49 protein-coding genes, 1 tRNA gene and 3 rRNA genes (2 of these 53 running past the window's edge) are annotated in these 57671 nt (G+C 72.0%); 11 read left to right on the top strand and 42 right to left on the bottom strand.

The genetic code is table 11. From position 1 onward, the window contains the following. The 3 genes in view from BLT67_RS12345 to BLT67_RS12335 are tightly spaced (at most 56 nt apart) and all read right to left on the bottom strand, a layout consistent with a single transcriptional unit that may run on beyond the window. On the bottom strand, positions 1-170 hold the 5' end (the start) of the coding sequence (locus tag BLT67_RS12345; RefSeq protein ID WP_092667286.1) for an isocitrate lyase/PEP mutase family protein. The gene continues 646 nt to the left of window position 1, outside the view; only the first 170 of its 816 coding nucleotides appear in the window; its start codon is at positions 168-170; its stop codon lies off the left edge, out of view. 56 nt (positions 171-226) lie between these two features. Further along, on the bottom strand, positions 227-898 hold the full coding sequence (locus BLT67_RS12340) for a methionine ABC transporter permease (protein ID WP_231945498.1): 672 nt from the start codon (positions 896-898) through the stop codon (positions 227-229). Next, a complete protein-coding gene (locus BLT67_RS12335; protein ID WP_172802025.1) occupies positions 895-1650 on the bottom strand; it encodes a methionine ABC transporter ATP-binding protein in 756 nt (251 codons plus the stop codon). The genes BLT67_RS12340 and BLT67_RS12335 overlap by 4 nt, the downstream gene beginning before the upstream one ends. Positions 1651-1774: 124 nt before the next feature. Here BLT67_RS12335 and BLT67_RS12330 point away from each other — a divergent pair, with 124 nt between their 5' ends. Continuing rightward, the gene (locus tag BLT67_RS12330; RefSeq protein ID WP_092667285.1) at positions 1775-2593 is read left to right on the top strand and encodes a MetQ/NlpA family ABC transporter substrate-binding protein; all 819 of its coding nucleotides are present in this window, start codon (positions 1775-1777) and stop codon (positions 2591-2593) included. Here BLT67_RS12330 and BLT67_RS12325 read toward each other — a convergent pair. From BLT67_RS12325 to BLT67_RS12300, 6 genes are all read right to left on the bottom strand, one after another. Next, positions 2590-3171 carry a TOPRIM nucleotidyl transferase/hydrolase domain-containing protein gene (locus BLT67_RS12325; RefSeq protein WP_092667284.1) on the bottom strand — a complete coding sequence of 194 codons (582 nt, stop codon included), beginning with the start codon at positions 3169-3171 and terminating at the stop codon, positions 2590-2592. The two genes, BLT67_RS12330 and BLT67_RS12325, sit on opposite strands and share 4 nt — an antisense overlap. A gap of 98 nt (positions 3172-3269) precedes the next feature. Beyond that, positions 3270-3346 (bottom strand) — tRNA-Pro (locus BLT67_RS12320). A gap of 342 nt (positions 3347-3688) precedes the next feature. Further along, entirely contained in the window at positions 3689-5170 is a 1482-nt protein-coding gene (locus BLT67_RS12315; RefSeq protein WP_197674421.1) for a S10 family peptidase, read from the bottom strand. Positions 5171-5206: 36 nt separating this feature from the next. Next, complete coding sequence (locus BLT67_RS12310; protein ID WP_092667669.1) at positions 5207-6403, bottom strand: acetyl-CoA C-acetyltransferase; 1197 nt, start codon at positions 6401-6403, stop codon at positions 5207-5209. Then, positions 6396-7664: an amidohydrolase family protein gene (locus tag BLT67_RS12305; RefSeq protein WP_092667282.1), complete on the bottom strand. Its 1269-nt coding sequence runs from the start codon at positions 7662-7664 to the stop codon at positions 6396-6398. Before BLT67_RS12305 ends, BLT67_RS12310 begins: the two co-directional genes overlap by 8 nt. After that, a complete protein-coding gene (locus BLT67_RS12300; RefSeq protein ID WP_092667281.1) occupies positions 7657-8148 on the bottom strand; it encodes an FBP domain-containing protein in 492 nt (163 codons plus the stop codon). The genes BLT67_RS12305 and BLT67_RS12300 overlap by 8 nt, the downstream gene beginning before the upstream one ends. Positions 8149-8321: 173 nt before the next feature. On the opposite strand from BLT67_RS12300, the gene dctP reads away from it, so the two are divergent. From dctP to BLT67_RS12275, 5 genes are read left to right on the top strand one after another with little or no spacing between them, the layout of a single operon-like run. Continuing rightward, positions 8322-9896 carry a TRAP transporter substrate-binding protein DctP gene (gene dctP, locus BLT67_RS12295; RefSeq protein ID WP_157674350.1) on the top strand — a complete coding sequence of 525 codons (1575 nt, stop codon included), beginning with the start codon at positions 8322-8324 and terminating at the stop codon, positions 9894-9896. 53 nt (positions 9897-9949) lie between these two features. After that, positions 9950-11422 (top strand): TRAP transporter substrate-binding protein, encoded by a 1473-nt coding sequence (locus tag BLT67_RS12290; protein WP_172802024.1) that lies wholly within the window; start codon positions 9950-9952, stop codon positions 11420-11422. Further along, complete coding sequence (locus BLT67_RS12285; RefSeq protein WP_092667278.1) at positions 11404-12726, top strand: sensor histidine kinase; 1323 nt, start codon at positions 11404-11406, stop codon at positions 12724-12726. The genes BLT67_RS12290 and BLT67_RS12285 overlap by 19 nt, the downstream gene beginning before the upstream one ends. Beyond that, positions 12723-14459 carry a sensor histidine kinase gene (locus BLT67_RS12280; RefSeq protein ID WP_092667277.1) on the top strand — a complete coding sequence of 579 codons (1737 nt, stop codon included), beginning with the start codon at positions 12723-12725 and terminating at the stop codon, positions 14457-14459. Before BLT67_RS12285 ends, BLT67_RS12280 begins: the two co-directional genes overlap by 4 nt. After that, positions 14450-15109, top strand: a complete 660-nt coding sequence (locus BLT67_RS12275) for a response regulator transcription factor (RefSeq protein ID WP_092667276.1) — start codon at positions 14450-14452, stop codon at positions 15107-15109. The genes BLT67_RS12280 and BLT67_RS12275 overlap by 10 nt, the downstream gene beginning before the upstream one ends. A 57-nt stretch (positions 15110-15166) precedes the next feature. Here BLT67_RS12275 and BLT67_RS12270 read toward each other — a convergent pair whose 3' ends face one another. After that, positions 15167-16609 (bottom strand): glyceraldehyde-3-phosphate dehydrogenase, encoded by a 1443-nt coding sequence (locus BLT67_RS12270; protein WP_092667275.1) that lies wholly within the window; start codon positions 16607-16609, stop codon positions 15167-15169. Positions 16610-16716: 107 nt separating this feature from the next. Further along, positions 16717-17514, bottom strand: coding sequence for a siderophore-interacting protein (locus BLT67_RS12265; protein ID WP_092667274.1), 798 nt, complete (start codon positions 17512-17514; stop codon positions 16717-16719). Between the two features lie 99 nt (positions 17515-17613). Between BLT67_RS12265 and BLT67_RS12260 the strand changes: the two genes are divergently transcribed. From BLT67_RS12260 to pdxY, 4 genes are read left to right on the top strand one after another with little or no spacing between them, the layout of a single operon-like run. After that, a complete protein-coding gene (locus tag BLT67_RS12260) occupies positions 17614-18876 on the top strand; it encodes an MFS transporter (protein WP_092667273.1) in 1263 nt (420 codons plus the stop codon). Then, positions 18873-19166: an ATP-dependent Clp protease adaptor ClpS gene (locus tag BLT67_RS12255; protein ID WP_092667272.1), complete on the top strand. Its 294-nt coding sequence runs from the start codon at positions 18873-18875 to the stop codon at positions 19164-19166. The genes BLT67_RS12260 and BLT67_RS12255 overlap by 4 nt, the downstream gene beginning before the upstream one ends. Next, the gene (locus BLT67_RS12250; RefSeq protein ID WP_092667271.1) at positions 19163-19681 is read left to right on the top strand and encodes a DUF2017 family protein; all 519 of its coding nucleotides are present in this window, start codon (positions 19163-19165) and stop codon (positions 19679-19681) included. The genes BLT67_RS12255 and BLT67_RS12250 overlap by 4 nt, the downstream gene beginning before the upstream one ends. A 25-nt stretch (positions 19682-19706) precedes the next feature. Beyond that, a complete protein-coding gene (gene pdxY / locus BLT67_RS12245) occupies positions 19707-20573 on the top strand; it encodes a pyridoxal kinase PdxY (protein WP_092667270.1) in 867 nt (288 codons plus the stop codon). Positions 20574-21416: 843 nt separating this feature from the next. Here the strand turns inward: pdxY and der are convergent. The 16 genes from der to BLT67_RS12175 form a co-directional block, all read right to left on the bottom strand. Beyond that, positions 21417-22946 (bottom strand): ribosome biogenesis GTPase Der, encoded by a 1530-nt coding sequence (gene der / locus BLT67_RS12240; RefSeq protein WP_092667269.1) that lies wholly within the window; start codon positions 22944-22946, stop codon positions 21417-21419. Next, complete coding sequence (cmk, locus tag BLT67_RS12235; RefSeq protein WP_092667268.1) at positions 22939-23640, bottom strand: (d)CMP kinase; 702 nt, start codon at positions 23638-23640, stop codon at positions 22939-22941. The genes der and cmk overlap by 8 nt, the downstream gene beginning before the upstream one ends. After that, positions 23637-24716, bottom strand: a complete 1080-nt coding sequence (locus tag BLT67_RS12230; RefSeq protein WP_231945497.1) for a prephenate dehydrogenase — start codon at positions 24714-24716, stop codon at positions 23637-23639. The genes cmk and BLT67_RS12230 overlap by 4 nt, the downstream gene beginning before the upstream one ends. An 11-nt stretch (positions 24717-24727) precedes the next feature. Continuing rightward, positions 24728-25489, bottom strand: a complete 762-nt coding sequence (locus BLT67_RS12225; RefSeq protein WP_231945496.1) for a pseudouridine synthase — start codon at positions 25487-25489, stop codon at positions 24728-24730. Then, positions 25486-26181 carry an SMC-Scp complex subunit ScpB gene (gene scpB / locus BLT67_RS13770; RefSeq protein ID WP_172802023.1) on the bottom strand — a complete coding sequence of 232 codons (696 nt, stop codon included), beginning with the start codon at positions 26179-26181 and terminating at the stop codon, positions 25486-25488. Before scpB ends, BLT67_RS12225 begins: the two co-directional genes overlap by 4 nt. Next, positions 26168-27064, bottom strand: a complete 897-nt coding sequence (locus tag BLT67_RS12220; protein WP_092667266.1) for a segregation and condensation protein A — start codon at positions 27062-27064, stop codon at positions 26168-26170. Before BLT67_RS12220 ends, scpB begins: the two co-directional genes overlap by 14 nt. 8 nt (positions 27065-27072) lie before the next feature. Beyond that, entirely contained in the window at positions 27073-27921 is an 849-nt protein-coding gene (locus BLT67_RS12215) for a ParA family protein (RefSeq protein WP_092667667.1), read from the bottom strand. 608 nt (positions 27922-28529) lie between these two features. Beyond that, on the bottom strand, positions 28530-29552 hold the full coding sequence (locus BLT67_RS12210) for a RelA/SpoT domain-containing protein (protein WP_092667265.1): 1023 nt from the start codon (positions 29550-29552) through the stop codon (positions 28530-28532). 55 nt (positions 29553-29607) lie between these two features. Next, entirely contained in the window at positions 29608-30570 is a 963-nt protein-coding gene (locus BLT67_RS12205) for a site-specific tyrosine recombinase XerD (protein ID WP_092667264.1), read from the bottom strand. Further along, positions 30567-31181: an NUDIX domain-containing protein gene (locus tag BLT67_RS12200; protein ID WP_092667263.1), complete on the bottom strand. Its 615-nt coding sequence runs from the start codon at positions 31179-31181 to the stop codon at positions 30567-30569. The genes BLT67_RS12205 and BLT67_RS12200 overlap by 4 nt, the downstream gene beginning before the upstream one ends. Continuing rightward, positions 31178-32866, bottom strand: coding sequence for a CTP synthase (locus tag BLT67_RS12195; RefSeq protein WP_092667666.1), 1689 nt, complete (start codon positions 32864-32866; stop codon positions 31178-31180). Before BLT67_RS12195 ends, BLT67_RS12200 begins: the two co-directional genes overlap by 4 nt. A gap of 71 nt (positions 32867-32937) precedes the next feature. After that, positions 32938-34644 carry a DNA repair protein RecN gene (gene recN, locus BLT67_RS12190; RefSeq protein ID WP_092667262.1) on the bottom strand — a complete coding sequence of 569 codons (1707 nt, stop codon included), beginning with the start codon at positions 34642-34644 and terminating at the stop codon, positions 32938-32940. Further along, positions 34641-35543: an NAD kinase gene (locus BLT67_RS12185; RefSeq protein ID WP_231945495.1), complete on the bottom strand. Its 903-nt coding sequence runs from the start codon at positions 35541-35543 to the stop codon at positions 34641-34643. The genes recN and BLT67_RS12185 overlap by 4 nt, the downstream gene beginning before the upstream one ends. Beyond that, positions 35540-36328 (bottom strand): TlyA family RNA methyltransferase, encoded by a 789-nt coding sequence (locus BLT67_RS12180; RefSeq protein WP_092667260.1) that lies wholly within the window; start codon positions 36326-36328, stop codon positions 35540-35542. The genes BLT67_RS12185 and BLT67_RS12180 overlap by 4 nt, the downstream gene beginning before the upstream one ends. Next, positions 36321-36464, bottom strand: a complete 144-nt coding sequence (locus BLT67_RS13475) for a hypothetical protein (protein WP_157674349.1) — start codon at positions 36462-36464, stop codon at positions 36321-36323. The genes BLT67_RS12180 and BLT67_RS13475 overlap by 8 nt, the downstream gene beginning before the upstream one ends. After that, a complete protein-coding gene (locus tag BLT67_RS12175) occupies positions 36461-37456 on the bottom strand; it encodes an NAD-dependent epimerase/dehydratase family protein (protein WP_231945494.1) in 996 nt (331 codons plus the stop codon). The genes BLT67_RS13475 and BLT67_RS12175 overlap by 4 nt, the downstream gene beginning before the upstream one ends. Before the next feature lie 72 nt (positions 37457-37528). On the opposite strand from BLT67_RS12175, the gene BLT67_RS12170 reads away from it, so the two are divergent. Beyond that, entirely contained in the window at positions 37529-38236 is a 708-nt protein-coding gene (locus BLT67_RS12170; protein WP_092667259.1) for a phosphotransferase, read from the top strand. Positions 38237-38267: 31 nt separating this feature from the next. Here the strand turns inward: BLT67_RS12170 and BLT67_RS12165 are convergent, their stop codons facing one another. The 15 genes from BLT67_RS12165 to pheS form a co-directional block, all read right to left on the bottom strand. After that, positions 38268-39290, bottom strand: a complete 1023-nt coding sequence (locus BLT67_RS12165) for an HAD-IIA family hydrolase (protein ID WP_092667258.1) — start codon at positions 39288-39290, stop codon at positions 38268-38270. Next, on the bottom strand, positions 39290-40435 hold the full coding sequence (locus BLT67_RS12160) for a tetratricopeptide repeat protein (RefSeq protein WP_197674420.1): 1146 nt from the start codon (positions 40433-40435) through the stop codon (positions 39290-39292). The genes BLT67_RS12165 and BLT67_RS12160 overlap by 1 nt, the downstream gene beginning before the upstream one ends. After that, positions 40351-41154, bottom strand: a complete 804-nt coding sequence (locus tag BLT67_RS12155; RefSeq protein WP_092667257.1) for a hypothetical protein — start codon at positions 41152-41154, stop codon at positions 40351-40353. Before BLT67_RS12155 ends, BLT67_RS12160 begins: the two co-directional genes overlap by 85 nt. A gap of 108 nt (positions 41155-41262) precedes the next feature. After that, positions 41263-41379 (bottom strand): 5S ribosomal RNA (rrf, locus tag BLT67_RS12150). Positions 41380-41488: 109 nt separating this feature from the next. Next, a 23S ribosomal RNA gene (locus BLT67_RS12145) occupies positions 41489-44600 on the bottom strand. A 399-nt stretch (positions 44601-44999) separates the two neighbouring features. Beyond that, positions 45000-46522: ribosomal RNA gene (locus tag BLT67_RS12140) — 16S ribosomal RNA — on the bottom strand. Together the 16S, 23S and 5S rRNA genes form the textbook arrangement of a ribosomal RNA operon. A 760-nt stretch (positions 46523-47282) precedes the next feature. Further along, positions 47283-48578 carry a tyrosine--tRNA ligase gene (tyrS, locus tag BLT67_RS12135; protein WP_092667256.1) on the bottom strand — a complete coding sequence of 432 codons (1296 nt, stop codon included), beginning with the start codon at positions 48576-48578 and terminating at the stop codon, positions 47283-47285. 10 nt (positions 48579-48588) lie between these two features. After that, positions 48589-50037 carry an argininosuccinate lyase gene (gene argH, locus BLT67_RS12130; protein WP_092667255.1) on the bottom strand — a complete coding sequence of 483 codons (1449 nt, stop codon included), beginning with the start codon at positions 50035-50037 and terminating at the stop codon, positions 48589-48591. Then, positions 50034-50963 (bottom strand): ornithine carbamoyltransferase, encoded by a 930-nt coding sequence (gene argF / locus BLT67_RS12125; protein ID WP_092667254.1) that lies wholly within the window; start codon positions 50961-50963, stop codon positions 50034-50036. The genes argH and argF overlap by 4 nt, the downstream gene beginning before the upstream one ends. Further along, positions 50960-51898, bottom strand: a complete 939-nt coding sequence (gene argB / locus BLT67_RS12120) for an acetylglutamate kinase (protein WP_092667253.1) — start codon at positions 51896-51898, stop codon at positions 50960-50962. Before argB ends, argF begins: the two co-directional genes overlap by 4 nt. Further along, positions 51888-53075 (bottom strand): bifunctional glutamate N-acetyltransferase/amino-acid acetyltransferase ArgJ, encoded by a 1188-nt coding sequence (gene argJ / locus BLT67_RS12115; RefSeq protein WP_092667252.1) that lies wholly within the window; start codon positions 53073-53075, stop codon positions 51888-51890. The genes argB and argJ overlap by 11 nt, the downstream gene beginning before the upstream one ends. Further along, complete coding sequence (argC, locus tag BLT67_RS12110) at positions 53072-54118, bottom strand: N-acetyl-gamma-glutamyl-phosphate reductase (RefSeq protein ID WP_092667251.1); 1047 nt, start codon at positions 54116-54118, stop codon at positions 53072-53074. Before argC ends, argJ begins: the two co-directional genes overlap by 4 nt. Before the next feature lie 25 nt (positions 54119-54143). Further along, on the bottom strand, positions 54144-54824 hold the full coding sequence (locus tag BLT67_RS12105; protein ID WP_092667250.1) for an SIMPL domain-containing protein: 681 nt from the start codon (positions 54822-54824) through the stop codon (positions 54144-54146). Between the two features lie 42 nt (positions 54825-54866). Then, positions 54867-57350: a phenylalanine--tRNA ligase subunit beta gene (pheT, locus tag BLT67_RS12100; protein ID WP_092667249.1), complete on the bottom strand. Its 2484-nt coding sequence runs from the start codon at positions 57348-57350 to the stop codon at positions 54867-54869. Further along, positions 57351-57671, bottom strand: partial view of a phenylalanine--tRNA ligase subunit alpha gene (gene pheS / locus BLT67_RS12095; RefSeq protein WP_092667248.1) — the end only. It continues 726 nt past the right edge of the window; only the last 321 of its 1047 coding nucleotides appear in the window; the start codon falls outside the window, past its right edge; its stop codon occupies positions 57351-57353.

Below are 57671 nucleotides of genomic sequence, written 5' to 3'. Positions count from 1 at the left end.
TCGGCGCGGCCGAGGCTCCACGCGGCGCCCGCGCTCGTGGTCGCGAGCGCCGGGAACCCCATGCGTTCCAGGGTGACGGCGCTGCCGGCGTCCCACGGGTTGGGCATCACGAAGGTGTCCTGCTCGTGCAGGCGGTGGAAGGCCTCGGTCGCCGCGCGGACGGTCGCCATGCCCGCACGCTACGACGCGCAGGCGCCGGCCACAACCTCCGGCCGGGGCGCGCAGGCTACCGCTTGTCGAGCAGCGCCGACGCCTTCTCGCCGACCGCCTGCAGCAGCAGAACGAGCACGATGACGACGGCGACGGTCGTGTACATGAGCGGCCAGTCGTACTCCTGGTAGCCGTAGCGGAGCGCGAAGTCGCCGAGTCCGCCGCCGCCGACGATGCCGAGCACCGTCGAGTACGAGATGAGGCTGATGGCGGCGGACGTCAGCGCGTAGACCAGGCCGGACCGGCCCTCGACGAGCAGGAAGTGCCACACCGTCTGCAGCGCATCCGCCCCCATCGACCGCGCGGCGGCGAGCACGCCGGAGGGGATCTCGAGCAGGATCTGCTCGACGAGCCGCGCGTAGATCGCGACCGCGACGAAGCACAGCGGGAACGTGGCCGCTCCGGTGCCGAAGGTCGTGCCGTAGAGCAGGCGGGTGAGCGGGATGAGGACGACGACGAGCAGCAGGAACGGGAACGAGCGCACCACGGTGACGTAGGCGTTCGCGACGAGCCAGATGCCGCGGCGCTCCTTGGGTCCACCTGGGCGCGTGAGGAAGATGGCCACCCCGAGCGGCAGCCCGACGAGCACAGCCGCCGCGAGCGAGAAGCCGAGCATGAACGCCGTCTCGACGAGCGCGACGACGATCTGGTCGCCGTTCTCGGCGAGCGAGTCGAGCACCTCGTTCACGCGCCGAGCACCCGCCGCACGTGATCGGCGTAGCTGCCGCCGCGATCGCGGGCCGCCCCGCGGGCCACCGGCAGCACGTCGCGCAGCGCGCCGCGCTCGAGCACGGCGACGCGGTCGGCGATCGCGGCGACCGACTCGAGCTCGTGCGTGACGAGCACGACCGTCGTGCCGAAGTCGGCGCGCGCCTGGGCGAGCAGCGCGAGCACGTCGTCGGTGGCTCGCGTGTCGAGCGAGCTCGTGGGCTCATCGGCGAGCACCATTCCCGGGCGCGTCACCAGCGCACGGGCGATCGCGACGCGCTGCCGCTGCCCGCCCGAGAGCTGTGCCGGGTAGTGCCGCGCGCGATCGGCGAGGCCGACGTAGTCGAGCAGCTCGGCCACGCGCGCGGGGTCGGCGCGCCGCTCGAGCACGAGCGGCAGCGCGACGTTCTGCTGCACGGTGCGGTTGCCGAGCAGGTTGAAGCCCTGGAAGACCATGCCGATGCGGCGGCGCAGGGCGCGGATGCGCGGCCCGCGCAGGCGCGCGGGCTCGGCGCCGAGGATGGTGACGCGGCCGCTCGTGGGGTGCTCGGTCGCATCGAGGAGCCGCAGCAGCGTCGACTTGCCGGCGCCGGACTCCCCCACGACGCCGAGGATCTCGCCGCTGCGGATGCCGAGGCTGACGTCGTCGAGCGCGGCGACGTCGCCGTAGCGCACGCTGACGCGCTCGAGCGTCGCGACGTGCTCGGGCGCCTCGGCGGCTTCGTGCGGCACGGCAGTTCCCCCATGTCTGATCCCGGTTCGTCGACCACCCTATAGTTGAACGCAGTCCAGCAAATCGCCCTATGGTGCCGTCCGTGCGCATCCGGGGTGTCCTCGACCAGGAAGCAGCCAGCCCATGACCCGCACTCGCTTCGCCGCGCTCGCCGGCATCACCCTCGCATCCGCCCTGGGCCTCGTCGGCTGCAGCGCCGGCGCGCCGGCCGCGGGTCCCGGCACGGCGGACGAGCCGGTGGTGCTCGAGGTGGCCGCGGTGCAGCCGCCGATGACGGATGTCGTGCTCGCGGCGGCCGACGCGATCGAGGACGGCTATGAGATCGAGCTGGTCGAGATCGCCGACTACATCACCACGAACGTGACCCTGCAGAGCGGCGACATCGACGCGAGCTTCTCGCAGCACGAGCCCTTCATGCAGGAGTTCAACGCCGGCAACGACGGCTCCCTGACGGCGGTGCAGACGGTCTACAACTTCACCATCGCCTTCTACTCGAGCTCGATCGACGACATCGCAGACCTCCCCGAGGGCGCCACCATCGCCGTGCCGAACGACCGCTCCAACCTCGGCCGAGCGCTCAAGATGCTCGACGAGGCGGGCATCGTGACGCTCGACCCGTCGGTCGATCCGTACGAGGCGACGGTCGCCGACATCACCGAGAACCCGAAGGGCGTCGAGTTCCTCGAGGTGCCGATCCCGTCGCTCAACACGGCCTACGAGGAGGCGGATCTCGTCTTCCAGTGGCCGTCGCACATCGCCGCGCTCGGCCTCACCCCGCAGGACGACGGCCTCATCACCGAGCTCGACGACCGCTTCGCGCTGCAGGTGGTCGTGCGCGAGGACGCCGATCCGGCCGCCGTCGAGGCGCTGCGGGCTGCGTTCACGAGCGACCAGGTGCGCGAGGTCATCGAGGCGAACGAGACGATCGAGGTCGCCTTCTAGCCGTCGCCGCCCGCCGCGGGCGCCGCGAGGTGCGCGAGCAGCGCGCGGAGCGGCGGAGGCTCGGCGCCGGACGCCAGCGCCGCGACGAGCAGCGGCGCGTAGCGCGCCTTGCGGCCGGAGCGCACGCCGAGGAAGCGGTGCAGCACGCGCTCGCGCGGCCAGTCGCGCTGCACCGGCATCTGCGCGAGGCGCCGCAGCGAGGGGAGCTCCCCCGCCGCCTCGACGACGGCCTCGACGGCGTCGGCGCGGAGCGCGCGGATGAGCTCGTCCTCGAGGTCGCGGTCGCAGCGGAAGAATCCGAGCTGGGCGAGCGGCTCCGTGCGCGCCGCGGCGATGCCCGCCTGGGCGAGCCCGATGCGCAGCTTGTGCTCCTCGGGCGCGTCGTAGAGTCCGGCGAGCGGCAGCGCGAGGCCTTGCGGACCGTATCGGCGGGCGAAGGAGCGGGTGTTCGTGATGCCGTGCATCGCGACGACCTCGATGCGCTCGGCCAGCAGGTCGCGGTGCTGGCGGTGTGCGACGGCAAGGACGGCGAGCCGGTCGCTCTCCCCCTCGACGAGGACGACGGCTCGTGCGCTCACGAGCCAAGTCGGCTCCCTCGGCGGTGATGTGTCAACCCCGGACGGCACCAGCGCCCGAGACGACGAAGAGGCCCCTCCCGAAGGAGGGGCCTCGCTCGTGGTCGGGCTGACAGGATTTGAACCTGCGACCCCTTGACCCCCAGTCAAGTGCGCTACCAAGCTGCGCCACAGCCCGTCGATCTCGCGATCGAGGTGCCCGAAGGCAACCAAGACAGGCTACCGCATCGGCGGGCGGTCTCGTGACGCCAGCGGATGTCCGCGTGTGGGCGTGGCGGGGCGGAACATCCGTCTCGAGGTGCGCTGAGGCGGACTTCTGCCGGGGTCTCGTGACGCGTGCGCCTTCGGCGCGCGCTCCTCGACCGACGAACTGTTCGGGCGCGCCTTCGGCGCGCGCTCCTCGACCGACGAACTGTTCGGGCGCGCCTTCGGCGCGCGCTCCTCGACCGACGCGGGGCAGGCGTGCGCGTTCGGCGCGCGCTCCTCGACCGACGAACTGTTCGCGTGCGCCTCCGGCGGCTCAGCCCGCCCGCCCGCTGCGGCGGCGCACGAAGTCGGCGAGGTCGGCCGACTGCGCGATGCGCGAGGGCCCATGCACGTACATCATGTGGCCGGCCTCGTAGTAGCGGTGCTCGAGGTTGTCGCGCAGCTCCTCGGGGATCTGCAGGTGCGCGACGGAGTCCTCCGCGGCCGAGAACGGCGTCGCACCGTCGAACCAGCCGTAGGCGAAGTGCACCGCGAGGTGGGGGTTCTGCCGCATGGCGCGCGAGAGGCGGTCGATCACGTAGACCGGCGCGTTCTCGAACTCCTTGTAGCTCCAGTGCTCGATGACGTCCTTGCCGAAGACGTGGAACGGCCCCGTGTCGCGCACCTCGAGGTCGTGGTGCAGGTAGTGCTGGTACGCGGCGGCGTAGGGCCCGAGGATCGCGTCCATCGAGGGATCGGCGTCCATGTGCTCGGCGATGCCGCTCGCGGCGGGCCCGGTGAAGCGCGAGTCGAGGCGACCGACGGTGCGGCCCTGCTCGCGCAGCAGCTCGCCGAAGTAGCGCCAGTGCTCGATGCGCAGGTCGGCGCGGTCGACGTAGTCCTCGCTCAAGCCGGTGAGGCGCGCGACCGCAGCCACCGCATCCGCCCGCTCGTCCTCCGTCAGGCGGGCGCCGCGGCCGAGCACGTAGGGGTAGTCGCGGGCCGCGTAGGCGCGCGCCTCGTCGACGACCTGCTCGAGCGAGCGCCCCTCGTGGAAGCCGTGCCGCCATGCGGTCGCCGCGTAGAACGGCAGGTACATCGCGTGGGCGCGGTCGCCGCCGCGCTCGAAGTTGGCGGTCGAGAAGTCGAGCACGCTCGAGATGAGCAGGAGGCCGTTGAGGTACATGCCGAGCTCCTCCTGCAGCAGCTGGGCGAGGCCCGCGGCGCGCGTGGTGCCGTACGACTCCCCCGCGAGGAACTTCGGGCTCAGCCAGCGCCCCTCGGCGCTCACCCACTGGCGGATGATCTCGGCCACCGACTCGATGTCGGCGGTGAAGCCGTGGAAGTCCTTGGGCTTCTGCCCCTCGACCGCGCGCGAGCGCCCCGTCGAGACCGGATCGATGAACACGAGGTCGCTCACCGCGAGCAGCGACTCGGGGTTGTCGGCGATGCCGTAGGGCGGCGGGAGCAGCTCGCCGGCGTCGCCCATCAGCACCCGCTTGGGGCCGAGCACGCCCATGTGCAGCCAGACGCTCGCCGAGCCCGGGCCGCCGTTGAACGCGAAGGTCACCGGGCGCGTCGTCGGGTCGGCGCCGTCGAGCGTGTACGAGGTGATCGCGACCTGCGCGCGCGGCTTCCGGCCCTGGAAGACGTCGTCCTCGACGTGCTCGCGCCACAGCACGACGCGGCCTGCGCGAGCCGTGTACGCGAGCTCGCCCTCCGGCGTCGTCAGCGTGTGGCGGGTGGTGACGAGCTCGTCGGTCACGACCGGGTCGGGCTGCTTGGCGGATTCGGGCTGCTTGGCGTCGTCGCTCACCCGCACGACCCTACCGAGCGGTCCGCCCGCTGCGGCTCAGACCCGCTCGATCACCATCGCCGACGCCATGCCGCCGCCGACGCAGAGCGTGACGAGCGCGCGGCGCTGGTCGCGGCGCTCGAGCTCGTCGAGCGCGGTGCCGAGCAGCATCGCGCCGGTCGCGCCGAGCGGGTGGCCGAGCGCGATCGCGCCGCCCGAGACGTTGGTCCGCTCAGGGTCGGCGCCGGTCTCGCGCAGCCAGTGCAGGACGACGGATGCGAAGGCCTCGTTGACCTCGAAGAGGTCGATGTCGTCGAGGGCGAGCCCGGCTCGCTCGAGCACGCGCTCGGTCGCCGCGACAGGGCCGGTGAGCATAAGCGTCGGATCGGAGCCGACCGCAGTCGCCGCGACGATGCGGGCGCGCGGCGCCAGACCGAGCGCGTCGGCCGTCGCGCCGCTGCCGACCACGACGACGCCCGCGCCGTCGACGATGCCCGACGAGTTGCCGGCGGTGTGCACGTGCTCGAGCTGCCGGATCTCGGGGTGCTCGCGCCGCACGACCGCGTCGAAGCCGCTCGCGCCGAAGACCTCGAAGGCGGGCGCGAGGCCCGCGAGCGCCTCCATCGTGGTGCCGGGCCGCAGGTGCTCGTCGCGGTCCAGCAGCGGCACGCCGTCCGGCGTCGCGACGGGCACGATCGAGCGCGCGAAGCGCCCCTCCTCCCACGCCTGCGCGGCCCGCTGCTGCGAGCGCAGCGCGTAGGCGTCGACCTCCTCGCGGGAGATGCCGTCCTTCGAGGCGATCGCGTCGGCGCTCACGCCCTGCGGGATGAGGCTCCAGGGCTTGAGGATCGTGGCATCGGTCGCGTACGGACCGCCGTCGGCGCCGAGCGGCACGCGCGACATCGACTCGACGCCGCCCGCGACGATGAGGTCGTCGAAGCCGGCGGCGACCCGGCCCGCTGCCGCGGTGACGGCCTCGAGCCCGGATGCGCAGTACCGGTTGACCTGCATGCCGGGGACCGTGTCGGGCAAGCCTGCCGCGTGGACGGCCGCGCGTGCGAGCACGCCGCCCTGCTCGCCGACCGCCGAGACGGTGCCGAGCACGACGTCGTCGATGCGGTCGGGCGCGACGCCGCGGCCCTCGAGCGCGGCGAGCAGCCCGCCGGCGAGCTGCACGGGATGCACCTCGGCGAGCGCGCCGCGGCGGCGGCCGCGGGGCGTCCGCAGGGCGTCGAGGATGAAGGCGTCAGCCATGGGGACCTCCGGGGTTCCGGTCGTGCTCGTCGTCGGGGCGCGCGTCGCGCTCCTGGTGCTCGTCGCGATCGTGGCGCGCGTCGCGCTCGTCGTGCAGCAGCCGCCCGCCGCCCACGACCGCGAGCCGCGCGGGCGCCCGCACGAGCGCATCCATCGCGTGCTCGGCGTCGAGCAGCATCACGTCGGCGCGGGCGCCGGGCACGAGGTCGTGCACCTCGCGGCCGACGAAGGCCGCGGCGTCCCTGGTCGCGAGCTCGACGACGCGCCGCAGATCGTCGTCGCGCACGATCGAGGACGCCCGGGCGAACTGGCGGGCGATCGCGAGCGTGTCGCCGTCGCCGTACGGGCTCCACAGGTCGCGGATGCCATCGGTGCCGAAGGCGACGCCGACCCCGGCCGCGTCGAGCTCGGCCATCGGCAGCTGCGGCAGGCGCAGCGGCGCGACGGTCGTGAACGTGATCCCGAGCGCGCCGCACGCCTGCAGCAGGTCACGTCGGCGCGGCTCGGGCAGCTGCGCGACGGCGAAGCCGTGGGCGATGTTCACGCAGCCCGCGAGCCCCAGCCGGTCGGTGCGCTCGATGATCAGCTCGAGCTGGAACGCCCCGAGCTCGGCGGCGTCGTGGAGGTGGATGTCGAGGCCGACGCCGTGGCGCTCCGCGAGCGCGAAGATCGCGTCGAGCTGGCCGACGGGATCCCGATCGATGGAGGCAGGATCGAGGCCGCCGATGTGCTCGACGCCCGCGGCCGCAGCCGCGTCGAGCAGGTCGAGCACGCCCGGCCGGCGCAGCACGCCGTCCTGCGGGAAGGCCACGATCGTCGCCTCGATCGCGCCGTCGTAGGCGTCGACGGCCTCGCGCACGGCGTCGATGCCGCGCAGGCCGATGCCGAGGTCGACGTCGACGTGGGTGCGGATGGCGGTCGTGCCGTGCCGCACGTGGGCGTCGAGCACGGCGGCCGTGCGCTCGACGCTCGGGATGCCGAGCGCGTCGCGGTGGGCCCGCTCGTGGCGGATGCGGCCGTCCGTGCCGCCCTCGCCCCCGTACGGCTGCCACGGCAGCCCCATCCACGACTTGTCGACGTGGGCGTGGGCGTTGACGACGGTCGGGAGCGCGAGCAGGCCGCGCCCGTCGAGCATCCCCGCACGCATCCGGCCCGGATCGTGCGGCACGACGGAGGCGATGCGGTCGCCGTCGAACTCGAGGTCGACCGCGACGCCGCCCCACGGCCGCACGCGGCTGATGCCGACGAGGCGATCAGGCATCGCGGATGGCGCGCTCGACGCGCGCGGTGAAGCGGGTGACGCGGCCGAGCAGCGCCTCCGACCTCGACGCGAGGCGGTCGGCGGTCAGCAGGTGCGGCGGACCGGTGCGGATGATGTGCGAGCAGTCGAGCGCGTCGCAGATGTAGGTGCCGATCGTGCTGCCCGTGTCGCCCTCGAGACCGGCGAGGCGGGCGCTGAACATGCGCACCTGCGTCGCGGGCTGCGTCGAGTGGCACAGCGCGCACATCGCCGCGATGCCCGGGCGCAGCCCGCCCGGCGCCGCCCGCACGACGAGGCCGACGAGCTCGTCGCCGCGCCAGTGCACGACGTACCCGAGCCGGGGGGAACGCGGATCGCGCCACCCGAGGTACTCGCGCTCGTCCCAGATCATCTCGTGCAGGCCCGGCAGCGGCAGCTGCTCGAGCTCCTGCCTGGTCGCGTTGACGAAGCAGCGCCGCAGCTCGGTCTCGGTCACCTCGCGCATGGCCTCGACGGTATCGGATGCTCCTGCGAGCGCGGAGGTCCGTCGTCCCCGACGACCGCCGTGCCGGAGGCGGTGCGACGTGCCGGATGCGGTGCGCCGGGCCGGGCCCGGCCGCGCGCGATGCCGTGCCAGCACGGATGCCCGGCCACCGCATCCGCTCCTACCGTCCTGCCATGCACACGAACCAGCCGGCGCGCATCGGCGCCATCCTGACCGCCCTGCTGCTCACGACCGGATGCGCCGCATCCGGCTCCGCGCCGGGCGCCGTCCCTTCCCCCTCCGCCGCCCCGCCGGCCGACCCCTCGCCCGTGGCGCTGCGCCTAGGCTTCGTCGCGGGCCTCGCCGACGCCGAGGTCGAGGCGCTGCAGGACGCCCTCCCCGCCGCCACCGATGGCCGCGTCACCATCGACGTCGCGTCGGAGTTCGACTCGCAGGCGCTCGGCGTCGAGCAGCGCATCGTGCGCGGCGTCGCCGACGGCGCGATCGACCTCGGGCTCGTCGGGGCCCGTGCCTTCCGCGAGCTCGGGGTGCGCGACTTCGACGCGCTCATCGCACCGATGGTGCTCGACTCGGTGGAGGCGCAGCGCGCCGTGCTCGCGAGCGACCTGCCCGACGCGATGCTCGCCGGCGTCGAACCGCTCGGCGTCGAGGGGCTGGCGGTGCTCGCCGGGCCCATCCGTCGCCCGATCGCCGACGCGCCGCTGCACACGCTCGCCGACTTCGACGGCATCTCGTTCTACAGCTGGCACGGCGACATCAACGCGATGTCCATCGAGGCACTCGGAGCCGTCAACGTCGACGCGTCGCCGAGCGAGCGGAACGCCCGCATCGCCGACGGCAGCATCCGCGCCTACGAGAACTCGCTCGCCTTCCTCGCGCGCAACGCAGACTGGCGGGCTCGCACCATGACGGTCGATCTGGGGCTCTGGCCCTCGACCGCGGTGCTCATCGCCGACGGCGACGCCCTCGAGGCGCTCGGCGAGGACCGCGAGGCCGTGCTGCGCGCGATCGCGGCTGTCGCCGACGACGCCCTCGACCGGGCCGACGACGAGCAGGCGCTCGCCGCCGAGGCGTGCAGCGCCGGCGCGAGCCTCGCGCTCGCGGGCGACGACGCGGTGCGCGAGATCGAGCGCGCCTTCGAACCGGTGCTCGGCGCGCTGCGGGCGGATGCGGTGGTCGCCGACCACCTCGACGCGATCGCGACGCTCACCGACGGCATCGAGGCCGCCCGGATCGACATCGCGACGTGCGAGGACGCCGCCGCGCCCGCCACCCCCGATCCGGCGTCGAGCCCAGAGCCCGGCGCGGGCCCGGGATCGGCGGGTCCCGACGCCGCCGCTGCGGGTCTCGACGGCACGTACGCCGTCGAGTGGGAGGTCGCCGACCTCGCCGCCGCGCTCGGCGGGGACGACAACCCGGAGTCCGCCGAGGTCGCGCGGGGGAACGCCGGCGAGCTGCGCCTCACGCTCGACCGCGGCCGCTACGACCTCCTGCACGTGCCCTCGGGCGACTCGTGCCCCGGCACGTACGCGATCGACGGAGACCGGCTCGTGATGACCGCCACCTCCCGTCCGAGCGAGTGGCACTGCGGCGCCGGCCTCGGCGAGGTGGCGGTCGACGCGGCTTGGGCGGTCGAGGGCGATCGGCTCACGCTCACCGACTGGCGCGTACCGCAGCCCTTCTCGATGCTCGGCTTCAACGCGGTGCTGCTGGGCACGCTCCCCCTCGAACGGGTCGGCGCGGAATGATCGCCGCGAGCGTACGATGGGCGCTGTCATCCGGCGGGAGGCGGTACGGCCCCATGCACCCATCGAGTGGCCGCCCCGCGAGCGTCGCCGCGGGGCTGCTGGCCGCAGCGGCGCTGACGGGGTGCACCGCGTCCGAGGTCGGGATCGCGGGCTTCGCCGAGCCGGTCATCCACCTCGAGATGGGCGTCGCCGACCCGCCCGGTCGCTTCAGCTTCGACGCGGCCGAGGAGTTCGCGGCCAGGGTGGAGGCGGCGACCGGCGGCGACGTCGACGTCGCGGTGCGCCGCTTCCCCGAGGACGGCGAGTCGCCGGGCTGGAACCAGGTGCTCGCGGGCGCGGCGCTCGACGGCGAGCTCGACCTCGCGCTCGTCCATGCGTCGGCGTGGGATGCGTTGGGGGTCGACACGCTGCGCGTGCTGCAGGTGCCGTTCCTCGTCGCCGATGAGGAGGCGCTCGACGCGATCGCGACGAGCGACCTCGCCGACGCCCTGCTCGCCGGCATCGAGCCGACGGGCGCGACTCCGCTCGCGCTCGTGCCCGGCGGCATGCGGCACCTCTTCGGCGACGGCTCCGCCGCCCTCCGTCCGGCCGACCTCGCGGGCGCGAGCGTGCGGGCGCCGCGCTCGGAGGACGTCTGGGCGACGATCGAGGCGCTCGGCGCGGAGCCGCGCGAGGACGGCCCGCAGCCGTGGCTCGACAGCATGTTCGCGCTCGCCGACGCCTTCTACGACGCGCCGACGACCGCGGGCGACGTCGCGACGCATCCGCTCGCCTTCGCCCTCGTCGGCAACGACGACGCGCTCGACGCGCTCTCGCCGGCGCATCGCGAGGCGATCGCGAGCGCCGCGCGGGACACCGCTGCGTGGGCGGCCGAGTCGCGTCCCACGGACGCCGCCGAGGCGCGCGCAATGTGCGCGCGGAATCCCGGTGCGCGCGTCGTGCTCGCTGGCGCCGAGGCGCGCGCCGAGTGGCGCGCTGCGGTGGCCGACCGCGTGGCCGAGCTGCGCGCATCCGTCGACCTCGACCGGCTCGCCGATCGCATCGAGCGGCTGCAGGGCGGGCTCGGCGTGCGCGCCGAGCCCGTCGCGGCATGTTCGGGCGCCGCTTCGGCGGCGGCCGAGCCGACGACCGCGCCGACGCCGGTCGCGAGCGATCCCGGACCCTTTCCCGAGGGTCACTACCGCCGAGAGGTGTCGGCGGCAGATCTCGAGGCGCGCGGCGTGCATCGGTCGGATGCGGCAGGGCACGCAGGGGTCTGGGACCTGCTGCTGCGGGACGGCGTCTTCGGTCCCCCCGAGGGCAGCGATTGCCCGGGGAGCACGTATCGCGTCGACCGCGACGTCATCGTCGTCGAGCTCGGGCCCGCCGGGCCGGGGTGCGGCGAGGCGGCCGGGCGGGTGCTCTTCTCCGCTCGCTGGGCGCTCGAGGACGATGCGCTCGTGCTGACCGACGTCCGCTCGGGGCACGGCAGCGACCTGCTCATCCAGGGCATCTTCGGCGGCGGCCCGTGGACCAGGATCGGGTAGCCCTGCTGCTCGCCGGCGCCTGGCTGCTCGTGGCGCTGGCGACCCGCAGGCGCCCACGGCTCGCGGTGCCGGCGGCGGCGCTCGCCCTCGCGTGGCTCGCGGCCGCGATCTGGCCCGTCGCCGCCCTGTGGCATCGCGCCGCGCTCCTCCACCTGCTGCTGAGCGGCGGCGCGCGGTGGCCCCGCTCGTGGGCGGCGCGAGCGCTCATCGTCGTCGCGAGCGTCGTCGCGGTCGTGCCCGCTGCCGCCGCCGTGCCGTGGGCCTGGCTCGGCCTCGCCGCCGCGCTGCCGCTCGCGGCGGCCGCCGAGCGCCGTCACCGGTCGGTCACCCGCTCACGGCTGCCGGCATGGCGCGCCGCTGCGTGGCTCGCGGCGCTCGCGATCGGTGCACCCGCGCTCCTGCGACTGCTGCAGCTGCCGCGGGAGTGGTCGCTCGCGGTGCTGCTCGGATACGCGATGGCGCAGGCGCTCATCGCGGGGCTCATCCTGCTCGCGGCGCGTGCGGAGCCGCACTGGGCCACCGACCTCGCCGTCGAGGTCGGCGATGCGCAGCCACGGCTCGAGCGGGCGCTGCGCTCCTCCGTGGCCGATGGCGCGCAGGACGACGAGGCGCGGGAGGCGCGTGCCACGGCGCGGCGGCTCCGGGCGCGGCTCGATGACCGGGCCGCGGCGCTCGCCGCGGTCGTGGCGGCGACCGAGCGCTCGGCGGCGCGGCTCGCGGCGGCGGACGCGAGGGAGCGGCAGGCGCTGCGGGCCGAGCTCGAGGTCGTGGCCGTCGAGCGGCTCGCGCGCGCGGTGGAGTCGCTGCCGGTCGCGCTCGACGGCGATGCGGGAGCATCGCTCGCGCGAGGACGCGAGCTCCTGCTCGACGCCATCCGCGAGCTCGACGCGCTCGGCCGCGGTCTGCAGCCGCATCCGCTCGACGACGGGCTCGTGTCGGCCCTCCGCCGCCTCGCCGACACCGCGCCCATCCCGGTGGCGCTCACCCTGCCGGATGAGGATGCCCTGCCGCCCGTGCGCGACGAGGTCGCGCTCGCGGTCTACTACGTCGCCGCCGAGGCGATCGCGAACGCCGTCAAGCACGCGCGTGCGACGACGCTGCGGATGCGGCTGTGCGTCGACGACGGCGTCGACCTGCGGATCGACGACGACGGCGTCGGAGGAGCGAGCGACGCGCCAGCAGGCGGGCTCGCCGGCATGCGCGAGCGCGCGAGCGCTGTCGGGGGCACGCTCGCGCTCGACTCCGCGAGCGGCGCGGGCACGAGCATCGTCATGACGGTGCCCGGAGCGCTGGAGCGGTCATGAGCGGCCACCCCGCCGCGCGGCCCTCCCTCGCCGTCGCACTCGTGGCCGCGGTCGCCGCGACGACGTCGGCGCTCACGTCGTCCCTGGCGATCCCGAACGCCTCGGGGCTCCCGCCGGCAGAATGGCTGCAGCAGCCCCTCGAGCGGTGGCTCGTGCAAGCCGCCGGCGTCGCGCTCGCCGTCGCGGCGGTGGGCGCGGCGTGGCTCCGCGGCCAGCCGTGGCGCGGGCCGGCCGCGGCGATCGCCGTGCTCGCGGCGGGTTGGCCGGCGCTCGCGCTCGCGCTCTGGGCGGAGGATGCGGTGGTCCGAGGCGCGGCGCTCGTGATCGCGAGCCTGCAGCCGGCGGCGCTCCTGCACCTCGCGGCGACCCTCCTCGCCGTCCCGGCGGGGCGGTGGCTCGGAGTCGCCTATGGTGCGGCGGCGGCCAGCGCGCTCCTGCTGGCGCTCACGCGCGATCCGCTGCTCGACCCCGGTTGCGTCGTGCGGTGCGGGTCGATCGACCCGCCGCTCGCGGTGCCCGGCGCGGCAGCGCTGCTCGCGGCCGCGGTGCGCGCGATCGCCGGCGCGTGCGCCGCCGCGGCGTGCGCGATGGCCGTCGCCGCCGGCTTCCGCGCCAGGGAGCTCGCCGACCGGGCGGTCGCGCTCCCCCTCGCCGCGCTCTGCGGCGCCGAGCTGTGGTGGGTGCTCGGGCCGACCGCCCGCGCGACGGTCGGGCCGGCGGCCTTCGCCGCTCCCGCGGCGCTCGACGTGCGCGCCGCGCTCGCGGTCGCGCTCGCCGTCGCGCTCATCGGAGCGATCGCGGCACGAGCCCGACGATCGGCGAGGCTCGGCGCGCTCGCCGACGAGATCATCGCGGTGACCCCGCCCGCCTCGGTGCGCGACGCGATCGCGCGGCGGCTCGGCGACCCCGCCGCGACGCTCGCGTTCGACCTCGGCGACGGGGGCGGCTGGGTCGACGAGCGCGGGGAGCCGCGACCCGAGAGCGGCCGGGCGGCGACCCTCGCCACGGTCCGACGCGACGGTCGCCCGATCGCGCGCATCGGGTGGAGCGCCGCCGGCGCGGCGCTGGGCGAGGAGCTCGAGCGCGCACTCGGGCCCGCGACCGCGCTCGCCCTCGACGCGGCGCGCACGCACGCCGAGTCGCTCCACCGCCTCGCCGATCTCCGCGCTGCGCGCCGCGCCGAGGTGCTCGCCGCCGACGACGCCCGGCGGAGGGCCGAGCGCGATCTGCACGACGGCGCGCAGCACCTCCTGCTCGCCGCCGTCTTCGCGCTGCGCGATGCGCAGGAGCGAAGCCTCGAACGCGACGACGCCGACGCGGCAGCCGCCCTCGAGCAGTGCATCGCCGAGGTCTCGGCGGCAGCCGAGCGGCTGCGCGCGGTCGCGCACGGCATGTACCCGGTGCTGCTCTCCGATGCGGGGTTGACGGCCGCGCTCGAGTCCCTCGCGCGCAGCGCGAACACCCCCACGTCCTTCGACGCGCGAGGAGGCACCGAGGTCGAGGCCGCGTGCGCGCTGACCGCCTACCGGCTCGCCGACCGCGCGACGATCGTCGACGGCGCCGACCGCATCCGCATCCGCCTCTCGAGCGACGACCGACGCCTCGAGCTGCGCCTCGACGGCGCTCGACTCGCTCCCGCCGACGCGCGCGCGATCGCCGACCGCGCCCGCGCCCTCGGAGGCCGGCTGCGCAGCAGGGCGGACCCGATCGCGCTGGAGCTGCCATGCGGGTAGTCGTCGCCGAGGACAGCCTGCTGACGCGCGAGGGCATCGTGCGCGTGCTCGAGCGCGCCGGCGCAGACGTCGTCGCCGAAGCCGGGGACGCGAGGGCGCTGCTCGCCGCGGTCGCGCAGCGCCTCCCCGACGTCGCGGTCATCGACGTGCGCATGCCCCCGACCCACTCGACCGAGGGCATCGAGGCCGCCCGCCGCATCCTCGACGAGCACCCGCAGATCTCGGTCCTCGTGCTCTCGCAGCACATCGAGCCCGTCTACGCGCTCACCCTGCTCGAGGAGCGCCCGCACGGCGTGGGATACCTGCTCAAGGAGCGCGTCTCGGAGGGCGCCGTGCTGCTCGACTGCCTCGAGCGGCTCACGGCCGGCGAGTCGGTGCTCGACCCCGCGATCGTGCAGTCGCTGCTCGCCCGGCCACGGCGCGACCCGCTCGGTCCGCTGACCGATCGCGAGCGCGAGGTGCTCGCGCTCGTCGCCGAGGGCCTCTCGAACCGCGCGATCGCCGAGCGGCTCTGGCTCGCCGAGCGCACCGTCGAGGCGCACATGGCGCGCATCCTGCCGAAGCTCGGCATCCTCGACGGCGAGGGGCTGCACCGCCGGGTCGTCGCGGCGCTCGCCTACGTGGACGGCACGCGCACGCGCGACGCGTGAAGGGGTTTGCCGCCGCCGGGCTTCCACCCAGGAGAGTCCCGGCGGCGGCAGTCTGTGTCAGGCCGGCTGCAGCTGCCGTGCCTTGGCCATCTGGTCGGCCATGTGCTCGATCACGCGGATGACCTGCGACGAGTAGCCGTACTCGTTGTCGTACCAGACATAGAGCACCAGGTGGCGGCCGGAGGCGATGGTCGCGAGACCGTCGACGATGCCGGCGCGGTTGTTGCCCACGAAGTCGGTCGAGACGACCTCGGCCGAATCCGTGAAGTCGATCTGCGCCCGCAGCTCGCCCGTGAGCGAGGTCTGCCGCAGGAGCTCGTTGACCGCCTCGCGGTCGACCTCCTGCTCGAGCGAGAGGTTGAGGATCGCCATCGACACGTCGGGCGTCGGCACGCGGATCGCGTTGCCGGTCAGCTTGCCCTCGAGCTCGGGCAGTGCCTTCGAGACCGCCTTCGCGGCGCCGGTCTCGGTGAGCACCATGTTGAGCGCGGCCGAGCGGCCGCGGCGGGCGCCCTTGTGGAAGTTGTCGATGAGGTTCTGGTCGTTCGTGTACGAGTGCACCGTCTCGACGTGGCCGTGCTCGATGCCGTACGCGTCGTTGACGACCTGCAGCACGGGCGTGATCGCGTTCGTCGTGCAGGATGCGGCGGTGATGACGGGGTCCTCGGCGCCGATCGACTCGTGGTTGACGCCGAAGACGATGTTCTTGAGCGCGCCCTTGCCGGGCGCGGTGAGCACGACGCGCTCGACGCCGGGGCACTGCAGGTGCTGCGAGAGGCCCTCCTCGTCGCGCCAGCGGCCGGTGTTGTCGACCACGATCGCGCGGCGGATCCCGTGCTTCGTGTAGTCGATGCTCGTCGGGTCGTCCGAGTAGATGACCTGGATGAGGGTGCCGTTCGCGAGGATCGTGTTCGCCTCGCGGTCGATGTCGATCGTGCCCTGGAAGGCGCCGTGCACGGAGTCGCGGCGCAGCAGGCTCGCGCGCTTCTCGAGGTCGTCCTCGCCGCCCTTGCGCACGACGATGGCGCGCAGCCGCAGGCCGAGGCCGCTGCCGGCGTGGCCGATGAGGATGCGGGCGAGGAGCCGCCCGATGCGGCCGAAGCCGTAGAGCACGACATCGGTCGGCTCGTCCTGCGACCACGACTCGAGCGCCGCGACCTGCTCGCGGGCGTACTCCTCGAGGCCGGTCTCGGGGGCGTCGACCAGGATGCGGCCGAGGTCGAGCGAGATGCCGCGCACGCCGAGCTCGTCGACGACGCGCAGGACGGTCATGGTGTCCTCGATGCGAAGCACGCGCTCGCCCACCCGCCGTGCCCACTTGTGGGCCTTCAGGATCTCGATCGGCGACTGGTTGACGAGCTTCTTCCCGTGCACGTGCGTGACGACGTCGCGCTCCCGGTACAGGCGGCCGAGGATCGGCACGGCGAGCTCTGCGAGGGCGAGACGGTCGAGCCAGGCCTGGTGGGCGTCGTCGACGGGAAGCGATTCTGCGGTGGGCACGTCTTCACGATAGGCAAGCGGATGCGCGAGGTCCGGCCGACCGGCCCGTCACGTTGCGAGCAACGTGACCGTGGCGAAAGTTCCACGGAACTTTCCGTCGCGGCGGATCAGGAGACGTAGGCCTTGCCGAGCTTCCAGTAGCCCGTGAAGGTGATGCGCTGCTTGTCGATGCCCCGGTCGCGGACGAGGTGCCGGCGGGCGCCTGTCGCGAGCGCCTGCTCGCCCGCCGAGTATGCGTAGCCGAGCTCGGTCGCGAGCCGCAGCCCGCGCAGCTCCTCGAGCGCCGCGTCGCCCTCGCGAGCGCCGCCCCGCTCGATCCAGCGCACGTCGAGCCCGGCGGGCGCCTGGACGTCCTGGATGTCGTCGCGGTGCCCGACCTCGATGATCGCGACGCCCTGGGCCTCGGGGTCGAGCGAGCCGCAGATGCCGGCGATCGCCGGCAGCGCCGACTCGTCGCCCACCATGAGCACGTCGCCCGACAGCCCGTCGTCGTTGTACAGCAGCCCCTCGTCGAGCAGCACGGCGCGCTCGCCCCGCTGCGCTGCCATCGCCCACGCGGCGCCGGGGCCGGGATCCTCGTGGCAGACGAAGTCGATGTCGAGCTCGCCCTCCTCGAGCCGGAAGTCGCGCACGGTGTAGTTGCGGACCCACGGGCGGTGCGATTCGCGCATCGCGAGGTACTGCGGGAACCACGTGGCGGGGCTGCTCGGCACGCGCAGCTGCTCCTGGCCGTCCCGGCGCATGAAGAAGCGGAACCACTGGTCGTAGCCCTGCGGCGTCATCGCCGACACCTCGTCGCCGCCGAGCGTCACCCGGCGGACGTGCGGCGACACCTGCTGGCTGCCGAGCACCTCGAGCTCGACGAACTTCGGTGCGACCGCGGCGACGCGCTCGGGTCCTGCCATGGGTGCTCCTCGGGACGATGCGCCTCAGGTGAGGCAAGCCTTACCTGACCAATGTAGCAACCGGCGTCCGCCGACGCATCCGCGTACGATCGAGGCAGCATGCAGCTCACTCCCGCGCGACGCCTCCTCGCGCTCTTCACGCTCGCGCTCGGCGGCTTCGGGATCGGCACGACCGAGTTCGCGACCATGGGCATCCTCCCGCTCGCGGCGACCGAGCTCGTCCCGGGCTTCGACGCCGATCCCGCCGGCGGCATCGCGCAGGCGGGCTGGCTCATCACGGCCTACGCGCTCGGCGTCGTCGTCGGCGCGCCGCTCGTGTCGATCTGGGCGGCGCGCATGTCGCAGTTCACGCTCGTGCTGCTGCTCGTCGCCGCCTTCACCGTCGCGAACCTCGCGAGCGGCCTGATGCCCACGTTCGAGCTCACCATCGCGGCCCGCTTCCTCTCGGCCATCCCGCACGGCGCCTACTTCGGCGTCGCGTCGCTGCTCGCGGCGCGCATCATGGGGCCGGGCCGCCAGGGCGCGGGCGTCGCGCTCGCGCTCTCGGGCCTCACGGTCGCCAATATCATCGGCGTGCCGCTCGGCACCTGGCTCGGCCAGGCGGCCGGCTGGCGCTGGACGTACGTCGCGGTCGCCGCGATCTTCCTCGTCACGCTCGCGCTCGCGTGGGTCGCGCTCCCCCGCGTGCCGGGCGACCCGTCGCGCAGCGCGGCGCGCGAGGTCGCGGCGTTCCGCAATCCCCGCCTGTGGCTCATGATCGCGGTCGGCTGCATCGGCTTCGGCGGCTTCTTCGCCGTCTACTCCTACGCGGCCGAGATCGTCACGCGTGTCGCCGGGCTGCCCGAGTCGGCGATCGCCTGGCTGCTCGCGACCGTCGGGATCGGGATGACGATCGGCAACGCGATCGGCGGCTGGGCGAGCGACCGCAGCATGCGCCGCACGATCCTCGCCGCCTTCCCGGTGCTCATCGCATCCCTCGCCCTGTTCGGCCTGCTCGCGTGGCAGCCGGTGGCGCTCTTCGCCCTCGCCTTCCTCATCGGCGGCGCCGGGAGCGTGCTCACGCCCACGATCCAGGCGCGCATCATGGGGATCGCCGGCGACGCCGAGCTCCTCGGCGCCGCCACCAACCACGCCGCCTTCAACGTCGGCAACGCGCTCGGCGCGGCGCTCGGCGGCGCGGTGATCGCCGCCGGTCTCGGCTACCTCGCTCCCGCGTGGGTGGGCGTCGCGCTCGCCGGCACCGGCTTCCTGCTCGCGCTGTGGAGCCTCGCGATCGAGCGCGGGCCAGACACCGCATCCGTGCACGTCGTCGCGACTGTGCTCGGCCCCACGACGGCGGGCATCGAGGTGGTGGAGCGATGACCGCCGACACCCTGCGCGCGCCCGACAGCGCGGCGGCGGCGGTCGGCGGCGGCTGGGCGACGATCCTGTGGGACGACCCGGTGAGCCCGCAGGGCTTCGTCGTGCGCGTGCTCATGCGCCGGCTCGGCCACAGCCGCGAGCGCGCGACCGCGCTCATGCACCAGGCCGAGCGCGACGGACGCGCCGCGGTGGCGCACGGCACCCGCGAGGCGCAGGAGATGCACGTCGCGGCGCTGCACACCGAAGGCCTCGTCGCGACGCTCGAGCCGATGCCGGGAGCCGGCGCGTGAAGGCCTGGCGGCGGGACGGCGACGGCGCGCGGTGCGCGCTGCTGACCTCCGAGGCCGACATGCTCGCGACCCTCGGCCGGCAGGTGCTCGAGCTCCACCGCGCCGTCATCGACGGCCGCGCGGTGCTCGACGACCCCGTCATGCAGCGGCTCTACCCGAACGCGTACGCCGGCGAGGAGGACGCGGCCGAGTTCCGCAGGCTCGCCTCCGCCGACATCGCCGCCGACCGCATCCGCACCATGACCCGCATGGTGCTCGACCTCGAGACGGCGCTGCCCGCCGAGGGCGACGACGCCGACGACGCCGAGCTGCCGATCGCGGTCGACGCCGAGGGGGCGGATGCGTGGCTGCGGGCGCTCGGCGAGGTGCGGCTCGTGCTGCACGTGCGCACGGGGCAGGATCGCAGCGAGCTCGCGCCCGGCGTGACCGAGGAGGACCTCGAGCAGCTGCGCGGCGTCGTCACGTGGCTCGGCTTCGCGCAGGGCACGCTGCTGGAGGCGCTCGACGACGTGTGATCCGCCGCGGTGGAAGAATGGTCGGATGCGCTTCCTCTCGATCCAGTCGCACGTCGCCTACGGGCACGTCGGCAACTCGGCCGCCGTCTTCCCGCTGCAGCGCATCGGGCATGAGGTGTGGCCCGTGCTGACGGTGAACTTCTCGAACCACACCGGCTATGGCGCGTGGGGCGGGCCGGCGATCCCCGCCGACGACGTGCGCGCGGTCGTGACGGGCATCGAGGATCGCGGCGTGCTCGGCACCGTCGACGGCGTGCTCTCGGGCTACCTCGGCGGCGAGGAGATCGTCGACGTCGTGGTGGATGCGGTGGCTCGCGTCAAGGCCGCGAACCCCGCGGCGTCGTTCACGTGCGACCCGGTGATGGGCAACGCGACGTCGGGCTGCTTCGTCGCACCGACGATCCCGCCGCTCATCCGCGAGCGGGTCGTGCCGGTGGCCGACATCATCACGCCCAACCAGTTCGAGCTCGGCTTCATGACGCACACGGAGCCCGACACGCTCGAGTCGACCCTCGAGTCGGCCGACCGCGCCCGCGACCTGGGGCCGCGCACCGTGCTCGTGACGAGCGTGCTGCGGCCGGATCGCGAGGTGCTGCCCGACGGCTCGCCGACGATCGAGATGCTCGCCGTCGACGACGAGGGCGCGTGGATCGTGCAGACGCCGCACCTGCCGATCAAGGCGAACGGCTCAGGCGACGTGACGAGCGCGCTCTTCACCGCGCACTACCGCGAGACGGGCTCGGCGGCTGTGGCGCTCGAGCGCACGGCGTCGAGCGTGTTCGACCTGCTGCAGGTGACGATCGACTCGGGCGAGCGCGAGCTGCGCATCGTGCAGGCGCAGGAGGCCTTCGCGCACCCGCGGATGCAGTTCGCGGCGCGGCAGGTGCGCTGAGCCCCGGCCCCGTAGGTTGAGGAGGCCGCGGCCGCAGGCCGCTGCCGTCAGCCCCGTAGGTTGAGGAGGCCGCGGCCGCAGGCCGCTGCCGTCAGCCCCGTAGGTTGAGGAGGCCGCGGCCGCAGGCCGCTGCCGTCACGAAACCGGAGGGGCCGGCGATCCGCTCCTCGGTCTCGAGACGCGAGCCGTCTGCGCCGGCGCGCTCCTCGACCAGCGGACAGGGCGAACCGCCCCCGCAGGTTGAGGAGGCCGCGGCCGCAGGCCGCTGCCGTCACGAAACCGGAGGGGCCGGCGAACCGCTCCTCGGCCTCGAGACGCGAACGCCTGCGGCGCGCGCTCCTCGACCAGCGGACAGCCCCGTAGGTTGAGGAGGCCGCGGCCGCAGGCCGCGGCCGTCACGAAACCGGAGGGGCCGGCGAACCGCTCCTCGGCCTCGAGACGCGAGCGCCTGCGGCGCGCGCTCCTCGACCAGCGGACAGGGCGAACCGCCCCGTTGGTTGAGGAGGCCGCGGCCGCAGGCCGCTGCCGTCAGCCCCGCAGGTTGAGGAGGCCGCGGCCGCAGGCCGCTGCCGTCACGAAACCGGAGGGGCCGGCGAACCGCTCCTCGGCCTCGAGACGCGAGCCGGCTGCGCCGGCGCGCTCCTCGACCAGCGGACAGGGCAGCCGCCCCCGTAGGTTGAGGAGGCCGCGGCCGCAGGCCGCTGCCGTCTCGAAACCGGAGGGCCCAGCGAACCGCTCCTCGGCCTCGAGACGCGAGCGCCTCCGGCGCGCGCTCCTCGACCAGCGGACAGAGCGGACAGCGCAGGCGCTCCGACGCGCTCCTCGACCAGCGGACGGGCCGCGCTACTTGCGCTGCCGCTTCTCCCGCACTCGCATGTTCACGACGATGGGGGTGCCCTCGAAGCCGTAGTCCTCGCGCAGGCGCCGCTGGATGAAGCGGCGGTATTGCGGGTCGAGGAAGCCGGTCGTGAACAGCACGAAGGTCGGCGGCCGTGTCGAGGCCTGCGTCGCGAAGAGGATGCGCGGCTGCTTGCCGCCCCGCAGCGGGTGCGGGTGCGCGGCGACGAGCTCGGCGACGAAGGCGTTGAGCTTGCCCGTGGGGATGCGGGTGTCCCACGACTCGAGCGCCGTCTCGAGCGCCGGCACGAGCTTCTCGAGGTGGCGGCCCGTGCGCGCCGAGATGTTGACGCGCGGCGCCCAGTCGACGTGCGCGAGATCCTGCTCGATCTCGCGCTCGAGGTAGCGGCGGCGGTCGTCGTCGAGCTGATCCCACTTGTTGAACGCGAGCACGAGCGCGCGGCCCGACTCGAGCACGAGATCGACGATGCGCACGTCTTGCTCGCTGAGCGGCTCGGTGACGTCGATGAGCACGACCGCCACCTCGGCCTTCTCGAGCGCGGCCTGCGTGCGCAGCGTCGCGTAGAAGTCGGCGCCCTGCTGCAGGTGCACCCGGCGACGGATGCCCGCGGTGTCGACGAAGCGCCACACCTTGCCGCCGAGCTCGATCTGCTCGTCGACGGGGTCGCGCGTGGTGCCGGCGAGCTCGTTGACGACGACGCGCTCCTCCCCCGCTGCCTTGTTGAGCAGGCTCGACTTGCCGACGTTCGGGCGGCCGAGGATCGCGACGCGGCGCGGCCCGCCGAGCTCCTCCTTCGCGACCTTCGAGACCTCGGGCAGCGCCTCCATCGCGAGATCGAGGAGGTCGGCGACGCCGCGGCCGTGCAGCGCCGAGACGGGGTGCGGCTCGCCGAGCCCGAGGCTCCACAGCGACGCTGCCTCGAGGTCGCGACGCGCGTCGTCCGACTTGTTCGCCACGAGCAGCACGGGCCGGTCCGACTGCCGCAGCATCCGCACGACGTGCTCGTCGGTCGACGTGGGCCCGACGTTGACGTCGACGACGAAGAGCACCGCGTCGGCGAGCTCGACCGCGATCTCGGCCTGCTGCGCGACCGAGAGGTCGATGCCGCGCGCGTCGGGCTCCCAGCCGCCGGTGTCGACCACGGTGAAGCGGCGCCCGTTCCACTCGGCCTTGTACGAGACGCGGTCGCGCGTCACACCGGGCGTGTCCTCGACGACAGCCTCGCGGCGGCCGAGGATGCGGTTGACGAGCGCCGACTTGCCGACGTTCGGCCGCCCGACGATCGCGAGCACCGGCAGCGCCGGCAGCACCTGGATGGCGTCGGGCCCCTCCTCGGCGGCCTCGAGCAGCGACGCGTCCTCCTCGTCGAGCTCGTAGTCCGCGAGGCCCGCCCGCAGCGCGGTGACCCGCGCCTCGTCGGTCTCGTAGCCGTCGTCGAGCGGCGCGGCGGCCTCGTCGATCGCGGCCTCATCGGACGCAGGCTCGTGCTGGTCGTGCTCGTGCTCGTCAGTCATGGCGCTCCTCGGTCGCGAGGCGGACGATCGCGTCGACCGTCTCGTCGAAGGTCAGGTCGGTGGAGTCGACGACCGTCACGCCGTCGGCGGCGTGCAGGAAGTCGATCACGCGGGAATCGGAGGCGTCGCGCGCGCTCAGGCGCGCACCCACCTGCTGCTCGTCGCCGCCCACGTCGCCGAAGCGGCGGCGGATGCGCACGGCCTCGTCGGCGGTGAGCAGCACCCGCACGTCGGCGTCGGGCGCGACGACGGTCGTGATGTCGCGGCCCTCCGCGACGATGCCGGGATCGGCTGCGGCGATGATCGCGCGGAACCGCACGTTGACGGCCTCGCGGGCCGGCAGGGTGCGGGCGACGCCGGCAACCGCGGCGGAGATCCGCTCGGTGCGGATCGCCTCGGTCACGTCGTGCCCCGCGATCGCGACGCGCTGCCCGCTCGCGTCGATCGTGAGCTCGAGCGTGTCGAGCGCGCCGAGGCTCGCGAGCACGGTGGCCTCGTCGTCGGTGTCGCCGCCGCGCTCGAGGATGAGCCACGTGAGCGCGCGGTAGGCGGCGCCGGTGTCGAGGAACTGGAAGCCGAGCTCGCGCGCGACGGCGCGCGCGACCGACGACTTGCCGCTGCCGGCCGGGCCGTCGATCGCGATGACGGTCGCGCCGCCCTCGGCGCGCTCGTCCACAGCGTCCCCGGCGCTCATGCGACCACCTGCCAGCCGAGCTCCTCGAGCGCCTCGTGGAGCCGCTGCACCGCCTCGGGCACGACGGTGATCTCGACCACGCCGAACTGCGCGCCCTCCGCGTGCTCGATGCGCACGTCCTCGAGGTTGACCTCCGCGTCGCCGATGTCGGTCAGCAGCCGCGCGAGCTGTCCCGGGCGGTCGTCGATGCGCACCTGCACGCGCGTGAAGCGCGTGTGCGTGCCGTGCTTGCCCGGCAGGCGCGCGACGCCCTCGTTGCCCGCGCGCAGCGCATCCGCCACCGCCCTGCGGCTCCCGGATGCGTCGATCGCCTCGAGCGCGTCGGTGAGGCTCGCGAGGTCGGCCTGCAGGGCGCGCAGCTGCTCGACGACGGCGGGGGCGTTGGCGCCGAGGATCTGGATCCAGAGCGCCGGATCGCTCGCAGCGACGCGCGTCACGTCGCGGACGCCGCCGCCGGCGAGCCGCAGCGCCTCGTCGGGCGCGTCGGCGAGGCGCGCCGCCATGAGCGAGGAGACGAGCTGCGGGAGGTGGCTGACGATCGCGACCGCGCGGTCGTGCTCGTCAGGCGTCGACTCGATCGGCACGGCGCCGAGGTCGAGGATGAGGTCGTCGACGAGGCTGCCGCGCTGGTAGGAGATGGCGTCGTGGCCGGCGATCACCCACGGGCGGCCGACGAAGAGGTCGCCGGAGCCGGCGAGCGCGCCGGAGCGCTCCCGGCCCGCCATCGGGTGCGACCCGAGGTAGCGGCTGACGTCCGCGCCGAGCGCGCGCAGCTCGGCGAGCGGCACCGCCTTGACGGATGCGACGTCGGTGACCACCGCATCCGGGAACGCCTCGAGCTCGGCCGCGACGACCTGCGCGGTGACGTCCGGCGGCACGGCGACGACGATGAGCTCGGGCCGGTCGCCCGGCTCGGCCGGCCGGCCGGCGCCGAAGTCGGCGGCGAGCCGCATCGCGGTCGGCGACGCGTCGACGAGCTGCACCTCGACGCCGCGGGCGGCGAGCCCCAGACCGATCGAGGTGCCGAGCAGGCCCGTGCCCACGATGCGCACGGGGCCGCGCAGTCGGTGGGTCACGCCAGGCTCCTTCAGGTCTTGGCGCCCCTCGCGAGGGTGAGGATGGCACCGCGCTCCATCGTAGTGAGTTCGCGTACCTGCCCCGACCGGAGCGTGCCCAGGTGCAGCGGCCCGAACGAGCGGCGCACGAGCTCGACCACCGGGTGCCCGACGTGGTCGAGCATCCGCCGCACGATGCGGTTGCGGCCCGAGTGGAGCGTCAGCTCGACCATCGAGTGGCCCTTCGACGGGCTGCCGACGAGCTTCGCGGCATCCGCGCGGATCGGTCCGTCCTCGAGCTCGAAGCCGTCGAGCAGGCGCCGGATGACGCGCTGGTCGACGCTCCCCCGCACCTTCGCGACGTAGGTCTTCTCGACGCCGAAGGACGGATGCGCGAGCACGTGCGCGAGCTCGCCGTCGTTGGTGAGGATGAGGAGGCCCGACGTGTCGGCGTCGAGGCGACCGACGTTGTAGACGCGCTCGTCGATGTCGGCGAGGAAGCCGCGGAGGTCGGGCCGGCCGCGCTCGTCGCTCATGGTCGAGACGACGCCGGTGGGCTTGTTGAGCATGAGGTAGCGCTTCGTCGTGTCGAGCTGCACCGCGGTGCCGTCGACCGTGACGCGAGCGTCGGGGCGGATGCGGGTGCCGAGCTCGGTGACGACGCGGCCGTCGACCGTGATGCGGCCCGCGACGATCATGTCCTCGACGACGCGGCGGCTCGCGACGCCGGCGGCGGCGAGCACCTTCTGCAGGCGCTCGCCCTCGGCGCCTTCGTGGCGGTCGGTGCGGTTCACAGCGGCAGCTCCTCCTCGCCGTCGGGCAGCAGCGGCGAGATCGGCGGCAGCTCGTCGAGCGAGTTCAGGCCCAGCTGCGTCAGCAGCAGCTCGGTGGTCTCGTAGTGGATGGCGCCCGTCTCCGAGTCGGCGAACGCCTCGCGGATGAGACCGCGGCCGAGCAGCGTGCGCACGACCGAGTCGACGTTGACGGCGCGGATCGCCGCGACGGCGCCGCGCGTGATGGGCTGCTTGTAGGCGATGACGGCGAGCGTCTCGAGCGCGGCTTGCGAGAGTCGCGTGGGCGTCTGGGTGAGCACGAAGTCGGCGGCGTCGACGTCGTAGCCCTCGCGCACGTAGATGCGCCAGCCGCCACCGACCTCGCGCAGCTCGAAGCCGCGCTCGGGGCCCGCCGGCCGATCGCCGACGGGCTTGCCGTCGTAGTCGTCGCGGAGAGCCTCGATCGCCGCCTTGACCGCCTTCACGGGCGCGCGCAGCGCCGTCGCGAGGTGCACCGCGCCCTGCGGCTCGTCGGCGACCATGAGGATCGCCTCGATGCGGCGCTCGAGCGGCAGGTGCGAGCGGTCGGGCTCGGCGGCCTCGGCGGGAGCGCCCCCGCGGATCTCGCTCGGGGCGGCCTCGGCCGCATCCTCCGCGTCCGCGACCGCGTCGGTCTCGGCCGCATCCGTCGTATCGGTCTCAGGCATGGTCATAGTCTGCCCCCAGGCTCACGAGGTCCTCGTCGCGGAAGTCATGGCCGGTCCAGCTGATGGAGAGCTCGCCCAGGGGCTCCAGCTGCTCGAAGGTGATGGCGGCGTGGCGGTAGAGCTCGAGCACCGCGAGGAAGCGCGCGACGACGACGCCGCGCGTGGCTTCGCCGGCGATGAGCTCGCGGAAGGTCGTCGAGCCCTTCGCGCGCAGGGTCGACACGATGTGCGCGGCCTGCTCGCGGATCGACACGAGCGGCGCGTGCAGGTGGGTGAGCCCGACGGTCGGGATCTCCTTCGGCGTGAGGGCGAGGAGCGCGAGCGCGGCGAAGTCGTCTGCCGAGAGCGTCCACTTGAGCTCGGGGGTGCGCTGCCGGAAGCGCTCCTCGAGCCGCACCGACCGTGCGTGGCGGCCCGACTCGGCGCCGATCCGCTCGGCCATCCACAGCGCGGCCTGCTTGAACGCGCGGTACTGCAGCAGGCGCGCGAACAGCAGGTCGCGCGCCTCGAGCAGCGCGACGTCCTCGCTGTCGACGACGTCGCCCGCCGGCAGCAGCGAGGCGATCTTGAGGTCGAGCAGCGTCGCCGCGACGACGATGAACTCGCTCGCCTGCTCGAGCTCCTCCTGCGTGTCGAGCGTGCGCACGTAGGCGATGAACTCGTTCGTCACGCGACTGAGGGCGATCTCGGTGACATCCATCGAGCGGTTGCCGATGAGCGTGAGCAGCAGGTCGAACGGGCCGTCGAAGTTGTCGAGCGCGAGGCGGAAGCCGACCGCCTCGGGATGGGATGCCTCAGCGTCCGCCGCGGTGGCCCCTTCGCCGCCCGGCCCCGGTGCTTCGGGTTCGGGCGTCGGCGCGGACGCGTCGACGTCGGACGATGGCGGCACGGTCCGCGTCAGGCGATGGCGCCGCGCGCGATGAGCTCGCGCGCGAGCTGGCGGTAGATCGCAGCCGCTGCGTGCTCGGGGGCGAACTGCGTCACGGGCACCCCCGCGACGGATGCGTCGGGGAACTTGACCGTGCGGCGCACGACGGTCTCGAGCACAGTGTCGCCGAACGCATCCACCACCCGCTCCATCACCTCGCGCGCGTGCAGCGTGCGGGCGTCGTACATCGTGACGAGGATGCCGTCGAGCTCGAGCGCCGGGTTCAGGCGGTCCTGCACCTTCTCGATCGTCTCGTTGAGCAGCGCGACGCCGCGGAGCGCGAAGAACTCGCTCTCGAGCGGGATGAGCACGCCGTGCGCGGCGGTGAGCGCGTTGATCGTGAGCAGGCCGAGCGAGGGCTGGCAGTCGATGAGGATGAGGTCGTAGTCGTCGGCGACCTTGCGCAGCACCCGCGCGAGGATCTGCTCGCGAGCGACCTCGTTGACGAGGTGCACCTCGGCGGCCGAGAGGTCGATGTTCGCCGGGATGATGTCGAGGCCCTCGACGCTCGTCGGCTGGATCGCCTCGCGCGGGTCGAGCTTGGGGTTGAGCAGCAGGTCGTAGACGGTCGTCGCGTCGTGGTTGTCGACGCCGAGGCCCGCGCTCAGCGCACCCTGCGGGTCGAAGTCGATCGCGAGCACGCGGCGGCCGTACTCGGCCACGGCGGCGCCGAGGTTGATCGAGGTCGTCGTCTTGCCGACGCCGCCCTTCTGGTTGCACATCGTGATGATGCGGGCGGGCCCGTGGCTCACGAGCGGCTCGGGCACCGGGAACTCCCGCTCCGGACGCCCGGTCGGCCCGAGCGCGGGTGCCTCCATGCCGGCCAGGGTCTCGGTGCTGTTGCTCACGCCTTCGAGTGTAGGAACCTCGGCGCGCCTTGCGCGGTAGCCGCATCCGGCGTGTATCTCAACCTCTGGTTGAGGCTCTGCCGCAGGCTGCTGGCCGCGGAGCGCTGGCAGCGGTTCTCGAACGAGACGTTTTCAGGGCGCCGGTCGTCACATGTAGCGACCGCAGTCGCTGTTGGCGCAGGCGCGGAGCCCGAACGCGAAACGGCGTCAAGCGGCCCTCCTTCGGATCTGATCGGCGTGGATGTCGACCCGTGGCCGTCCGGATCCTCGACAGTGGCGTGGCGCTGGCCCAGGGCACATGGCTCGACTCAGGCACCGCTCGGAGGCCAAGAGCCGCGAGCCGCTGTGCCGTGGCATCGACCCTCACCGGGGCTGTCGCAGCGACCCGCGAGCAAATGATGACTCTGCCCCGTCACGCGCCGGTAGCCAGGCTCGAATGAGCACACCGTCTCCTTGGTGTCCCACATCAGCCGCACCGCACCGAGGCGAGCGGCCCGGGTTCGGCTATGCGACGTTCGGGCTGCGCCCACCGAGGAGCATGGGCGCGCGCCCGCGTCCACCGATGCGATAAACCGGCGTCAAGCCAGAAAGCGATCGAGGATCTTCACGAAGTGGGCCGTGTCCCCGAAGTAGTTCGGATAGGCGGCGCGAAGAGCGTTGATCGAGTCTGCAGCCACCAGAACAACGTCTTGATGAGGCTCCGAGCGCGCCTCCATGACCGCGTATGCCGCCTCTGCGTCTTCTTGCCGAGCAAAACTCGAGAACGCGAGGGTGTTTTCGAGCGAATCCAGTACCAGTAGCACGTAGTTTCCTGAAGCCGCTTGTTGCTCCACAACTTGCACGGCCTTCGCCCAGCCAGACAACTTGTCGCGGACACGCAATCCGCCTTCCAGGTCCGTTAGCCGTTCACGAATGACCGTTGCTGAATCCGGCGTTCCAGGCACCGTGGGTGCGCCTTCCTCCAGTGCGATCGCGGAGGAAGCAAGCCTGAAGAACTCCCGCCAGTCAGCGTCGCCCTCGCCAGACTTCAGCGCCTGGCTCGTGAACGTTCCCGCCGTTTCGACCGCTGTCGCCCAAGCGTGCTGCGCCTTGGTGCGGATCTGAACCTCGATCAACTGACCATTGTGGATCTCGGTCTTGTCGCTCCGATACTGATAGACCAAATGAATGCCGCGATATCCGTCGGGCTTGGGCTCCGCAATATAGTCCTTCGAACCCTGCAGTCGATGCTTGTGCTGACTCGCACGCATGGCAGCATCGACCTCCAGCACCGCCTGGATGTCGCGGACGACAGCCCTGCAACCCCCGAGGTCCTGCATCCGCGCCGCCCGCATCGCGGGGAACCGCGCAAGCTTCCTTACGATCGACGGCATTCGCTTGGTGCGCCGCGCAATAATCGCGTCGGGGTCGATCTTCGTTGCCTTGCTTCGAAGCGACATGGCGATGGTGTTGAGGGGGAACCCGTGTGACGAACGCCAGTTATTCACGACAGCAAGAGCTTCAGCCCTCTCTAAGTCGCTTGAAGTGTCGTCAATCAGGACCTCACCAGCGCGATTCACGGCGTTCTTGCTGTGAGCCGGTCGTGTCCAGCCATTAGTCATTCAGACACCGTATCGTTAGTCATTGAGACACCGCATTGTCAGGGCCACCAGACAATCATCTGGCCCGCGGGTGCGCGACCGTATACATATCGCGCAGCGTGTCGGCGGTCACGTGCGTGTAGATCTGCGTCGTCGCGACGGATGCGTGGCCCAGCAGCTCCTGCACCACGCGCACGTCGGCCCCGCCCTCGAGCAGGTGGGTCGCGAACGAGTGGCGGAAGGTGTGCGGCGAGACGCCCGGCACCCCGGCTTCCTCGGCGACGCGCTGGATGATCTCCCACGCCGCCTGCCGGCTCAGGCGCCCGCCGCGCACGCCGAGCAGCAGCGCAGGCGTGCCGCGCCCGTTCGCGGCGAGCGCCGCCCTCCCCCGCACGAGCCACGCGTCGAGCGCCGCCCGCGCGTAGGAGCCGATCGGCACGAGCCGCTGCTTGGCGCCCTTGCCCGTGACCCTGATGAGCGGATGCTCGGCGTCGGCGGGCGGCACGGCGTCGACATCGAGGGCGATCACCTCCGACACGCGCGCGCCGGTCGCGTAGAGCAGCTCGAGCAGCGCGCGATCGCGCAGCCGCGCCGGATCGACGGCCGCGCCGTCGCTCGCGGCCGAGCCGTCGCCCGAGCCGTCGCCTGGGTCGACATCCGCTCCCGCGACCTCGAGCAGCCGCTGCATCTGCGACACCGAGATGGCCTTCGGGAGCCTCTGCGGCAGCTTCGGCGGCCGCTGGTCGCGCGCGACGTCCTCGGCCGCGACGCGCTCGTCGACGAGCCAGCGGTGCAGCGCCTTCACGGCCGAGAGGTGCCGCGCGACCGACGACGCCGCGAGCGCCCGGTCGGCGAGCGCCGCGCGGAACGCCGCGACGTCCTCGCCCGTGATGGCCGACGCATCCGTCACCCCCCGCGCCTCGAGCACCTCAAGGTAGCCGGCGAGGTCGCGGCGGTATGCGGCGACCGTGTGCTTCGACAGGCCGCGCTCGATCGCGAGCTGCCGCAGCAGCCGCTCGACGGCCTGCTGCGGCGTCATGCCGGGCGGGGCCGGTGCCAGTCGAACGACAGGTCGGCGGGGTGCGCATCGGCGCCCCGCTCGCGCAGCTGCGTGAGCGCGAGCATCGCCGCGAGCAGCGTCGCGTTGTGCAGCCGCAGGCTGCTCGCCGCCTCGAGGATCTCGGCGAGCGGCACCCAGCGGCGCTCCATCTCGGCCTCCTCGTGCTCGCGCGCGTGCGCTTCGGGCAGCTCGCGCACGTCGGTCGCGAGGTAGACCCGGATCATCTCGGTCGAGCCGCCCCCGGTCGTCGAGACGTCGATGAGCGTGCGCCACGTGACCGCCTCGAGGTCGGCCTCCTCGGCGAGCTCGCGCCGGGCCCCGGTGAGCGGATCCTCGCCGTCGACGTCGAGCAGCCCCGCGGGCAGCTCCCACAGCGTGCCGCCCGCGGGATGCCGGTACTGGTGCACGAGCATCACCTCGTCGGCGTCGTTCAGCGCGACGACGGCGACCGCCCCCGGGTGCACGATCACCTCGCGGCGGATGCGCTGGCCGCCGAAGTCGAACTCCTCGGCCTCGACGTCCCAGATGCGCCCGTCGAACAGCCGCTCGCGCGCGAGCACCGGCTGGCGGCCGAGCGCGTCGGCGATCATGCCTGCGCGGTCTCGGGCTGCGTCGCGGCCGCCTCGGACTCCTCGTCGGTCTCGTCGAAGAGCTTCGACGCGCGCTGGCGGTCGAGCGCCGCCTCGACGAGGCCGCGGAAGAGCGGATGCGCGCGGTTGGGCCGGCTGCGCAGCTCGGGGTGGGCCTGCGTGGCGATGTAGAACGGGTGGCCGGGCAGCTCGACGTACTCGACGAGCGTGCCGTCGGGCGACGTGCCGCTGAAGGCGAGCCCCGCCGCGCCGATCTGCTCGCGGTACGCGTTGTTGACCTCGTAGCGGTGGCGGTGGCGCTCGAACGAGACGGTGTCGCCGTAGAGCCGGGCGGCGAGCGAGCCCTCGTCGAGCTTCGCCTCGTAGAGCCCGAGGCGCATCGTGCCGCCGAGGTCGCCGCCGTGGATGTGCTGCTCCTGCTCGGCCATCGTCGCGATGACCGGCGCGGGCGAGTGCTCGTCGAACTCGGTCGAGGAGGCGCCCTCGATGCCGGCGAGGTTGCGCGCCGCCTCGATCACCATGCACTGCAGGCCCAGGCAGATGCCGAGCGTCGGGATCTCGTTCTCGCGCGTGAAGCGCAGCGCGCCGAGTTTGCCCTCGATGCCGCGGATGCCGAAGCCGCCGGGCACGACGATGCCGTCGACGTCGCTCAGGTGCGCCGCCGCGCCTTCGGGCGTCTCGCAGTCGTCCGAGCGGATCCAGCGCAGGTTCACCTTCGACTGGTTCGCGAAGCCGCCGGCCTTGATGGCCTCGGTCACCGACAGGTACGCATCCGGCAGGTCGATGTACTTGCCGACGAGCCCGATCGTGACCTCGTGCTTGGGCTGGTGCACGGCGTCGAGCACCGGCTGCCAGTGCGACCAGTCGACCTCGCCCGCGGTGAGCCCGAGCTGCCGGATGATGTGGCCGTCGAGACCCTGCCTGTTGAGGCTCGTCGGGATGTCGTAGATCGAGGGCAGGTCGACGGTGTTGACGACCGCCTCCTCCTCGACGTCGCACATGAGGGCGATTTTCTTGCGGTTCGACTCGCTCACCGGCCGGTCGCTGCGCAGCACGAGCGCGTCGGGCTGGATGCCGATCGAGCGCAGCGTCGCGACGGAGTGCTGCGTCGGCTTCGTCTTCTGCTCGCCGGAGGCGCCGAGGAACGGCACGAGCGAGACGTGCACGAAGAAGACGTTGCCGCGGCCGAGCTCGTGCCGCAGCTGGCGCGCGGACTCGATGAACGGCTGCGACTCGATGTCGCCGACCGTGCCGCCGATCTCGGTGATGATGACGTCGGGCTGCGGGCTCTGCTCGGCCTGCAGGCGCATGCGGCGCTTGATCTCGTCGGAGATGTGCGGGATGACCTGCACCGTGTCGCCGAGGTACTCGCCGCGGCGTTCGCGCTCGATGACGCGGGAGTAGATCTGGCCGGTCGTGACGTTCGCGGCCTGCGAGAGGCTGACGTCGAGGAAGCGCTCGTAGTGGCCGATGTCGAGGTCGGTCTCGGCGCCGTCGTCGGTGACGAACACCTCGCCGTGCTGGAACGGGTTCATCGTGCCCGGGTCGACGTTCAGGTACGGGTCGAGCTTCTGCATCACGACGTGCAGGCCCCGCGCGGTCAGCAGGTTGCCGAGCGAAGCGGCCGTGAGGCCCTTGCCGAGCGACGACACGACGCCGCCGGTGACGAAGATCTGCTTGGTCACCTTCGGCGGGGCCGGGGTGTCCGTGGGCTGCTGGTCGGCGGCTGGCGCAACGAGGTTCACGGGCTTCGAGCCTATCCCACCACTCGCGCATCTTCGAGCAACTCGCGGGCGTGCGCGAGCGCGGTCTCGGATGCGGTGCCCGAGAGCATGCGGGCGAGCTCGGCGAGGCGCTCCTCGCCGTCGACGCGCGTCACCTGGGATGCGGTGATGCGGCCGTCGGTGCCCTTCTCGACCCGCACGTGGTGCTCGGCGAAGGCCGCGACCTGCGCGAGGTGCGTGACGACGATCACTTGGCAGTGCTCGGCGAGCCGCGCGAGGCGTCGGCCGATCTCGATCGCCGCGGCGCCGCCGACGCCAGCGTCGACCTCGTCGAACACCATCGTCGGCACGCTCTCGTCGGCGAGCGCGACCTCGAGCGCGAGCATGATGCGGCTGAGCTCGCCGCCGGAGGCGCCCTTCTGGATCGGGCGCGGCTCGGCGCCCGGGTGGGGCGCGAGCAGCATCGTCACGCGGTCGCGGCCGAGCGGTCCGAGCGCCTCGACCTGGGCGACCTCGACAACGAGCCGGGCGTTCGGCATCGCGAGCGCCGCGAGCTCGTCGCCGACCGCGGCCTCGAGGCGCCGCGCCGCGTCCTGGCGCAGCGCGCTTAGCCGGTCGGCGAGCGCCGTCGCGGCCTCGAGGCGCCGCTGCTCCTCCGCGGCGAGCAGCGCGAGCTGCTCGTCGTCGCCGTCGAGCTCGGCGAGCCGCAGCGCGTTCGCCGGCGCCTCCTCGAGCGCCACCTCGAGCGGGCGGCCGAGGCGTCGCTCGAGGCCGCTGAGGTCGGCGCGGCGCTGCTGCACCTCGTCGAGGCTGCGCTCGGGCCGCTCGAGATCCTCGAGCGCCTTCACGATCGACGCCGACGCCTCCTGCAGCAGCGCATCCGCCTGCACGAGCAGGTCGAGCGCCTCCGTGAGCGCCGCGTCGTCGGTCGAGGCTCGCTCGACGAGGCGTCGCGCCGTGCCGGCCTGCACGATCGCGCTGCGCGTCACCGCATCCGCCGCATCATCGCCCGAGAGCGCCGCGTGCGCCTCGGCGAGCTCGGCCCGCAGCGACTCGGAGTGCTCGAGCCTGCCCGCGATCGCGGCGAGCTCGTCCTGCTCCCCCGGCTGCGGGTCGAACGCCTCGAGCTCCTCGAGCTCGGCGCGGATCGACGCGGCTTCGGCGGCGCGCGCATCGTGCTGGGTGCGGATGCGCTCCGCCGCGTCGCGCGCATCCGTCCACGCCGTGTGCTCCATGCGGTACTCGGCGAGCAGCCGCTCGAGCGGCTCGCCGGCCGCGCGGTCGAGCGCCGCCGCCTGCGCCTCGGCGGAGCGCAGCCGCTGCTGGTCCGACTGCCCGTGCACGGCGACGAGCCGATCGGCGAGATCGCGCAGCAGCCCCGCGGGCACCGCCGCGCCACCGGCCTGGGCGCGCGAGCGCACCGAGCCCTCGGGCCCGCGCGAGATGCCGCGGCCGAGGATGAGCTCGCCGTCGTCGACGGTGCCGCCCGCGTCCTCGACGAGCGCCGTCGCCTCGGCGTCGTCCACGAGCCACACGCCCTGGACCGCGGCGCGGTCGGAGCCCGCGCGGATGACGCCGGCGTCGGCCCGCTCGCCGCGCAGGAGCGCGAGCGCCTGCACGACCATCGTCTTGCCCGCGCCCGTCTCGCCGGTGATCGCCGTGAAGCCGGCGCCGACGGGCACGCGGGCGTCGTCGATCACGCCGAGCGATCGGATGGTGAGCTCGTCGAGACGCGTCATGCCCGCTTCCTCCGGAAGCCCTCGACGGGCAGGTGGAACTTCGCCACGAGCCGGTCGGCGAACGGCGCGCTCGTGAGGCGGGCGAGCCGCAGCGGCCGCTCGTCGCGGGTCGCCTCGACGCGCGTGCCCGGCGGCAGCTCGAACGAGCGCCGCGAGTCGCACCACAGCACCGCCGCGCTCGTCGAGTCGTCGGCGATCGTGACGGTCATGGTCGAGGTGGGCGCGACGACGAGGGGCCGGGTGAAGAGCGCGTGCGCGCCGAGCGGCACGAGCAGCAGCACCTCGGCGATAGGCCACACGATCGGGCCGCCGGCCGAGAAGGAGTAGGCGGTCGAGCCCGTCGGCGTGGCGAGCAGCACCGCGTCGGTGCCGTAGGAGGAGATGGGCCGCCCGTCGATCTCGAGCAGCGTCGAGATCATGCGGCCCGACCCGGCCTTCTCGACGGCGGCCTCGTTGATGGCCCATGTCTGGTGCAGCAGCTCGTCCTGCCGGAAGACGCGCACGCACAGCACGAGCCGCTGCTCGACCTCGTAGTCGGCGCGCAGCGCGCGCTCGACCACCTCGTCGATGTCGGCGACCTCGGCCTCTGCGAGGAAGCCCACGTGCCCGAGGTTGATCCCCAGCAGCGGCGCGCCGATCTCGCGCTGCAGCTCGGCGGCGCGCAGGATCGTGCCGTCGCCGCCGAGGGTCATGATCAGCTCGACATCGGGCGCATCGCTCGGCTCGTAGGGCTCGACCGCGTCGAGGCCCTCGCGGCCCTCGAGCAGCACGGCGCGGTCGTCGGCGAGCACGACGGGGATGACGCCCGCCGCGAGCAGCCGTCCCGCGATCGTCGCCGCGGTCTCCACCGCCTCGGCGCGCCCAGGGTGGAACGCGAGCACGAACCTGCGATCGCTCACCGCGCCTCCCTCGCCAGTCGGACGGACTCCCCAAGCCATTCTGTCGGATTCGCGCCCCGCACCGCCGAGAGGTGGGCGAGGTACTCGAGGTTGCCGCGCGTGCCGGCGATGGGGCTGCCGATGAGCCCGGCCGTGCCGAGCCCCGCATCCCACGCGGCCCACAGCACCTGCTCGATCGCCTGCGCGCGCAGCGTCGCATCGGTCACGAGCCCGGCGCGCACGCCCGTGCGGCCCACCTCGAACTGCGGCTTGATGAGCACGATCCAGTCGGCGCCGGGTGCGGCGACGCCGGCGAGCGGCTCGATCGCGAGCGTGAGCGAGATGAACGAGAGGTCGGCGACGACGACGGTCGGCGCGGGCTGCAGCGAGCCGGGTTCGAGGTCGCGCACGTTCTGCCCCTCGATGAGGGTGATCGGATGCGCGTCGACGTCGAGCTGGAACTGGTCGTGGCCGACGTCGAGGGCCGTGACGTGCGCGGCGCCGCGCGCGAGGAGCACCTGGGTGAAGCCGCCGGTCGAGGCGCCCGCGTCGAGCGCGACGCGGCCCGCGGGGTCGACGTCGAACGCCTCGAGGGCCGCGAGCAGCTTGTGCGCGGCGCGCGAGACCCACGGGTCGCCGCCCGCGACGTCGAGCTCCGCCTCCACGGCGACCTTGGCGCTCGCCTTCCGCACGTCGCGGCCGTCGACCCGCACGAGCCCCGCCGCGATGAGCTGCTGGGCCTGCGTGCGGCTGCGGGCGAGCCCGCGCTCGACGAGCGCCTGGTCGAGCCGCAGCTGCTCAGCCACGCACGGCGCCGAGCTCGGCCTGCAGCTTGTCGTGGATGCGCGCGAGGTGCTCGGCGCGCTCCTCGAGCGGCTGCTGCTCGAGGAGCTCGAGCTCGTCGACGAGCCCGTCGGTCGCGCGATCGTCGTGCTCGGTCATGACAGCGAGGCTAGCGAATCGATCGCGGCGAGCTCGTCGGCGCGCGCGAGCCTGTGGGGAGCGGGCCGGTCGAGCCCGAGGGCCCGCTCGTCGGCGAGCGCCGCCGCGAGCGTGTCGCGATGCGGCCGGTGCCGGCCGCCCGCGGCGCGGTAGCGGGCGCTCGAGCGCTGCGCGTGCGTCTCGAGCGCGGCGGGCAGCGTGAGCGGCAGCGCGCGCGGGCCGGCCCAGTGCTCGATGCCGAGCGCCTCGAGCTGCGCGTCGCTCGCCCGCACCAGCTCCCCCGTGTGCCCCGCGAGCTCGCGCGCGAGCGCGAGGTGCTCGTGCAGCGGGACGACGGGACCGACGGCGTTGACGACGCCGCCGAGCGACGGCGCCAGCTCGACGAGGAAGGCGACGAGGTCGCGCACGTCGATCGTCTGCGTCGGCTGGTCTCGGGCCGGGACGAGCACGGGCCCCTCGCCCGCGAGCGCGAGCCGGGCGACCCAGTGCCCGAAGCGGCCGCTGCCGTCGCCCGGCCCGCCGATCAGCCCGGGGCGCACGATCGCGAGCCGATCCCCCAGCCGCTCGCGCGCCGCGCGCTCGATCCAGGCCTTCGCGCCGCCGTAGTCGTCGCCGCTCTCGTCCTCCGCCACCAGCTCGTCGTCCTCGTCGGCGCCCGCCGGCGCGCCCTCGACGCGCTGCGCGGAGACCGAGGAGACGAACGTCCAGTGCGCAGCGCGCTCCCCGAGCGCCTCGAGCGCGCCGGCCGCGTGCCGCGGCACGCTCGTGACATCGACGACCTCGTCCCACTCCCCGGCCAGCGCGTCGTACGCATCCGCCCGTCCTCGATCGCCGACGACGAGCCGGGCGCCGTCGGGCGCTTCCCCGCCGACGCCGCGCGCGAGGCACGTGACCTCGGCGCCGCGGTCGAGGTGCGCCGCGGCCACGCGCCCGCCGACCCACCGGGTGCCGCCGAGCACGAGCACGCGCGCCGGCGTCTGCATCGCTGCCATGCGTCCAGCCCACCACGGCCGGCGCCCGTCGCGCACCGCGGTTCGCCGACGGCGCACCGCTAGCGTCGGGGCATGCCCTCCGACGTCGCCGGCCCGCCGCCCGGAGGCACTCCCGTGCCGCCCGCCATCGCTGCCCTCGCGGCGCACGACCCGGTCGAGCTCGTCTGGCAGAACGAGGTCGGCGGCCTCACCGCGCGCATCGACCGCCGCTCCGGGGCGGTGTTCGCCAAGTGGTCGCCCGCGGGCACGAGCGAGTCGCTCGCCGCAGAGGAGGCACGGATGCGGTGGCTGGCCCGGCAGGGCGCGGTGGCCGTGCCCGCCGTGCTCGCCCTCACCGCCGATGCGGCAGGCGAGCTGCTCGTGACCGCGGCGATCGACGGGGCGTCGCTCGCCTCCGCCGAGGGCCGCCGCGATCCGGAGTCGGCGGCGGCCGCGCTCGGCGCCGGCCTCCGCCGCCTGCACGCCGTGCCGCCCGACCGCTGCCCGTTCCCCGCGCCCGACTGGACCGCATCCGCCCCCGTGGTCGACGCGGTCGTGTGCCACGGCGACCCGTGCGCGCCGAACACGCTCATCGCGGGCGGCCGCTTCGCGGGGCTCGTCGACCTCGGGCGCGTGGGCGTCGGCGACCGCTGGTCGGATCTCGCGGTCGCCTCGTGGTCGCTCGAGTGGAACGGGCTCGGCGACGCCGAGCCGGCCTTCTGGCGCGCCTACGGCGTCGAGCCGGACCCCTCGCGCATCGCGCGCTGGCGGCAGCTGTGGGATGCCCCGAGCGGGCCGTGAGCCGCGCTGATCGCGGCGAGTGCCCGCGTCGCTAGAGCGCGAGCAGCTCGTCGGCGACCCGCAGGCCGAGCACGGGCCGGTCAGCGGTCCACACCGCGGCGCAGGCCGCGCGGATGGTGTCGACCTCCGCGTCGCCAGCGCGCACGAGCGTGATGTCGATGCCGCTGCGCCGCACCGCGGCCCGCCCCACTTCGAAGTAGGTGTCGCCCGTCGAGCGCTCGTGCGTCTCGCGGATCGGCAGGATGGGCTGGGTGAGGCCGCGCAGGTCGGCGATGACATGGTCGGGGCGCATCGACTCGTCCGCGCCGATGAGGTGCGCGCCGCGGTCGACGCCCGTCAGCACGTGGATCGAGCGGATGCCTGCACGGCGGGCGCCGAGGATGTCGGTGTCGAGCCGATCGCCCACCATGGCCGGCGTCTGCGCGCCGAAGCGCTCGGTCGCGACGTCGTACATGTGACGCTCGGGCTTGCCGGCGAACTCCGCGAGGCGCCCGACGGCGGTGTGCACGGCGGAGACGAGGGTGCCGTTGCCGGGCGCGATGCCGCCGGCGACCGGGATCGTCCAATCCCCGTTCGTCGCGACCCACGGGATCCCGGTGTGGAGCGCGAACGAGGCCTGCGCGAGCTGCTCCCAGCCGACCGAGGGGTGGAACCCCTGCACGACCGCCTTCGGCTGCTCGGCAGCGGTGCGGACGACGCGCCAGCCGCGCGCCTCGACCTCGACGACGATGCCGGCGCCGCCGACGACGAGCACCGGATCGCCGGGCTCGAGGTGGGCCGCGAGCAGGCGCATCGCCGCCTGCGGGCTCGTGACGACCTCCTCGGGCTGCACGTCGAGCCCGAACGACGACAGGTGCTCAGCCACGTCGGCGTCCGTGCGCGATGCGTTGTTCGTGAGGTAGATCGAGCGCACATCGATCGAGCGGATGCTGTCGACGGCGTGCGGGAGGGCGTCGGGGCCCTTGTAGACCACGCCGTCGAGGTCGAGGTAGAGGCAGTCGACGCCGTCGATCGGCGTGGGCTCCGTCGTGGCAGCCCTGCGGAACAGCGCCATCAGCGCTCGTCCCCGGCTCGCGGCGACCCGCCCTCGTTCTCGATCAGCTCATCACCGAAGAGCGCATCCCCGAACAGCGCGTCGTCCGCGGCGGGCGCCGTCGGCTCGACGGTCTCGCCCACGGCGGCCTCGGGCTGCTCGACGTCGGCGACAGGCGCGGGCTCGGCGGCAGGCGCCGCAGCGGCAAGGGCGACGGCGTCGGCCTCATCCTCGCCCGGCACTGCGTCGGCGGGTGCCGCATCTGCGGGCGCGTCCTCGGCGCCCTCCCCGGCAGTGACGTCCCTGGATCCCGCGTCGACGATCGCGTCCGCGGGCGCACCGGCGGCGGGCGACTCGACCGACTCGTCGGCCGCGGGGTCGTCGGAAGCGGGGTCGTCAGCAGGGACCGACGGGGCGTCGATCTCGGTCGGCTCGAGCGGCAGGCCGTCCTGGTCGACGTCCTCGCTTTCGATGCGCTCCGTGGTGATGCCGATCGACTCGAGCTCTCCGGGCGCGAGGGCCGCCTCCAGGGCGTCGATCGCGCGGTCGGCGAGCGCATACCACTCGGCGGCCTCCTCGTCGCGCCCGAGCTCCTCGAGCACGCCGGCGAAGCTCGCGAAGAGCGCCGGGCTGTACTCGAACGCCTTGTCCTTCTGGAGCTCCGGGATGCGGAGCTCCTCGAGCGCCGCCTCCTTCTGCCCCAGATCCAGCCGCGCCCCGGACTTCACGATGGCGAGCTCGACGCGCACCGGCGTCTCGAGCGTGGACGCATCGACCGACCGGGCGAGCTCGAGGGCCTTCTCCGGTCTGCCGAGGCCGCGCTCGCAGTCGGCCATGAGCGGCAGCTGGTCGTCCCGACCGGTGATGCGGCGATAGGTGCGCAGCTCGCGCAGCGCGAGCGCGAAGTCTCCGAGCGTGTAGGCGGTGATCGCGAGCGACTCGCGCACGACGCCGATGCGGCCCGCGCGACGCGCTGCGGCGAGCGCGTGCTGGTGGGCCAGCTGCGGATCGTCGTCGATGAGCTGCGCCGCCGCCGCCAGGTGCTTCGCGACGAACTCGGCGTTCTCCTTCGTCAGGGTCTTCAGCTGAGCACGGGCGCCGATGTCGAGATCCTCCGGCGCGATGTCCGCCGGCAGCTCGGGCGCGATGAAGTCGTCGTCGCGCACCTGCTTGAAGCTCTCGCCCGAGCCATCGCCTCGGCGCTGGTAATCGCGGCCGGGCCGGGCAGCATCGCGCTGGGGGCCCTGGTTGCGGTCGCGCTGACCGTCCCGGCGCCGCTGATCATCACGACCGAACCGCTGCTCACCGTCACGCTGCGGACGGCGGTCGCCGAAGCGACGGTCCCCATCGCGCTGGGGGCGGCGCTCGCCATCGCGCTGCGGGCGACGGTCCCCGTCGCGCTGTGAGCGGTCGCCGAAGCGACGCTCGCCATCGCGCTGCGGCGGGCGGTCGCCATCCCGCTGCGGGCGGTCGCCGAAGCGACGCTCGCCATCGCGCTGCGCCCGGCGGTCGCCGTCACGCTGGGGCCGGTCGCCGAAGCGACGCTCACCATCACGCTGCGGGCGACGGTCGCCGTCACGCTGGGGCCGGTCGCCGAAGCGACGCTCACCATCACGCTGCGGCCGGCGGTCGCCATCTCGCTGGGCGCGATCGCCGAACCGGCGCTCGCCGTCACGGGGAGGCCGACGCTCTCCGCCGGCCTGCGATCGGCCCTCACCACCGGGGCGATAGCCGCGGTCGCCGGGACGAAGGGGCTTGCGATCCCCGTCGCGCTGCGGGCGGCGGTCTCCGTCGCGCTGCGGGCGGCGGTCTCCGTCGCGCTGCGGGCGACGATCTCCATCGCGTCGGGGTCGACCTGCGTCGCCGTCTCGGCGGCGGTCGTCATCCCGACCGGAGCTGCGGTCTGCCTGGTCGTTCACGGCTTCATGCTCCTATCACGGTGGACCAAATGAAAAAGGGGCCCCAGATCATTCTGGGGCCCCTTCCAAAAGAAGTCCGGCGGTGTCCTACTCTCCCACAGGGTCCCCCCTGCAGTACCATCGGCGCTGAGAGCCTTAGCTTCCGGGTTCGGAATGTGACCGGGCGTTTCCCTCTCGCTATGGCCGCCGAAACACTATTGATGTTTCAGTCTGCACAGCATCCCCTCTCGGGGTGCGGTGCGGTTCTCGACCGTACATCGAGAACCACAAAGTGGACGCGAGCAGCAAGCTCATATATATGTTATCAAGTCATCGGCTTATTAGTACCGGTCAGCTTCACGAGTCTTTAGTCCTCGCTTCCACATCCGGCCTATCAACCCAGTAGTCTGGCTGGGAGCCTCTCGCCCGAAGGCATGGAAGTCTCATCTTGAGGCCGGCTTCCCGCTTAGATGCTTTCAGCGGTTATCCATCCCGAACGTAGCTAATCAGCGGTGCTCCTGGCGGAACAACTGACACACCAGAGGTTCGTCCAACCCGGTCCTCTCGTACTAGGGTCAGATCCTCTCAAACTTCCAACGCGCGCAGCGGATAGGGACCGAACTGTCTCACGACGTTCTAAACCCAGCTCGCGTGCCGCTTTAATGGGCGAACAGCCCAACCCTTGGGACCTACTCCAGCCCCAGGATGCGACGAGCCGACATCGAGGTGCCAAACCATGCCGTCGATATGGACTCTTGGGCAAGATCAGCCTGTTATCCCCGAGGTACCTTTTATCCGTTGAGCGACAGCGCTTCCACAAGCCACTGCCGGATCACTAGTCCCGACTTTCGTCCCTGCTCCAGTTGTCACTGTCACAGTCAAGCTCCCTTGTGCACTTACACTCGACACCTGATTGCCAACCAGGTTGAGGGAACCTTTGGGCGCCTCCGTTACTTTTTGGGAGGCAACCGCCCCAGTTAAACTACCCACCAGGCACTGTCCCTGAACCGGATTACGGTTCGAAGTTAGATATCCAGAGTGACCAGAGTGGTATTTCAACAATGACTCCACCCGAACTAGCGTCCGAGCTTCACAGTCTCCCACCTATCCTACACAAGCCACACCGAACACCAATACCAAGCTGTAGTAAAGGTCACGGGGTCTTTCCGTCCTGCTGCGCGTAACGAGCATCTTTACTCGTAGTGCAATTTCGCCGAGTTCGCGGTTGAGACAGCTGGGAAGTCGTTACGCCATTCGTGCAGGTCGGAACTTACCCGACAAGGAATTTCGCTACCTTAGGATGGTTATAGTTACCACCGCCGTTTACTGGGGCTTAAATTCTGAGCTTCGCTTGCGCTAACCCTTCCTCTTAACCTTCCAGCACCGGGCAGGCGTCAGTCCGTATACATCGACTTGCGTCTTCGCACGGACCTGTGTTTTTAGTAAACAGTCGCTTCCCACTGGTCTCTGCGGCCTTCAAACGCTCGGGCAGCAAGTGCCGTCACGCCTCAGGCCCCCCTTCTCCCGAAGTTACGGGGGCATTTTGCCGAGTTCCTTAACCACGATTCTCTCGATCTCCTTGGTATTCTCTACCTGACCACCTGAGTTGGTTTGGGGTACGGGTGACTAGAACCTCGCGTCGATGCTTTTCTTGGCAGCATAGGATCACAGACTTCCCTCTAGGGTTCGGCAAAGCTCTCAGGCTATGTGTGGGACGGATTTGCCTATCCCACGCCCTACGGCTTACCCGGACTCAACCATCGGCCCGGTTCTGCTACCTTCCTGCGTCACACCTGTTAATACGCTAGCCGCCCCAGCATAGGGTCGAGCGCTAGGCCAAGGACGTCACCCCGAAGGGATCGGTCCAAGGATTCGGACTCTTAGCATTACTGGTTTGGCTTGGGCGGTTCTTCGCCAGCTCAGGATTATCAACCTGATGTCCATCGACTACGCCTGTCGGCCTCGCCTTAGGTCCCGGCTTACCCAGGGAAGATTAGCTTGACCCTGGAACCCTTGGTCTTTCGGAGGACTGGTTTCTCGCCAGTCTTTCGCTACTCATGCCTGCATTCTCACTCGTGTGGCGTCCACGGCTGGATTCCTCCGCCGCTTCACTCGCCACACGACGCTCTCCTACCAATCCGCACGCCTGGACAGCCGAAGCTGCCGAGCTGCTGTGCGAATTCCACGACTTCGGTGGTGTGCTTGAGCCCCGTTACATTGTCGGCGCAGAATCACTTGACCAGTGAGCTATTACGCACTCTTTCAAGGGTGGCTGCTTCTAAGCCAACCTCCTGGTTGTCTAAGCAACTCCACATCCTTTTCCACTTAGCACACGCTTGGGGACCTTAGTCGGTGGTCTGGGTTGTTTCCCTCTCGACGATGAAGCTTATCCCCCACCGTCTCACTGCTGCGCTCTCACTTACCGGCATTCGGAGTTTGGCTGACGTCAGTAACCTTTTGGGGCCCATCGGCCATCCAGTAGCTCTACCTCCGGCAAGAAACACGCAACGCTGCACCTAAATGCATTTCGGAGAGAACCAGCTATCACGAAGTTTGATTGGCCTTTCACCCCTATCCACAGCTCATCCCCTCAGTTTTCAACCTAAGTGGGTTCGGTCCTCCACGAGGTCTTACCCTCGCTTCAACCTGGCCATGGATAGATCACTTCGCTTCGGGTCTAGGACATGCGACTGAATCGCCCTATTCAGACTCGCTTTCGCTACGGCTACCCCACACGGGTTAACCTCGCCACATATCGCTAACTCGCAGGCTCATTCTTCAAAAGGCACGCTGTCACAGCTGCTAGGGCTGCTCCAACGGTTTGTAAGCAAACGGTTTCAGGTACTATTTCACTCCCCTCCCGGGGTACTTTTCACCTTTCCCTCACGGTACTTGTCCGCTATCGGTCATCTGGGAGTATTTAGGCTTACCAGGTGGTCCTGGCAGATTCACACGGGATTTCTCGGGCCCCGTGCTACTTGGGATGGACCTCGCGCCATTGCGCGGTTTCGGCTACGGGATTGTCACCCTCTTCGATGGACCTTTCCAAGTCCTTCGCCTACCGCGGTCTGTAACGCTTGCTGCTCGGCAGAGCAGCTGAGATGTCCCACAACCCCGATCGTGCAACGCCTGCCGGCTATCACACACGATCGGTTTAGCCTCTTCCGCGTTCGCTCGCCACTACTGACGGAATCACTGTTGTTTTCTCTTCCTGTGGGTACTGAGATGTTTCACTTCCCCACGTTCCCTCTACCCGCCCTATATATTCAGGCGGGAGTCACTGGGTCGGCACGCCGCCCAGCGGGGTTTCCCCATTCGGAGATCCTCGGATCAAAGCTCGTTTATCAGCTCCCCGAGGCTTATCGCAGATTACTACGTCCTTCATCGGCTCCAGATGCCAAGGCATCCACCGTTTGCTCTTAGAAACTTGACCACATACATGAGTATTGGTTAATCGGCAGCCCGAAGGCTGCTGACCAATGATCTATTAAAGATCTTGTGATCCGAGCCGAAGCTCGAATCTAAGATGCTCGCGTCCACTGTGTAGTTCTCAACTTACGGTCGGTACCGTCGGCTTGGCGCTGCTGCGCTTCTGCCGGCCGGTCCGAGGTCTCGTCAACGCCCGAAGGCGCCGTCCGGTCCCTCAGGACCCAACAGCGTGCATGCGCCCGATCTCCCTTGCCCCGCGGTTCCAGACTGCTTTCGCAGCCGTACTGTGCTGGGCTCGATCCTTCGAGCGCCAATGTCAATGTTCCACCCATGAGCTGACCACCGGTCGACGTGTGCGACCGTAGTGGCTCTGCGCCGGCTGTGCCGGCGAGATGCTCCTTAGAAAGGAGGTGATCCAGCCGCACCTTCCGGTACGGCTACCTTGTTACGACTTAGTCCTAATCACCGATCCCACCTTCGACGGCTCCCTCCAAAAGGTTAGGCCACCGGCTTCGGGTGTTACCGACTTTCATGACTTGACGGGCGGTGTGTACAAGGCCCGGGAACGTATTCACCGCAGCGTTGCTGATCTGCGATTACTAGCGACTCCGACTTCATGAGGTCGAGTTGCAGACCTCAATCCGAACTGAGACCGGCTTTTTGGGATTCGCTCCACCTTACGGTATCGCAGCCCATTGTACCGGCCATTGTAGCATGCGTGAAGCCCAAGACATAAGGGGCATGATGATTTGACCTCATCCCCACCTTCCTCCGAGTTGACCCCGGCAGTATCCCATGAGTTCCCACCATTACGTGCTGGCAACATAGGACGAGGGTTGCGCTCGTTGCGGGACTTAACCCAACATCTCACGACACGAGCTGACGACAACCATGCACCACCTGTATAGGAGTGTCCAAAGAGTTCACTGTCTCCAGTGCGTTCTCCTATATGTCAAGCCTTGGTAAGGTTCTTCGCGTTGCATCGAATTAATCCGCATGCTCCGCCGCTTGTGCGGGCCCCCGTCAATTCCTTTGAGTTTTAGCCTTGCGGCCGTACTCCCCAGGCGGGGAACTTAATGCGTTAGCTACGACACGGAGACCGTGGAAAGGTCCCCACATCTAGTTCCCAACGTTTACGGCATGGACTACCAGGGTATCTAAGCCTGTTTGCTCCCCATGCTTTCGCTCCTCAGCGTCAGTTACGGCCCAGAGATCTGCCTTCGCCATCGGTGTTCCTCCTGATATCTGCGCATTCCACCGCTACACCAGGAATTCCAATCTCCCCTACCGCACTCTAGTCTGCCCGTACCCACTGCAAGCCCGAGGTTGAGCCTCGGGATTTCACAGCAGACGTGACAAACCGCCTACGAGCTCTTTACGCCCAATAATTCCGGACAACGCTTGCACCCTACGTATTACCGCGGCTGCTGGCACGTAGTTAGCCGGTGCTTTTTCTGCAGGTACCGTCACTTTCGCTTCTTCCCTGCTAAAAGAGGTTTACAACCCGAAGGCCGTCGTCCCTCACGCGGCGTTGCTGCATCAGGCTTGCGCCCATTGTGCAATATTCCCCACTGCTGCCTCCCGTAGGAGTCTGGGCCGTGTCTCAGTCCCAGTGTGGCCGGTCACCCTCTCAGGCCGGCTACCCGTCGTCGCCTTGGTGAGCCGTTACCTCACCAACAAGCTGATAGGCCGTGAGCTGATCCTTGACCGAAGTTCTTTCCACCTCCAGGAGATGCCTCCGAAGGTCGTATCCGGTATTAGACGCCGTTTCCAGCGCTTATTCCAGAGTCAAGGGCACATTGCTCACGTGTTACTCACCCGTTCGCCACTAATCCCCAAGAGCAAGCTCCTGGTTCATCGTTCGACTTGCATGTGTTAAGCACGCCGCCAGCGTTCGTCCTGAGCCAGGATCAAACTCTCCGTAAAGAAATGTTGCATGCCGGCTGGGGAAAACCAGTCGGCAGCGAGTTTGATGCTGACAAAATAGACTGTCTACTGACAATCTGTCTTATCCAAAGGAATCGTCTGTCCGAAGACAGGACGAGTTAATATTTGGCATTTGACATTGTGCACGCTGTTGAGTTCTCAAGGATCGGATGCTCTCGTGCTTTCCCTTTCAGGTCAGCGCCGAGGCAACTTCTCTATCGTAACCACTTCTTGGTCGGTGTCAAATCGACACGCCGTGCGGAGTGAAACTCACACCGGCTTTCCAGTTCCCGTTCGTGGCAACCTCTCTAGGTTACACGTTCCGGAGCGACTGTCAAGTCGTCGTGTGGCGGGCTGAGCCCGCACCGTCTCGGCAGTTCCTCGCCGTGGCAACCTGTCTAGGTTACTCGGTTCGCGGCGACTGTCAAGTCGGCGTGTCGCGCTGGCCGGCTCTCGCCCGCCGCCGAGCAGCTGAGCTGCTCGATGACCGGCTGCTGCCAGTCATGCGTTCCGCACATTCGCCTTCGAAGTGGATTGTCACCATACCCACGATGCAGCACGACACGCAAATGCGTGGTGCCTCTCGGCGGGGAGGTGGTCCCTCTTGATCCGCTGGCCTTCTCGGCTCTGCGTCTTTGGGGTGACGTGGAGATACGTTACACGGCTCCTGGACCCCGGGCGCAAAACGCGCGCATCCCGGGCGTGTCGCCGCGTCGTTCCGCGGAAGACGACGGAAGGGGGCCCGCAGGCCCCCTCCCCTTCACGCCGTGTCGATGCCGGCGAGCGTCTTCTTCCCCCGCCGCAGCACCGCGAAGCGGTCGTGCAGCAGGCGCCCCTCGAGCGTCGCGGCGGGATCGTCGATCCGCTCGTTGTTGACGCTCACCCCACCCTGGGCGATGGCGCGCCGACCGTCGGAGAGGGAGTCGACCAGCCCGGTCTCCTGCAGCAGCTGGAGCACCGGGGCGTCGGGGGTCGCGGTCGCCTGCTTGTCGAGCGATGCGAGCGCGGCCGCGAGCGTCGGCTCGTCGAGGGCGGCGAGATCGCCCGAGCCGAACAGCGCCTGCGACGCGTCGATCGCCTGCTGCGTGGCGGCCGCGCCGTGGATGAACGACGTCGCCTGCACGGCCAGCTCGCGCTGCGCCTCGCGACGGAACGGCGCATCCGCCACCGATCGCGCGAGCTCGTCGATGCGCTCGGACGTCAGGAACGTGAAGGACTTCAGGAGCTGCACGACGATCGCGTCGTCCTGGTTGAGCCAGAACTGGTACATCGCGTACGGCGTGGTCAGGTTGGCGTCGAGCCACACCGCGTTGCCCTCGCTCTTGCCGAACTTGCGCCCGTCGGCATCGGTGATGAGCGGGGTGCCGATCGCGTGCGCGTGCACGCCCTCGGCCTTCCGGATGAGCTCGGTGCCGGCGGTGAGGTTGCCCCACTGGTCGCTGCCACCGGTCTGCATCATGCAGCCGTAGCGGCGGTGCAGCTCGAGGAAGTCCATCCCCTGCAGCACCTGGTAGCTGAACTCGGCGTACGAGATGCCCTCGTCGGACTCCATGCGGGCCGCGACCGCATCCTTCTTGAGCATCGTGCCGACGCGGAAGTGCTTGCCCACCTCGCGCAGGAAGTCGACCGTCGACAGCGGCGCCGTCCAGTCGAGGTTGTTGACGAGCTGCACGGCGTTGTCGCCCTCGGCCGAGAGGAAGCGCAGCATCTGCGCGCCGAGGTACTCGACCCACTCGGCGACGGTCTCGCGCTCGTTGAGCTGCCGCTCGCTCGTCGGCTTCGGGTCGCCGATGAGTCCCGTCGAGCCGCCGACGAGCGCGAGAGGGCGGTGGCCGGCGAGCTGCAGGCGGCGCATCACGATGAGCTGCGCGAGGTTGCCGAGGTGCAGGCTCGGCGCCGTCGGGTCGAAGCCGCAGTAGTAGGTGATCGACTCGCCGCCGAGCAGCTCGCGGAGCGCCTCGGCGTCGGTCGAGACGTGCACGCTCCCGCGATACTGCAGCTCGTCCCACACGTTCGCGAATGCGGGGTCGAGCTGGATGGGAGCGGGTTCGATCACGTCGACGAATCTACCGGAGGCGCGCGAGCCGCTCGTCCAGGGTGCGCCGCTGCTGCTCGACCGCCGAGCGGGCGGTGCCGCCGATGCCGGAGCGGGATGCGATCGCGCCGTCGACCGTGAGCACCTCGCGCACCTCGGGCGTGAGGTGCTCGGAGACCTGCCGGTACTCCTCGTCGCTCGCCTCGTCGAGCTCGATGCCGCGCTGCTCGCACAGCCGCACGAGCGCGCCCGAGATCTCGTGCGCCTCCCGGAACGGCACGCGCCGGCGCACGAGCCACTCGGCCACGTCGGTCGCGAGCGCGTAGCCCGCGGCGGTGCCCGCGCGCATCCGCTCGACGTCGAACTCGAGCGTCGCGACCATCCCGGCGAAGGCCGGCAGCAGCACCTGCAGCTGGTCGACCGCGTCGAAGACCGGCTCCTTGTCCTCCTGCAGGTCGCGGTTGTAGGCGAGCGGCAGCGCCTTGAGGGTCGCGAGCAGGCCCGCGTGGTCGCCGATGAGACGGCCGGCCTTGCCGCGCGCGAGTTCGGCGATGTCGGGGTTCTTCTTCTGCGGCATGATCGACGAGCCCGTCGAGAAACCGTCGTGCAGGCGCACGAAGCCGACGTCGCGCGTCGACCAGAAGATGACCTCCTCGGCGAGGCGCGAGAGGTCGATCGCCGTCATCGTCAGCACGAAGGTGAGCTCGGCGACGACGTCGCGCGCGCTCGTCGCGTCGATCGAGTTGGGGCTCGGTGCCGCCAGGCCCAGCTCGCGGGCGACGATCGCCGGGTCGAGCCCGAGGGTCGAGCCGGCGAGCGCGCCGGAGCCGTAGGGCGACTCCCCCGCGCGTTCCCGCCAGTCGGCGAGCCGCTCGAGGTCGCGCACGAGCGGCCACGCGTGCGCGAGCAGGTGGTGCGACAGCAGCACCGGCTGCGCGTGCTGCAGGTGCGTGCGACCCGGCATCGGGGCGTCCGGGTGCGCATCGGCCTGCAGGCGCAGCGCCTCGATCACCGCGCGGATGCCGCGGGCGACCTCCTCGGTCTCCTCGAGCATCCACACCCGCACGAGCGTCGCGATCTGGTCGTTGCGGCTCCGGCCGGCGCGCAGCCGGCCGCCGAGCTCCGGACCCGCGATCTCGATGAGCCCGCGCTCGAGCGCGCCGTGCACGTCCTCGTCGGACTCGGCCGCGACGAACGCGCCGGTGCGCACGCGCTCGGCGAGCTCGTCGAGCGCGGCGCGCATCGCCGCGAGCTGCTCGTCGTCGAGGAGACCGGCCGCGTGGAGCGCGGTCGCGTGCGCCTTCGAGCCGCGGATGTCGAGCTGCGCGAGCCGCCAGTCGAACTGCGTCGACTTGGACAGCCGCGCCATCTCAGGGCTCGGGCCGGATGCGAAGCGGCCGCCCCAGAGGGAGCCCTCGTTGGTGCCGTGCTGCGCCTCGGCGCCCGTCGGCTCCCCGCCGTGCTGCTGCGCGCCGCTCATGCGTCGGCCCGCTCGAGCAGCCATGCCAGCAGCGCCTTCTGCGCGTGGAGCCGGTTCTCCGCCTCGTCCCAGATGATCGACTGCGGCCCGTCGATGACGTCGGCGGTGACCTCGAACCCGCGGTCGGCCGGCAGGCAGTGCAGGAACACCGCATCCGCCTTCGCCTCGGCCATGAGCGCCCGGTCGACCTTGAAGCCGCCGAAGGTCGCGACGCGCTCGGCCTTCTCGTCCTCCTTGCCCATCGACACCCACGTGTCGGTCACGACGACGTCGGCGCCGGCGACGGCCTCGGATGCGGTGTGCACGACGGTCGCGCTGCCGCCGGTCGCGGCGGCGATGCGCTGGGCGTCGGCGACCACGTCGGCCTCCGGCGAGTGCGCCTCGGGCGAGCCGACGCGCACGTGCATGCCCGCGGTCGCGCACGCGAGCAGGTAGGACTGGCCCATGTTGGAGCGCCCGTCGCCGACGAACGCGACGGTGAGGCCGGCGAGCTCGCCCTTGTGCTCGCGGATCGTGAGCAGGTCGGCGAGCAGCTGGCACGGGTGGAAGTCGTCCGAGAGCGCGTTGACGACCGGCACCCGGGTGCCGGCGGCCATCTCCTCGAGACCGGCCTGCGCGTAGGTGCGCCACACGATCGCGGCGACCTGCCGCTCGAGCACCCGCGCCGTATCGGCGGCGGTCTCCTTGCCGCCGAGCTGGCTCGAGGCGGTCGAGATGATGAGCGGCGAGCCGCCGAGGTCGCTGATGCCGACGTGGAAGGAGACGCGCGTGCGGGTCGACGACTTGTCGAAGATGACGGCGACCGACTGCGGCCCCTCGAGGGGGCGTTCGGCCCAGCGGTCCTGCTTCATCCTCGCCGCGCGGTCGAGCACCTCGCGCTGCTCGGCGGGGCTCAGGTCGTCGTCGCGCAGGAAGTGGCGGGTCATGCGTGCTCCTCGTCGGAGGTCGGGCGGGCGGTCGGGGTGGCGGATGCGGGCACGACCTCGGTGCCGGAGCCCGCGGTGGTGAAGATCTCGGTGAGGATCGAGTGGGGCGAGCGGCCGTCGATGATGGCGGCCTTCGGCACGCCCGCGCGCACCGCGTCGAGGCACGCCCGCATCTTGGGGATCATGCCCGACTCGAGGCTCGGCAGCAGCGCCTCGAGCTCGGCGTCGGTGATCTCGCTGACGAGCGAGTCGCGGTCGGGCCAGTCGCGGTACAGCCCCTCGACGTCGGTGAGGATGACGAGCTTCTCCGCGCCGAGCGCGGCCGCGAGCGCCGCGGCAGCCGCATCCGCGTTGACGTTGAGCGACTCCCCGGGCGCGTCGCCGTCGGGCGCGATCGACGAGACGACGGGGATGAGCCCCGCGTCGAGCAGTCGTCGCACGGGCGTGGGGTCGACCGCGACGACGTCGCCCACCTGGCCGAGGTCGTGCACCTCGCCGTCGACGACGGCCCCGCGGCGTCGACCGGTGAAGAGCCCCGCGTCCTCGCCGGAGACCGTCGCGGCGAGCGGTCCGTGCGCGTTGATGAGCGACACGAGCGTGCGCGCGACCTGGCCGGTGAGCACCATGCGCACGACGTCCATCGCCTCGCGGCTCGTCACGCGGTAGCCGCCGCGGAACTCGCTCTCGATCCCGTGGATGCGCAGGGCCTCGTTGATCTGCGGGCCGCCGCCGTGCACGACGACGGGCGCGAGGCCCACGTGGCGCAGGTAGACCATGTCCTCGGCGAAGGCGCGCTGGAGCTCCTCGCTCACCATCGCGTTGCCGCCGTACTTCACGACGATCGTCGCCCCGCGGTAGCGCTCGAGCCACGGCAGCGACTCGATGAGGGTGGCGGCCTTCTCGGCGGCCGCGACCGCCTCTGCCCTAGCTCGCATACGCCGAGTTCTCGTGGACGTAGCCGTGGGTGAGGTCGTTGGTGCGGATGCTCGCGGTCGCGTCGCCCGCGAAGAGGTCGATGAGGATGTGGGTCGCCCGGGGCGTCAGGTCGACCTCCTCGCGCGGCCGGTCGGGCTCACCCGCGCGGCACACCCGGACCCCGTTGAAGGCGACGTCGACCGCGTAGGGGTCGAAGGACGCATCCGTCGTGCCGATCGCGGCGAGCACGCGGCCCCAATTGGGGTCGTTGCCGAAGATCGCGGCCTTGAACAGGTTGGAGCGGGCGACCGAGCGCGCGACGTCGACCGCCTCGTCCTCGGTCGCGGCGTGCCGCACCTCGATCGTGATGTCGTGGCTCGCGCCCTCGGCGTCGAGCTGGAGCTGCTGCGCGAGGTCGTCGCACACGGCGACGACGGCGTCGGTGAGCGACGCCTCGTCGGGCGTGATGCCGCTCGCGCCCGACGCGAGGAGCAGCACCGTGTCGTTCGTCGACATGCAGCCGTCGGAGTCGAGCCGGTCGAAGGTGACCCGCGTCGCGGCGCGGAGCGCGCGGTCGAGCACGTCGGCCGTGACGTCGGCGTCGGTCGTGAGGACGACGAGCATCGTCGCGAGGCCCGGCGCGAGCATGCCCGCGCCCTTCGCCATGCCGCCGACGACCCAGCCCTCGCCGTTCGCGACTGCCTGCTTCGGCACCGAATCGGTCGTCATGATCGCCTGGGCGGCCCGGAGGCCGGCCGCGGCGTCCGCGCCCTCGTGCGCGAGCGCATCCACCGCCCGGTCGACGCCCGTGAGGACGGCCTGCCGGAAGGACTCGTCGCCGACGCCGATGAGGCCGGTCGAGCACACCTGCACGTCGATCGCGCCGATGGGCGCGGATGGCGTGCTGAGGCGCTCGGCGACGCGCTCGGCGGTCTGATGCGTGGTCTGGAAGCCGAAGGGGCCGGTGAAGCAGTTGGCGCCGCCGGAGTTGAGGATCACGGCACGCGCGCTGCCGCCCTCGAGGGCCTGCTGGCTCCACAGCACCGGGTTGGCCTTCGCGCGGTTGGCCGTGAACACGCCGGCAGCGGCCGAGCGCGGGCCGTCGTTGACGACGAGCGCGACGTCGAGCCCGCCGCTCGACTTCAGCCCGGCGGCGACGCCCGCGGCGCGGAAGCCCGCGGCAGCCGTGACGCTCACGGGGCGACCCCGTCGGCGCTGAGCCCGAGGCCCTCGTCGAAGCCGAGCGCGATGTTGGCGGACTGCACCGCGGCGCCTGCCGTGCCCTTGCCCAGGTTGTCGATCGCGGCGATCGCCACGACGCGGCCGGCCGCCTCGTCGAGGCCCACGCCGATGTGCACGGAGTTCGAGCCCAGCACGTCGGCGGTGCGGGGGTAGTCGCCGGGTGCGGTGATGTGGATGAAGTCCTCGTCGCCGTACGCGGTCAGCCACGCCGAGCGCACCTGCTCGGCGGTCGCATCGCCCACGAGCGGCGCGGTGACGGTCGCGAGGATGCCGCGCGACATCGGCACGAGCACGGGCGTGAACGAGTGGCGGATGCCGTCGCCGCCCGCGCTGCGCAGGTTCTGCGCGATCTCGGGCAGGTGCCGGTGCGTGCCGCCGACGCCGTAGGGCGTCGCAGAGCCGGTGAGCTCGGCCGCGAGCAGGTGGGTCTTGGCGGCGCGGCCCGCTCCCGACGAGCCGACGGCGAGCACGGACGTGAGGCCCGAGAGGTCGACGAGGCCCGTGGCGACGGCGGGCGCGATCGCGAGGGTGACCGCGGTGGCGTTGCAGCCCGGCACCGCGATGCGGCGGGCCGCGCGCAGCTCGCGGCGCTGGCGGCCGCCGTCGGCGAGGATCAGCTCGGGCATCCCGTAGGGCCAGGTGCCGGCGTGCTCGGTGCCGTAGTACTGCTGCCACTCGTCGGCGCGCTCGAGCCGGTGGTCGGCGCCGGCGTCGACGACGAGCGTGGAGGCGGGCAGCTCGGCGGCGAGGGCGCCGGAGTGCCCGTGCGGCAGCGCGAGGAAGACGACGTCATGGCCCGCGAGGGTCTCGGGCGTCGTCTCCTGGAAGGTGAGCGAGGCGAGGGAGCGCAGGTTGGGGTGCACGGAGACGAGGGGCTGCCCGGCGTTGGAGTGCGCGGTGACCGTGCGCACCTCCAGCTCGGGGTGCTGCGCGAGCAGCCGCAGCAGCTCGCCCCCTGCGTACCCGCTCGCGCCTGCGACGGCGACGGAGAGGCTCATGTCCTCCAGGCTACTCGGCCGCGGATCACCCGCCCGTCCCCACCGCATGCCGCTGCGGCTCGGCGACGAAGCGGACCTCGACCGCGGCGCGCACCTCGAGCTCGCCCGCCGCCAAGGAGACGGGCGGTGCGCCGCCGGTGTCGGAGAGCGCCGCCATCTCTCGCCGCGCCTTCCCCGCCGGCGCGGGCTGCGCGGCGGTGCCGGGCTCCTGGATCGCGGCGACCGTGGGCGTCGACAGGCCCGCAGCCGCTGCGTAGTCGCCCGCCCGCTCGACCGCGTCGGCGATCGCGAGCGCGCGCGCGGCCTTCGCGAGATCGCGCTCGGTCTCCTCCGTGAGGCTCCACTCGACGCCGCCGACCTCGTGGGTCTCGTGGACCCCGACGGCTACCATCCAGGCGCCGAGGGCCTCGACGTCGACGAAGCGCACGGTGACCGCGGCCTCGGCGGTGTAGACCGATCGCGGCGGCTGGCCCTCGCCCACCCATTCGCGGTGGTGCGCGATCCAGATGCGGTCGGCGTGCCACGACTCCGCGGCGCCGGTCGCCGCGTGCGCCCGGGCGTCGGCCACCAGGCGCTCGTGCGCCTCGGCCACCGCCCGCATCGCGGCCTCGGCGCTCGGCGCGCTCCAGCGCGAGCGCACCGTGACGCTCGCCCGCTCGGCGCTCGCGCGCCGCACCGCATGCCCGCAGACCGTGATCTCCACCATGGCGCGGATGCTACCCCGGCGGGCTCGCAGCCGACCGGGAGGCTACTCGCGCAGGTGCGCGCCGTGACGCTCGGCGGCCACGGCGAGGCCCGCGAGCTTCGCCTCCGACGCCTCGGCCGCGGTGAGCGTGCGGTCGTGCGCTCGGAAGCGCAGCGCGAAGGTGAGCGACTTCTCGCCCTCGCCGAGGCCCGCGCCCCGGTAGTCGTCGACGAGCGCGATGTGCTCGAGCAGCGCACCAGCGCCGTCCCGCACGGCGCGCTGCACGTCGCCGGCAGGCACGTCGTGCCGCACGACGACCGAGAGGTCCTGCGTCGCCGCCGGCACCGGCGCGATCACCTGCGTGTCGAGCTGCAGGCGCGCGCGCTCGAGCATGGCGCTCAGGTCGAGCTCGGCCACCGCGACCACGCGCGGCAGGTCGGCGTCCGCGGCGATCGAGGGCAGCAGCTCGCCGGCGACGCCGACGACCTCCTCGCCGACGAGCAGCTCTGCCGCACGGCCCGGGTGCAGCCAGTCGCGCTGCGCCTGCCGCACCTCGAGCGAGAGCCCGAGCGTGCGCGCGACGCGCTCGGCGGCCTCGATCGCGTCGGCGATGCCGTAGCGCTCGGCCGCGCGGCCGGGCTGCTTGCGCACCCGCTCGCCGAGCAGCACGACGGCGGCGTGGTCGGGCTGCGCCGGGAGCCGGTCGAGCTCGACGAGCACCTCGTCGGCGGGACGCGCAGCGGCGTCGGGCAGCTCATCCGTGCCCTGCCCCTCGACGGCGACGAACACGCGCCCGAGCTCGAAGAGCGCGAGGTCGGTCAGCCCGCGGCCGAGGTTGCGATGCGCGGTGTCGAGCATGCCCGGCACGAGCGCCGTGCGCATCCACGGCCGCTCCCCGTCGAGCGGGTTCTCGAGCCGCACGGGCTCGGCGCCCGCCATGCGCGCCTGGCGCTCGGTGGCGAAGGGCGCGACGAGCACCTCGGTGAGGCCGGCGGACGCGAGCGCGTCGGCGACCTTGCGGCGCAGCCGCTGCGCGCGCGTGAAGCCGCGTCCGGGCGGAGCGACCGGCAGCACCGACGGGATGCGGTCGAAGCCGACGATGCGCGCGATCTCCTCGACGAGGCTCTCGCGGTCGACGAGGTCCGGGCGCCACGACGGCGGCGTGACGACCCACGCGTCCGCCCCCTGGTCGACGACGTCGGCGCCGATCGCGACGAGCGCGTCGCGCGCCTCGTCGTCGGTGTACTCGGCGCCCAGGATCCTGCTCCAGAAGCCCACCGGGATCGTGATCGCGGCGCGCTGCGGCACCGAGCCGACGTCGGTGCCGAGGGCGTCGACCGTGCCGCCCGCGAGCTCGACGAGCAGCTGCGCGACGCGCGCGGCCGCGGCGTCGGCCACCGCGGGGTCGACGCCGCGCTCGTAGCGCTTCGAGGCCTCCGAGAAGAGCTTGTGGCGGCGCGCGGTGCGGCCGATCGAGACGCTGTCGAACGACGCGGCCTCGATGAGCACGTCGCGGGTCGTGTCGTCCATCTCGGTCTCGGCGCCGCCCATGACGCCGGCGAGCCCGATCGGGCCCCGGTCGTCGGCGATGAGCAGGTCCTCGGTGCTCAGCGCGCGGTCGGCGCCGTCGAGGGTCGTGAGCCGCTCCCCTGCGCCTGCGCGCCGCACGACGATGCCGCCGCGCAGCTTGGCGAGGTCGTAGCCGTGGATCGGCTGGCCGAGCTCGAGCATCACGTAGTTGGTGATGTCGACCGGGAGCGAGATCGAGCGGACGCCCGCGAGGCGCAGACGCGACGCCATCCAGCCGGGCGTCGGGCGCTGGGCGTCGATGCCGCGCACGACGCGCACGACGAAGCGCGAGCAGCCGGCGCGGCCGCGGATCGGCGCGTCGTCCGCGAGCGCGACGTCGAAGCCGGATGCGGCGGGGCCGGTGTCCGCGCGTCGCGCGGTCTCGGCGGGGTCGGTGAAGACCTGGCCGGTCGCCGAGGCGAGCTCGCGCGCGATGCCGCGGATGGAGAGCGCGTACCCGCGATCGGGCGTCACGTTGATCTCGACCGCCTGGTCGTCGAGCCCCAGGATCGCGAGGGCGTCGTCGCCGACCTCGCCCGGGATGCCCGCCTCGTCGAGGCGCAGGATGCCGTCGTGGTCGTCGCCGATGCCGAGCTCGCGCACCGAGGCGATCATGCCGTCGGAGACGTGGCCGTAGGTCTTGCGCGCGGCGATCTCGAAGCCGCCGAGGTCGGCGCCCGGCAGCGTCACGACGACGCGGTCGCCCGCGACGAAGTTGAGCGCGCCGCACACGATGCCGCGCACGCCGCCGTGGGCCTCGCCCACGTCGACCTGGCACCAGCGGATGGTTTTGCCGTTCTTCTGCGGCTCGTCGACGAAGTCGAGCACGCGGCCGACGACGATCGGCCCGCGCAGCTCACCGCCGTGCACCGCCTCCTCCTCGAAGCCGACGCGCACGAGCTGCGCGTGCAGCCACTCGGCGGCGTCGTCCTTCGGCAGCTCGACGTGCTCCGCGAGCCATGACAGCGGAATCCGCATTCAGATCACCATCCCGAACTGCTCGGTGAAGCGCACATCGCCCTCGATCATGTCGCGCATGTCGTCGAGCTGGTACCGGAACTGCAGGGTGCGCTCGATGCCCATGCCGAAGGCGAAGCCGGTGTAGACGTCGGGGTCGATCCCGGCGGCGCGCAGCACGTTCGGGTTGACCATGCCGCAGCCGCCCCACTCGATCCAGCGGGCACCGCCGCGGGCACCGGGATGCCAGACGTCCATCTCGGCGCTCGGCTCGGTGAAGGGGAAGTAGTTGGGGCGCAGGCGGATCTTCGCCTCCTCGCCGAACATCGTGCGCGCGAGGTG

Origin of the sequence: Agrococcus carbonis (assembly GCF_900104705.1) — a bacterium.
Classification (GTDB): domain Bacteria; phylum Actinomycetota; class Actinomycetes; order Actinomycetales; family Microbacteriaceae; genus Agrococcus; species Agrococcus carbonis.
This window is presented reverse-complemented; position numbering and strand designations above follow the sequence as displayed.

Excerpts from the sequence above, each read along its gene's own strand:
- BLT67_RS12330 (WP_092667285.1), top strand. The coding sequence starts at position 1,775 with ATGACCCGCACTCGCTTCGCCGCGCTCGCCGGCATCACCCTCGCATCC.
- BLT67_RS12310 (WP_092667669.1), bottom strand. The coding sequence starts at position 6,403 with ATGGCTGACGCCTTCATCCTCGACGCCCTGCGGACGCCCCGCGGCCGC.
- BLT67_RS12305 (WP_092667282.1), bottom strand. The coding sequence starts at position 7,664 with ATGCCTGATCGCCTCGTCGGCATCAGCCGCGTGCGGCCGTGGGGCGGC.
- BLT67_RS12300 (WP_092667281.1), bottom strand. The coding sequence starts at position 8,148 with ATGCGCGAGGTGACCGAGACCGAGCTGCGGCGCTGCTTCGTCAACGCG.
- dctP (WP_157674350.1), top strand. The coding sequence starts at position 8,322 with ATGCACACGAACCAGCCGGCGCGCATCGGCGCCATCCTGACCGCCCTG.
- BLT67_RS12290 (WP_172802024.1), top strand. The coding sequence starts at position 9,950 with ATGCACCCATCGAGTGGCCGCCCCGCGAGCGTCGCCGCGGGGCTGCTG.
- BLT67_RS12280 (WP_092667277.1), top strand. The coding sequence starts at position 12,723 with ATGAGCGGCCACCCCGCCGCGCGGCCCTCCCTCGCCGTCGCACTCGTG.
- BLT67_RS12275 (WP_092667276.1), top strand. The coding sequence starts at position 14,450 with ATGCGGGTAGTCGTCGCCGAGGACAGCCTGCTGACGCGCGAGGGCATC.
- BLT67_RS12265 (WP_092667274.1), bottom strand. The coding sequence starts at position 17,514 with ATGGCAGGACCCGAGCGCGTCGCCGCGGTCGCACCGAAGTTCGTCGAG.
- BLT67_RS12260 (WP_092667273.1), top strand. The coding sequence starts at position 17,614 with ATGCAGCTCACTCCCGCGCGACGCCTCCTCGCGCTCTTCACGCTCGCG.
- BLT67_RS12255 (WP_092667272.1), top strand. The coding sequence starts at position 18,873 with ATGACCGCCGACACCCTGCGCGCGCCCGACAGCGCGGCGGCGGCGGTC.
- pdxY (WP_092667270.1), top strand. The coding sequence starts at position 19,707 with ATGCGCTTCCTCTCGATCCAGTCGCACGTCGCCTACGGGCACGTCGGC.
- der (WP_092667269.1), bottom strand. The coding sequence starts at position 22,946 with ATGACTGACGAGCACGAGCACGACCAGCACGAGCCTGCGTCCGATGAG.
- cmk (WP_092667268.1), bottom strand. The coding sequence starts at position 23,640 with ATGAGCGCCGGGGACGCTGTGGACGAGCGCGCCGAGGGCGGCGCGACC.
- scpB (WP_172802023.1), bottom strand. The coding sequence starts at position 26,181 with ATGACCATGCCTGAGACCGATACGACGGATGCGGCCGAGACCGACGCG.
- BLT67_RS12215 (WP_092667667.1), bottom strand. The coding sequence starts at position 27,921 with ATGGAGGCACCCGCGCTCGGGCCGACCGGGCGTCCGGAGCGGGAGTTC.
- BLT67_RS12210 (WP_092667265.1), bottom strand. The coding sequence starts at position 29,552 with ATGACTAATGGCTGGACACGACCGGCTCACAGCAAGAACGCCGTGAAT.
- BLT67_RS12205 (WP_092667264.1), bottom strand. The coding sequence starts at position 30,570 with ATGACGCCGCAGCAGGCCGTCGAGCGGCTGCTGCGGCAGCTCGCGATC.
- BLT67_RS12200 (WP_092667263.1), bottom strand. The coding sequence starts at position 31,181 with ATGATCGCCGACGCGCTCGGCCGCCAGCCGGTGCTCGCGCGCGAGCGG.
- recN (WP_092667262.1), bottom strand. The coding sequence starts at position 34,644 with ATGACGCGTCTCGACGAGCTCACCATCCGATCGCTCGGCGTGATCGAC.
- BLT67_RS13475 (WP_157674349.1), bottom strand. The coding sequence starts at position 36,464 with ATGACCGAGCACGACGATCGCGCGACCGACGGGCTCGTCGACGAGCTC.
- BLT67_RS12175 (WP_231945494.1), bottom strand. The coding sequence starts at position 37,456 with ATGGCAGCGATGCAGACGCCGGCGCGCGTGCTCGTGCTCGGCGGCACC.
- BLT67_RS12170 (WP_092667259.1), top strand. The coding sequence starts at position 37,529 with ATGCCCTCCGACGTCGCCGGCCCGCCGCCCGGAGGCACTCCCGTGCCG.
- BLT67_RS12165 (WP_092667258.1), bottom strand. The coding sequence starts at position 39,290 with ATGGCGCTGTTCCGCAGGGCTGCCACGACGGAGCCCACGCCGATCGAC.
- BLT67_RS12155 (WP_092667257.1), bottom strand. The coding sequence starts at position 41,154 with ATGACGACCGCCGCCGAGACGGCGACGCAGGTCGACCCCGACGCGATG.
- argH (WP_092667255.1), bottom strand. The coding sequence starts at position 50,037 with ATGAGCGGCGCGCAGCAGCACGGCGGGGAGCCGACGGGCGCCGAGGCG.
- argF (WP_092667254.1), bottom strand. The coding sequence starts at position 50,963 with ATGACCCGCCACTTCCTGCGCGACGACGACCTGAGCCCCGCCGAGCAG.
- argB (WP_092667253.1), bottom strand. The coding sequence starts at position 51,898 with ATGCGAGCTAGGGCAGAGGCGGTCGCGGCCGCCGAGAAGGCCGCCACC.
- argC (WP_092667251.1), bottom strand. The coding sequence starts at position 54,118 with ATGAGCCTCTCCGTCGCCGTCGCAGGCGCGAGCGGGTACGCAGGGGGC.
- BLT67_RS12105 (WP_092667250.1), bottom strand. The coding sequence starts at position 54,824 with ATGGTGGAGATCACGGTCTGCGGGCATGCGGTGCGGCGCGCGAGCGCC.
- pheT (WP_092667249.1), bottom strand. The coding sequence starts at position 57,350 with ATGCGGATTCCGCTGTCATGGCTCGCGGAGCACGTCGAGCTGCCGAAG.